The organism is Aeromonas sp. 1HA1, from assembly GCF_029237385.1.
GTDB classification, from domain to species: domain Bacteria; phylum Pseudomonadota; class Gammaproteobacteria; order Enterobacterales; family Aeromonadaceae; genus Aeromonas; species Aeromonas popoffii.
Genome location: NZ_JAACGC010000025.1, coordinates 1 through 53,938, shown reverse-complemented (window position 1 = coordinate 53,938; position 53,938 = coordinate 1). Strand labels below are relative to the sequence as shown.

The following is a 53,938-nucleotide window of genomic DNA, read 5'->3' as shown; positions in this document are numbered from 1 at the left end:
CAATAAAGTGTCTCACTTATACAGTGAGATGCGATATATTGAGATAGATGCATTGTCAGAAAGTACTGGCAACAAAATTTGTGACAGTGAAGATCGTGTGTTTTATTATTGCAAGACAAAATCAGGGGAAGTTCTGAATTTATGCTACTCTCCTTTTTCAGGAGATATAACGTATAATTATGGTAAGCAGGGGAGCGAATTATCTCTGAATGACTTTGCATTAATAGGTGAAACGTTCAGTTTTAAGAATAAAAATACGATGTACAAAGTGTCTCCTGCTAAAGGAGAGATATCAGTTATTCAAAACGGTAAGCAGTTATCTGTAATTTCGTGTATATGATGGCCATTGTTAATGGAATCCGAGGCCAGATAGCTGTTCTCCAACCCATTGGTTGTACAGATCGAGTTATCACCTGACATCGACTTCAAACCGGTGTTGTATGGAGACCAGTTGGTGATGTGGTGAAGAAATATTCTGGGACACCCACCTTTCTGAACAAGGCGTTGTTTGGCCTGTTATCACCGCAGTCGCTTTTTAAAGATCAGGGATGACAGCTGGGGGAGGTAACTCCCCCAGCGAGATTCCATCTCTCGATGCCTTTATCGAGAAGATCAACAGTCTCAAGAGCGGCACTTTCCTGATTGGTCGCAACCGCATCTGGCACGGTGGCATCCACCTCAGTGAGAAAGGGGGGTGGCTCCCCAGCGGCGCTGTACGCGCCATTGCGGACGGGGAAATCGTGGCCTACCGGTTGGCGACCACACCGGCCAAGGCGACCCGCAGCCTCGAAGCAGGAAAAACGGGGGAAGGCATTGACTTGTATACCTCTCCGTCGTTTTGTCTGGTACGCCATCACTACGAGGCGGGTGAGCAAAACAAGAACCGTCTGACCTTTTACAGCCTCTACATGCACATCGCGTGTGAGAACACCTACAGCAGCCCAGAGGCGGCGCGAGTGACAGTCAAGGGCTCGGGTGTCTCCACCTATGAACCGGTGGCCCACCTCAAGCTGACACGCCGACTATCGGGCAGTCACCCTGTGTATGCCAAAACAGGGGCTGAGGTGAAGCTGCTCCAGCAAACCCCGAGCAACCTGCTCAACCACAGAGATGAGGCCCACGATTACTTTCTGGTGCACTACGTCGATGAACCGAACAGCCCGTTCTATATCGCACAAAGCCAGTTGCAGCAGGAATATCCGCAAAAGCCGACGTGGATGACCCCACCAGAAGGCAAACCGGCCCGTCATGGCATTCCGAGTAATACCTGGTTACGGCAAACGGCTGACACCACGGCGGGGAGCCTGGGGCTACCTGCTGGCAGTGAGGTGGCGGTATCTGGTGAGTCACAGATGGTGGCCCTCGGTGGCGGTTCGACCGAGTTTCGTAAAGTGCAGGTGTTCAAAGCGGGCAGCGGCACCGTCAAAGACAGCGCCAATCAGGTGATGGCCAATGCCGGTAAAGGTGCCGTTGGCTGGCTGGCGACAAGCAAGATGGGGGCGGGACTTGCCGCCGAGCCTAGCCTACCCGTCCAGTTTGAAGAGGCTGCGCCGGTCGTAGACCGCAGCGAGAACCCGATAGCGGTGCAGGCCGGAGAGGTAATCGGTCACTGGGGCGAACATCAGATAGCCAAAGCCGGTGCAAGTGGCTTCGTGAAAGACGCCGACAGTAAAGCCGTGCACTTTGAGGTGTTTGTGACCGAGCAGGATAGCAAAGATGATTCTGAGAAAAGGAATAGGCAGGCAAAGGGGTAATGGGGTGGCTGATGGGGCTCGAACCCACGACAACCGGAATCACAATCCGGGACTCTACCAACTGAGCTACAGCCACCACTGAAAATTTCCATTAATACCATCCATCCCGGGGAGGGAGGATTTATTAATGGTGCGCCCTGCAGGATTCGAACCTGCGACCCACGGCTTAGAAGGCCGTTGCTCTATCCGACTGAGCTAAGGGCGCTCTGTATCGATCAGCCAAGCTGGCTCATCGATGAACTTGGTCGGTGATAAAGGATTCGAACCTTTGACCCTCTGGTCCCAAACCAGATGCGCTACCGGGCTGCGCTAATCACCGAAAATTTCTTGTCCAGCATACCGATAGCGGCGGTACTGGGCAACGGGCGGGCATCATACCCAAGCGGGAAAGGCAGCGTCAATGTATTTTTCCGCTAGTAAATTCAAGTGCCTACTTATTGCCCGCTTAGCGAGCGCTGCTAACACCCGCGCCAAAAAAATGCGACAATGCGCGGCAGTTGAACACATGGTGAGTGAAGAACGATGTCTGCCAAAATCATTGATGGAAAACAGGTTGCGCAAACGATTCGCAATCAGGTCGCAGCGCAAGTCCAACAGCGGTTGGCACAGGGGAAACGGGCGCCAGGTCTGGCGGTGATCCTGGTCGGGGTGGATCCGGCGTCTCAGGTCTATGTCGGCAGCAAGCGCCGCGCCTGTGAAGAGGTGGGGTTTATCTCCCGCTCTTACGATCTGAGCGCGACAGCGAGCCAGGAAGAGTTGCTGGCCCTGATCGATCGGCTCAATGATGATGTGGACGTAGATGGCATTCTGGTGCAACTGCCGCTGCCGGCCCATTGTGATACGACTCAGGTGCTGGAGCGTATTCGTCCCGACAAGGACGTGGATGGCTTCCATCCGTACAACGTTGGCCGTCTGGCTCAACGTATTCCGGCGTTGCGTCCCTGTACGCCCAAGGGGATCATGACGCTGATTGAGGCTACGGGTGTCAAGACACACGGCCTGCATGCGGTAGTGGTTGGAGCATCCAATATTGTGGGACGCCCGATGACGCTGGAGCTGCTGCTGGCCGGTTGTACCACGACCACTTGTCATCGCTTCACTCAGGATCTGGAAGATCAGGTGCGTCGTGCCGACTTGCTGGTCGTGGCGGTGGGCAAGCCGAACTTCATTCCGGGGGAGTGGATCAAACCGGGGGCCTTGGTGATCGATGTGGGCATCAATCGTCTGGCTGACGGTTCTCTGGTGGGGGATGTGGAGTTTGAGACGGCGCGTAATCACGCCTCCTTCATCACACCGGTTCCGGGGGGCGTTGGTCCCATGACGGTGGCGAGCCTGATGGAAAATACCCTGAGCGCCTGTCAGGACTACCACGACTAGGCCCTGTGCTGGCCGATGAAGCCTGCGTCTGACAAGCTTCACGCTCGCAAGAGCGCACCGCTATAAAAAAACCGGCGACCTTGCGGTCAGCCGGTTTTTTTATTTATCCAGTTCGACTCTTACATGTTCTGTGCTTCGTTTGGCACGATGACAGAGGCGTGATTTCCTTTCGGCCCCTGCTGCAGTTCGAAGTTGACTGCTTGACCTGCTTTCAAGGTCTTGTAACCTTCCATTTTTATCGTGGAGTAGTGGGCGAAGATATCTTCACCACCCCCTTCCGGACAGATAAACCCAAATCCTTTTGCGTTGTTAAACCACTTGACTGTTCCGGTTGCCATACATCTACATCCTTTTATTGATTACCCTGAAGTCGTTGAGTAACCTGCGCCAGCCCTTTATAACTAGTAGCATATGCCCATAGCAGACGGGCGCCGATTAGCAAGTAACCAATCTAGTCTAACTTTTGAGCGAGTCAAGGAGTTGTTAACAACTGATGTGATCGGGTTAACAAGTCTATTGACAATCTTGTGTTAGACGGTAGTAATCTAGAGGTACCGAAGCGCGATTATGAGCAAGCAGAAAGAACTCTTTGCTAATGAAGAGATTGCACAAGCAGAGAAAACGAAGCTGCAACCGCCACCCATGTACAAGGTCGTCCTGAACAACGATGACTACACACCGATGGAGTTTGTGGTGGAGGTGCTGCAAAAGTTCTTTGGTATGGATTTGGACAAGGCCACCCAAGTGATGCTGAGTGTGCATTATAGTGGTAAGGGAGTCTGTGGCATGTTCACCGCCGAGATTGCCGAAACCAAAGTGGTCCAAGTCAATACCTATTCACGTAACAACGAACATCCACTGCTATGTACCATGGAAAAGGCTTGAATCTGATGACTTGATGGCGATGACGACACCACATTGTTGCTGTACTGAGGGGAGGTGCCTATGTTGAATATAGATCTAGAAAAGACGCTGAACGAGGCTTTCAAACTGGCCCGTGACGAGCGCCACGAATTCATGACCGTCGAGCACCTGTTGTTAGCCCTGTTGGATAACAGCTCAGCCCATGAGGCGCTGAGTTCATGTGGTGCGGATGTGGAGCTGATGCGCAAAGAGATCAGCGCATTCATTAGTCAAACAACCCCGCTTATTCCCCGCGATGATGAAGACAGAGAAACTCAACCCACGCTTGGCTTCCAGCGAGTGCTACAGCGTGCAGTGTTCCATGTTCAGTCTTCAGGTAATACTGAAGTCAGCGGCGCCAACGTGCTGGTCGCCATCTTCAGCGAGCAAGAGTCACAGGCTGCCTATTTCCTGAAGAAAGCCGAGATCAGCCGGCTGGATGTGGTCAATTTCCTCTCCCACGGGGTGCGTAAAGACAGCAAGCCGGATAACAGCAGTAACAACGCCGAGTCTGATGACGATGTCTCTGCCGCCCAGATCGAGAGTTTTGCGACCAACCTGAATCAGTTGGTGCTGGAGGGGCGAATCGACCCGCTCATCGGTCGCGATCAGGAGCTGAGCCGCACTATCCAGGTGCTGTGCCGTCGCCGCAAGAACAACCCGCTGCTGGTGGGTGAAGCGGGTGTAGGCAAGACGGCGATCGCCGAAGGGCTGGCCTATCGCATCGTCAAGGGGGATGTGCCCGAGGTGATTGCCGGCAGCACCATCTATTCACTCGACATGGGCTCCCTGCTGGCAGGCACCAAATACCGTGGTGACTTCGAGAAGCGCCTCAAAGTGCTGCTCAAGCAGATTGAGCGCCAGGAAGGGGCCATTCTGTTCATCGACGAGATCCACACCATCATAGGGGCCGGGGCAGCTTCCGGTGGCCAGCTGGATGCGGCCAACCTCATCAAGCCGTTGCTCTCCAATGGCTTGCTCCGCTGTGTCGGATCGACGACCTACCAGGAGTATTCCCAGATTTTCGAGAAAGACCGAGCGCTGGCCCGTCGTTTTCAGAAGATCGATGTCGTCGAGCCGAGTGTGGATGACACCACACGCATCCTGATGGGGCTCAAGAGCCGCTACGAATCGCATCACGGCGTGCGTTATACCGTCAAAGCGATCCGTGCCGCGGTCGAACTTTCGGCCAAGTACATCAATGACCGTCATCTGCCTGACAAGGCGATCGACGTGATCGATGAGGCGGGGGCAGGGCAGCGTCTGCTGCCTGTGAGCAAGCGCAAGAAAGTGATCAATGTGCCGGAAATCGAAGCCATAGTCGCCAAGATAGCCCGTATTCCAGAGAAGTCTGTCTCTTCTTCCGATAAGGAAGTGCTAAAGAACCTGGAGCGGAACCTCAAGATGGTGGTGTTTGGTCAGGACAAGGCAATCGCTGTGCTGACTGACTCAATCCGCCTGTCACGCTCGGGCCTTGGCAATGAACGCCGTCCTGTGGGTTGCTTCCTGTTTGCTGGCCCGACCGGGGTGGGCAAGACAGAGGTCACCCAGCAGCTTGGCAAGGCGCTCGGGGTGGAAGTGCTGCGTTTTGACATGTCCGAGTACATGGAGCGACACACAGTCTCGCGTTTGATTGGTGCTCCTCCTGGTTATGTCGGTTTTGAACAGGGCGGCTTGTTGACCGACTCAGTGCTCAAGCATCCGCACTCAGTGGTGCTGCTGGACGAGATCGAGAAGGCGCATCCTGACGTGTTCAACCTGCTGCTACAGGTGATGGACAACGGGACTCTGACGGATAACAACGGGCGCAAGGCGGATTTTCGCAACGTGATCCTGGTGATGACCACCAACGCCGGTGTGCAGGAAACCCAGCGCAAGTCCATTGGCTTCCAGCAGCAAGACATGAGTCATGATGCCATGGCGGTGATCAACAAGACGTTCAGTCCGGAATTCAGAAACCGGCTCGATCACACCATCTGGTTCAACCATCTGGACATGACGGTGATCCATCAGGTGGTTGACAAGTTCATTGTCGAGTTGCAGGTACAACTGGATGCCAAGGGCGTGTCTCTTGAAGTGTCCGAGGGTGTCCGCCACTGGTTGGCCGAGAAGGGATATGACAGGGCGATGGGAGCCAGACCCATGGGACGGGTCATCCAGGAACACCTCAAGAAACCCTTGGCCAATGAGATCCTGTTCGGATCACTAGTTGATGGGGGGGTAGTAAAGGTTGAGTTGGTAAATGACAGCCTCAGTTTTGATTTTCAGGTCAATATTGAAGCTGTCTCCCACTAAGCACTGATAGTTAGAAAGCGACAAAAAACCCCAACCGAAAGGTTGGGGTTTTTTGCTGAATTCCTGGCTTAGCGAGAGCGGAAAACAATACGTCCCTTGGAGAGATCGTACGGAGTCAGAGCTACCGTTACTTTGTCCCCAGTCAGGATACGGATGTAGTTTTTGCGCATCTTGCCGGAAATATGAGCGATAACCACGTGACCATTTTCCAGTTCCACACGGAACATGGTATTGGGCAGGGTTTCGAGAATGGTGCCCTGCATCTCAATACTGTCTTCTTTAGCCATTGAATCCTCTTGATAAGCCACAACAAAAATCCGCTGGATCATGCCGGATTTAAGGCTATGTGTAAAGTTTACTCGGGCTTGGTGTCGATATTTTTCCATTCCCCGTGGATCAGTCGCTCGTGGGGCAGGTATTGGCGCTTGTAATTCATCTTGCGGCACTCCTCCACCAGATAGCCGAGATACAACCAAGTGCGACCTGTACGCTTGGCCAGTTCCAACTGACTCAGGATGGCGAAGGTACCGAGGGAGCGATCGGCATGGGCCGGATCGAAGAAGGTATACATGGCACTCATGCTGTGAGGTAGCAGATCCGTGGTGGCGACTCCGATCAGCTGGTTGTCCTTGCGCATCTCCAGGTAAAGGGGAGGCATCCAGTCGCAGTGTAAAAAGCCCTTGTACTGGGTCCGGCTGGGGGGATACATGCTGCCATCACGGTGACGCTCGCAAATGTAGCGCTCGTAGAGCTGATAATATTCGGGTTTATCATCGTAGCTGAGCACCAGCTCCAGGTCCTGGTTCAACTGGCTGATCCGCTTCTGGCTGCGGCTTGGCATGAAACGCTCACTGTGGATGCGCAGGGACTGGCAGGCACTGCAGGCGGGGCAGTGAGGTCGATAGATGTCGTTGCCGCTGCGCCGAAATCCCGCCGTCAGCAGCCGCTCATAGCCACTGGCATTGAGCAGGTTGTGGTCCATCAATACCAGCAGCTGCTCCTTTTCATGGCCCAGATAGCTGCATTGATGCTTGGGGGTCAGCCCTACCTTGAGGATCACTTCTTCTGTCATAGGCTGATGCTCTCCGGTTGCCAGCAGTGCTTTGCCAATGGTTGTCGACTCAGTTGGGCTAGGGCCGTCAAGAAGGTGGCCCTTGGCCACTCCTGGATCCCCATGGTGACCAGGAAGTCATTTTGCATCTGGCAATCGATTAGCGCGCCGCCGTAGCGGGTGAAGTGCTGGCAGAGTGCCATCATGGCCAGCTTGGCGCCGTTGTCGATGCGACTGAACATGGACTCGCCACAGAAGAGGCGCCCGAGTGAGAGGCCATAGAGACCGGCTTGCAGCTGGCCATCCTGCCAGATCTCGACTGAGTGGGCATGGCCAAGGCGGTGAAGTTGTCGATAGGCGTCGATCATGGGCGTGCTTATCCAGGTTCCACTGGCACTGCGACGGGGGGCGGCGCAGGCCGCTATTACTTCATTAAAGGCGCGATTGATGGAAATATCGAATGAGGTACGGCGGATAAATTTACGCAGGCTGCGATTGACGTGCAACTGTTCCGGAATGATGACCCCTCTGGGATCAGGTGACCACCACAGCAGCGGCTGGTGGGGCTCATTCCACGGGAAGATCCCCTTGTGGTAAGCTGCCAGCAATCGGTCAGGGGAGAGATCCCCCCCGATCGCCAGCAGGCCATTGGGTTCTTCCAGGGCGTGCTCGGGGTCGGGAAACCAGCACAGCTCATCATCCAATTGGGTAAGATAGCGAGACATAAGGCGAAGAGGTTCACAGATGAAGGCCATTATCCTGATAGTATCCAGCTTGTTCTGCTTTGTCACTGCACCCGCCAGTGCCCAGGTCTACGAGCGCAACACGGCGCGGCCCGTGGTTCAGGTGGTGTTTGGCCAGATCGAGACGGTGCGCAATATCACCCAGCGCCAGATCCTGGAGTCCGAGCACTCCGGCTGGAAAACGCTGGGGGGGGCCGTGTTGGGCGGTCTGCTTGGTAACCAGTTTGGTGGCGGCCACGGCCGTGAAATTGCTACCGCCGTCGGTGCTCTTGCCGGCGCGGCTGCAGCGCAGCAGTATCAGTCTGGCGGCACTGTGGTGGAGAACAAGTTGGTGGAGCTGCTCATTCGCAACGAGCAGAACGGGCTCATCAACGTCATTCAGGATTATGATCCGGCCATGGTATTCATGAACGGCGACAAGGTGCGTATCCTCTATTTCAACGATGGGGTGCGTGTCGACAAGACCTATTGAGTGGTGCTGAAAGGAGAAGAGCAACCCGACGATATCCGCAGTGAGGATCCGTCGGGCAGTACTACAGGGTGCTCATCTGCCAAGGTTTGCTCATGCCGATGAGTCCTGAGACACTATCTTGTCGCGACCCGTGTTCTTCGCCTGATAGAGCAGGCGATCCGCCTCGCTCAGTGCCTCGTCCATGGAGACAGGCCCAACCTTGATCACCCCGAAACTGGCGCGAGCAAACAGCGGGATCTCCCGTGACAATGGCTGTTGACGCAGTTGCTGGCGCAGCCCCTCCAGCCGTTTGAGCAGCACCGGCACGGTGCAATGGGGCACCATCAGGGCAAACTCCTCGCCGCCAAAGCGGGCGATCATGGCATCGGGGAAGAACTGGGCGAGCAACCGGGTCAGATGACAAAGCAGCTGATCGCCGATGGCATGGCCCCAGTGATCGTTGACCTGCTTGAAGTGATCCACGTCGAGCACGCAGAGGGCGAGCGGTGTGCCTTGGCGCTGATGCTCCTCAAACCACTTCTGCCCCTCGTTGAACCAGTAGCGCCGGTTATAGAGCCCGGTCAGGTAGTCACGGTTGGCCGACTCCTGAATGCTGTTGAATTGCTCCAGGGCCTCCAGGTTGTGGCTGACCCGGCACTGCAACTCTTCCGGTTCAAACGGCTGGTTGAGAAAGTCGTTGGCACCCTGCTTGAGGTAGCGGGCAGAGAGGCCGCGCTTGTCCGACACCGAGATCCCTATGATGGCGAGCTGCTGCTTGCTGTAGCGCTCCCGCAGCATGCGCACCAGGCTGATGCCGTCGATCTCCGGCATGTGGTAGTCGACCAACACCAGCCTAATGGCCGGGTTTTGTTCAAGCTGGGCCAGGGCATCGCGGGCATGGCTCGCCTCATGTACCTGCAGCAACTGTTTGCGCAGCTGGGCCATGGTGCGATGGCGGGAGGTGCGCGAATCATCGACCACCAATACCTCAATCTGCTGATTGAGATAGAGGCGATGCACCAGACTCACCGCATATTGCAGTGAGTGGCGCGAATCTTTCATCACGTAATCCAGCACCCCGGCTTCCAGCCAGGCCTCCCGCTTGTCTTCGCTGATATCGGCGGTGAGGATCACCACCGGCAGGCCCAGTTCCAGCAGTACTTTGACGGCTTCCCCGCTGGGGGCATCCGGCAGGGTGAGATCGACCAGGGCCACCACATACTCTTCCCTCTGGCAATGACGGGCGCCCTCCAGGGTATCGAACGCATCTATCTCCAGGCCTGTTTGCTGTGCGATGGCCTGGATCAACATGCGGCGGATCGTCAGACTGTCTTCGACAATCAGTATTTTATGTTTCATCCGGCTCCTTAAAATAAAAAGGCATGCCTCACGGCATGCCTTTTATATCCCTTGCGCTTATTGCGCGTCCAGATATCGCTCGGCGTCGAGGGCCGCCATGCAGCCGGTACCGGCAGAGGTGATGGCCTGACGGTAGGTGTGGTCGGCCACGTCCCCGGCGGCAAAGACCCCTTCGATGCTGGTCTGGGTGGCAAAGCCATCCAGCCCGCCACGAACGATCAGGTAGCAGTTTTTCATGGCCAGCTGGCCATCGAAGATTTGGGTGTTGGGCTGGTGACCGATGGCGATGAATACCCCCATCAGCGGCAGTTCTGAGGTGGTGTCGTCCTGGGTGCTGCGCAGACGCACGCCGGTTACGCCCATCTGATCGCCCAGCACTTCGTCCAGGGTCTGGTGGGTGTGCAGCACTATGTTGCCGCTCGCCACCTTGTCGTGCAGACGTTTGATCAGGATCTTCTCGGCGCGAAACTCGTCGCGGCGGTGAATGAGGTGCACCTTCTTGGCGATGTTGGCCAGATAGAGCGCCTCTTCCACGGCCGTGTTGCCGCCGCCAATCACGGCCACTTCCTGATTGCGATAGAAGAAGCCGTCACAGGTGGCGCAGGCGGAGACGCCGCGGCCCTTGAATGCCTCTTCTGAAGGCAGTCCCAGGTACTTGGCAGAGGCGCCGGTGGCGATGATCAGTGCATCACAGGTGTACTCGGCGCTGTCGCCCTTGAGGCGGAACGGACGCTGGGTCAGCTCCACTTCATTGATGTGATCAAACAGGATGCGGGTGTCGAACTTTTCCGCATGCTCTTTCATGCGTTCCATCAGGGCCGGACCAGTCAGCCCCTCTGGGTCACCTGGCCAGTTTTCCACTTCGGTGGTGGTGGTCAGCTGACCGCCTTGCTGCATGCCGGTGATCAACAAGGGATTGAGGTTGGCGCGGGCCGCATAGACGGCGGCGGTGTAACCGGCTGGGCCTGACCCTAAGATCAACAGTTTGCTGTGAGTGACTTGGCTCATGATGTGATTTCCGAGACGTGATGAGTTTGCGCGATTGTAGGTAATTCGAGATCCGGGGTCAAAGGCCAGTGAGTCGATTGTGGCAATCGATTATCGGTGCGGACTGGCGTGCGTTCGGACATAAAAAACGCTCATCGCGGGCGGATTCTGACTCACCGACTCCCCGGTTGGGGGGCGATCAGCTCAACAGGGTCAGCGGAACGGTAGAGGCCTCGGCCACCTCTTTGCAGGTGACGTGACCCGCCATGATGTTGAGCCCGTGGCGCAGGTGGCCATCTTTGAGCTGCGCCTCCCGATAGCCTTGCTCCGCCAGTTTGATGATGAAGGGTCGAGTGGCATTGTTGGAGGGCCACGGTGGAGGTGCGAGTCACCACCTCCGCATGTTGGCGACACAGTCGTGCACTACCTCGTCGACTATATAGGCGAGATCCTGATGGGTTGTGGCGTGGGCGGTTTCCACCTGGCGGCCCTGAGCGATGGCCACACCGACACTGGCAGAACCCGGTTTCATGCGGGCAATGTGGTCACGGCTGACAAGTGTTGGCGCAGTGGCACCGGACACCTGCATGCCGCCGCGCGTGATCAGCTCCTGGGTCTGGGACAGATGGGTACCAGATGCAGGTAGGTAAAGAGGGTCTGGCCCGGGCTCCGCATGGCGCGTTCGACGACCTGGGGCTCCTTTACCTTGACGCTCATCTCGGCTTTGGCGAAAACCTCTGCGGCGGAGGCCAAAATGTCGGCGCCGGCAGCGCGATAATCTGCATCACCGAAGCCAATGCCGTTTCCGGCGCCGCTTTGGACGAAAACAGTATGGTTTCGTGCTGTTAGTTCACGTACACTGGCCGAAACCATGCCTACGCGATATTCATGGTTTTTTATTTCTTTAGGTACACTGATAATCATGCTATCCCTCGTCTATCGATTGGTGCTTTATGTTGCAATGATGTTGAGCGGCGTGTTCACCGAGCATATTCAGGTATTGACAGGATTTGTGACCATAATTATAAAGTGAATGGTGATTCGTACCAAAAAATAGCCAAAGGATGGAATAAAATGATGGAAGCTAAGAGTCGGCTAAAGGATTTGGACAGGATTGACCGCAACATTTTGAATGAGCTGCAAAAGGATGGCAGGATTTCGAACGTTGAGTTGTCCAAACGAGTTGGCCTGAGTCCTACACCGTGTCTGGAACGGGTTCGTCGCCTCGAGCGACAAGGCTATATCGAGGGATATGCCGCTATTCTGAACCCTCATTATCTGGACGCGTCTCTGCTGGTGTTCGTGGAAATCACCCTCAATCGCGGTGCGCCGGATGTATTTGAACAGTTCAACAAGGCTGTTCAGGTGCTCGAAGAGATCCAGGAGTGCCATCTGGTCTCCGGCGATTTCGACTATCTGCTCAAGACCCGCGTTAGCGACATGTCGGCCTATCGTCGCCTGCTGGGGGAAACCTTGCTGCGACTGCCCGGTGTCAATGACACCCGCACCTACGTGGTAATGGAAGAGGTCAAACAGAGCAGTCGTCTGGTGATCAGTACCCGTTGAGTTAGGTTATGCTATGACTTGCCAGGCTTATGACAAGTCACGACAGTCAGAAACGAGCGGCCGGTCCGCTCGTTTCTTCTTATCGCGTTGATTGTAAATATGGCCCAGCCCATCAGGCACTGGCTGACAATCGGTGGGCTTTTCAGGGATACTAGGCCCCCTTATCCCCTGCATTACATGTTTTCAGAAAGGAGCCGGAGTTTGGCCGATAAAAAGCTGTTTACTCCTTTATCAGGTACACAACGGATCTTCGAAGCCGTCTTGATCGCCATCACCCTGATGGCTGCCTATCTCTTGCTTGCCCTGTTGTCCTATCACCCGGCCGATCCTGGTTGGTCCCAGACCTCCTGGCAAGGGGAGGTGAAGAACCTCTCCGGTAGCGCGGGGGCCTGGCTTGCCGACATCACCATGTTCACTTTTGGGGCCTTCTCTTATCTGGTGCCTCCCCTGGTTGTCCTGCTGGGCTGGAGCCTGTTCTGGCGCCCGAGCCGGCTGCTGGACGTGGACTACCTTACCCTGTCGGTACGGATGGTGGGTTTCGTGCTGACCGTACTCGGCATGTCCGCCATCGCCAGCATGAACTTCAATGACATGCAGAACTTTTCCGCCGGCGGCCTGGTGGGCGATGTGATCGCCTCTGTCGTGGTGCCGCTGTTTGGCGGCGTCGGGGCCAACCTGCTGCTGCTCTGCTTCGTGGCTACCGGCATCACACTTTTTACTGGCTGGTCCTGGCTCACCATAGTTGAGCGGATAGGTGCCACCTGCACTGGTTCAGTCAGCGCCGTTTACCACTTTCCCACCACCCTGGGCCGCTGGTTGACCGGTGGTTGGCGCCAGCCCCGTTTTGAGGGACCAGATCCCCTGCTGGAAGGTGGCCTGGGTGCCATCGAGCTGGAAGAGGATGAAGAGGACGATCCCCACACCAGCTGGACTCGCAACGCCAAGGGAAAGGCGGGTCAGAAGGCCAAGCCCGATGAGTGGCTGCCCGAGCTCGATGATGATACCTTCCAGTTCGATCCCCAGTTTGATGATGAAGACGACGAGCCGGCGCCCGTGGCCAAGCCCAAGCGCGCCGCTGCTGACAATGCACGTCGCCAGCCAGCCCTGACCACGGCCGATGACGAGGATGACGCGCTCGATCTGCCCTGGGCCGAGGGTGACGAGGTGACCGCACCGGTTGCCGTCGCACCGACCAAACCCAAGCGTCGTCCACTGCCTGGCATGGCGCCCTTGCCGAGCCTGGAGCTGCTGGACAGGCCGCCAGCCAAGACCCAGATGATGAGCAAGGACGAGCTGGACCGCATGGGCCGTCTGGTGGAGGCGAAACTCGCGGACTACAACGTGCAGGCCAAGGTGGTCGGTGTCTATCCGGGCCCCGTCATCACCCGTTTCGAACTGGATCTGGCGCCCGGCATGAAGGCGAGCAAGATCACCAACCTGTCGCGCGATCTGGCCCGCTCCCTCTCTGCCAGCAGCGTGCGGGTGGTGGAAGTGATCCCGGGCAAGACCTTCGTCGGCATCGAGCTGCCCAACCGGGTGCGCCAGACCGTCTACCTGCGCGAAACCCTCGACTGCGATGCCTTCCGTGACAGCCGTAACCCGCTTACCATGGGCCTGGGTCAGGACATAGCCGGTGAGCCCGTGGTGGTGAATCTGGCCAAGATGCCGCACCTGCTGGTGGCCGGTACCACCGGCTCGGGCAAGTCGGTGGGGGTCAACACCATGATCATCTCCATGCTCTACAAGTCATCTCCCGATGATCTGCGTTTCATCATGATCGACCCCAAGATGCTGGAACTGTCGGTCTACGAAGGGATCCCGCATCTCTTGACCGAGGTGGTCACCGACATGAAGGATGCTGCCAACGCCCTGCGCTGGTGCGTAGGTGAGATGGAGCGCCGCTACAAGCTGATGTCAGCGGTCGGGGTGCGTAACCTCAAGGGCTACAACGACAAGGTGCTGGCCGCCATCGAGGCGGGTGAGCCCCTGCTCGACCCGCTGTGGCGTCCGGGTGACTCCATGGATCAGATGCCGCCGGAGCTGGAGAAGCTACCCCACATCGTGGTGGTGGTGGACGAGTTTGCCGACATGATGATGATCGTCGGCAAGAAGGTGGAGGAGCTGATTGCCCGTATCGCCCAAAAGGCGCGAGCGGCCGGTATTCACCTCATTCTGGCGACCCAGCGTCCCTCGGTGGATGTGATTACCGGTCTTATCAAAGCCAACATCCCGACCCGTATCTCGTTCCAGGTGTCGAGCAAGATCGACTCGCGCACCATCATCGATCAGGGCGGTGCCGAATCCTTGCTCGGTATGGGTGACATGCTCTACATGCCAGCCGGTACCTCCAACCCGACCCGGGTGCATGGCGCATTTGTCGATGACCACGAAGTGCACAAAGTGGTGGCGGACTGGAAATTGCGCGGCGAGCCAAACTACATCGACGAGATCCTCTCCGGTGAATCAGGCGGCGAAGGCGGCAGCGGTGAATATGGCGGCGGTGGCGATGAAGAGCTCGACCCCCTGTTCGACGAGGCGGTCGCCTTTGTGGTGGAGTCCCGTCGAGGTTCTACCTCCAGCGTCCAGCGCAAGTTCAAGATTGGTTACAACCGGGCAGCCCGTCTCATCGAGCAGATGGAAAATCAGGGCATCGTCAGCTCACCGGGCGGCAATGGTCAGCGCGATGTGTTGGCACCGCCGCCGGTGCGGGACTAAGCCTCGCCGTTTCATACTATCCCTGGCCATGCCCTCCACGGGCGTGGCCTTTTATCGAGAGCGTCTTTATGAAGATCGTGATGAAAAAGCAACTGTTGATGGGTACCGTGCTGCTGATGGCCAGCAGCCAGGTGTGGGCCGATGCGGCCAGTGATCTCAAACAGAAGCTGGCGGGTGTCAGCCTCTTCTCCGCCAAGTTTGCCCAGACCGTCTATGACAGCAAGGGCAAGGAGCTGCAAAAGGCCAGCGGCGATCTGCTGGTGCAGCGTCCGAACCGCTTCAACTGGCACACCACCTCGCCGGACGAGAGCCTGATCGTGGCCGACGGTCAGGATGTGTGGGTCTATGACCCCTTCGTCGAGCAGGTCACTGTCCTCAAGCTCAAGGATGCGGTCCTCAATACTCCCTTTATTCTGATCGCCGGTAATGACGACAAATTCTGGAAGAACTATGACGTGACTCAGGAGGGGGATGTCTACATCGTCACCAGTCGCAACAAGGATGAGCTGATCGCCTCCTTCCGCGTCACCTTCGACAGACAAGACAACATCAGTCGTTTCGATGTGAAAGAGGCGCAGGGGCAGTGGAGTGAATTCACCCTGAGCAGTTTCAACCGTAAGCCGGTGCTCAAGGGCAACGAATTTGTTTTCAAGATCCCGAAGGGGGTCGCGCTGGACGACCAGCGCTGATGAGCATGCGGTCGTTGGATTGCTCGCCACTGCGCCAGTCAAAGGCGAGTGGTGTGACGCTGGGGGTCAATACAGATGAGTAACTTGTCGCTGGATTTCTCATCGGACTTTCGCCCGCTGGCGGCCCGGATGCGGCCGCAAAACCTAGACCAGTATATTGGTCAGCAGCATATTCTGGGGGCTGACAAGCCCCTGCGCAAAGCGATCCTGGCGGGTCATTGTCACTCGATGATCCTGTGGGGACCTCCCGGCACCGGCAAGACCACCCTGGCGGAGCTGATGGCGCACTACTGCCAGGCGGAAGTGGAGCGACTCTCGGCAGTGACCTCCGGCATCAAGGAGATCCGCGCCGCCATCGACAAGGCGAAGGAGAACAGCTGGCGCGGGGTACGCACCATCCTGTTTGTGGATGAGGTGCACCGCTTCAACAAGAGCCAGCAGGATGTGTTCCTGCCCCACATCGAAGACGGCACCATCACCTTTATCGGCGCCACCACCGAAAACCCCTCGTTCGAACTCAACAACGCACTGCTCTCCCGGGCCCGGGTCTATCTGCTCAAGCGGCTGGAAGAGAGCGACATCCTCGCCATGATCGAGCAGGCAATGCAGGATCCGCGCGGTCTCAATGATCCGGCGCTCACCTTTGCCCCCGGCGTCAAAGAGGCGCTGGCCAAGGCGGTGGATGGGGACGGGCGCAAATCCCTCAACTATCTGGAGCTGTTGGCCGACATGGCCGAGACCAATGGTGCAGGGAAGAGAGTGATCGACAGCGCCCTGCTCGCCGCCGTGGTAGGGGAGCACGTGGCCCGATTCGACAAGGGGGGGGATCACTTCTATGACCTCATCTCGGCGGTGCACAAATCCATTCGCGGCTCGGCCCCGGATGCGGCGCTCTACTGGTACGCCCGCATGGTGAGCGCTGGTTGCGATCCGCTCTATATTGCCCGCCGCTTGCTGGCCATCGCTTCGGAAGATGTGGGCAACGCCGATCCGCGCGCCATGCAGGTCGCCCTGTCGGCCTGGGATTGCTTTCATCGCATCGGCCCTGCCGAAGGGGAGCGCGCCATCGCCCAGGCCATCGTCTATCTCGCCTGCGCCCCCAAGAGCAATGCGGTCTACACCGCCTGGAAGGCAGCGCTCAACGATGCGAAAAACCTGCCCGACTTCGAGGTGCCACCGCATCTTCGCAACGCACCCACCAAGCTGATGAGCGAGCTGGGTTATGGTGCCGAGTATCGTTATGCCCACGACGAGCCGGGGGCCTACGCAGCCGGCGAGAGCTACTTCCCGCCAGAGCTGGCAGGCAAGCAGTACTATCAGCCCACGGATCGCGGTCTTGAGAAGCAGATTGCCCAAAAGCTTGACTACCTCCATGAGCTGGACCGGCAGAGCCCGCAACAAAGGGGCAAGTAGCAGGCTGGCGCCTCGAACAGCCCGGTTGGCAGAGGGGTGGCCGGTGAATGCACTTGTTCAAATGAGGCAGTTCAGGTACCGGTTTGCCTCTGTGGTCAGGAATGGGGTTCGAGGGAGGTTCCGGGAGTCTTCCCGACCGGTGAGGTCCGTGAAAACGACGTAAATAGTCCCTGTTCGGGCGGGGGGGCGGTCTGATACACTGGCCCTCTGACCCCGCTTGTCTCGGCCTTGCGCCATCTTCTTGATTTCGAAGGCCTGATTTTGAAGGCGCGATCCTGAAGACGATAGGGGGGCGCCAACCGATGTTAACTTCCGGATCTGTTCTCTCGCCCGGTCATGATGACCCAGGCCCAGATCCCATTTTAAAAAAGTAGGTAAACCATGCTGGATCCCAAATATCTGCGTAGCGAGATTGATGAAGCTGCCGCTCGTCTGGCGACACGTGGCTACGTTCTGGACGTAGCGGCTGTCAATGCTCTGGAAGAGAAACGCAAGGATCTGCAGTCCCGTACCCAGGAGCTGCAGGCCGAGCGCAACGCCCGCTCCAAGTCCATCGGTGAGGCTGCCCGTCGTGGTGAGGATGTGGCCCCGCTCAAGGCCGACGTGACCAAGATTAACGACGAGCTTGAAACCAGCAAGGTCGAGCTGGATGCCCTGCTGGTACAGCTGAAAGCCATTGCCGATGCCATCCCCAACCTGCCGAGCGAGACCACTCCGGTGGGTCGTGACGAGAACGACAACGTGATCGTTCGCCACTGGGGTACCCCGCGGGAGTTCAGCTTCCCGGTACGCGATCACATCGATCTGGGCGAAGCGGCCAAGGGCGTTGACTTCAAAAACGGCGTCAAACTCTCCGGTACCCGTTTTGTGGTGATGAAGGGTCAGATTGCCCGTCTGCACCGTGCCCTGGCTCAGTTCATGCTGGATCTGCATACCCAGCAGCACGGTTACACCGAGTGCTACGTGCCTTATCTGGTGAACCCGGACAGCCTGTATGGCACAGGTCAGCTGCCGAAGTTCTCCGAAGACCTGTTCAACACCGGTATCGAGGGTGAAGGGGAAGAGGAGGGCAAGCTGCGCAAATTCTCCCTGATCCCGACCTCCGAAGTGCCGCTCACCAACATGGCCCGTGACGAGATCTTTGACGCCCAAGAGCTGCCGATCAAGATGACGGCCCACAGCCCCTGCTTCCGCTCCGAAGCGGGTTCCTACGGTCGTGATACCCGTGGCCTCATCCGTATGCACCAGTTCGACAAGGTCGAGATGGTTCAGCTGGTTCACCCGGAGAAATCTTGGGATGCGCTGGAAGAGATGGCCGGTCACGCCGAGAAGGTGCTGCAACTGCTGGAGCTGCCGTATCGCGTGATGGCGCTCTCTACCGGTGATATGGGCTTCTGCGCTGCCAAGACCTACGATCTGGAAGTGTGGCTGCCGGCCCAGAACACTTACCGCGAGATCTCCTCTGTCTCCAACTGCACCGACTTCCAGGCGCGCCGCATGCAGGCTCGCGTCCGCATCGACGGCAAGCCACAACTGCTGCACACCCTGAACGGCTCCGGTCTCGCTATTAGTCGCACCTTGGTGGCCGTGATGGAGAACTACCAGCAGGAAGATGGCCGCATCGCCATCCCGGCTGCGCTGCAATCCTACATGGGTGGTCTGACCCACATAGGCTGATCCTGTCGCCTTCATGTTAAAAGCCATGGTTCGCCATGGCTTTTTTGTTTCAGAACTTTGCGTTCATGTTGTATTCAGTTGGAGGAAGGTAAAAGGCTCGCGGTCAATTCATCAAGGATTGATTCCGGTTCGGTGATCAGGGTGCGTATTGTGTCCTTGCTTACGTTCATTAGAAGCGCAGGCATATCGGCTGCACTGGCCGGTGGCATGTTTCAAATGAATAAGGAGTAATGAATGACGTCGAGGACGACACCATTGGTGCCCGCTCGCCCCGGTTTGTTTAACCGTTTTCTCAATGGGGTGGAGTGGCTGGGCAATTTGTTGCCACACCCTATCACCTTGTTTGCGCTCTTCTCCCTCACGCTGATCCTGGCCTCCGGTGTGGCGGCCTGGTTCGAGGTGAGTGTGGTTGACCCTCGCCCGGAAGGCGCTCCGGGTCGCAGCATCGACGGCATGATCACGGTGATCAGCCTGTTCAGTGCCGATGGTCTGCAGCGTATCGTCTCCAATCTGGTGACCAACTTCACCGGCTTCGCCCCGTTGGGTACAGTACTGGTTGCGCTGCTTGGTGTGGGTATTGCCGAACACTCGGGCTTGCTCAGTGCCGCCATGCGTGGCCTGGTGATGAGCGCATCACGGCGCATGGTCACCCTCACAGTGGTGTTTGCCGGCATTATGGCAAACACTGCCGCTGAACTTGGCTATGTGGTGCTTATTCCGCTGTCAGCCATGATATTCCACTCATTGGGTCGTCATCCCCTGGCCGGTCTGGCTGCGGCGTTTGCTGGCGTGTCAGGCGGCTATTCCGCTAACCTGCTGCTCGGTACAGTGGACCCCCTGCTGGCCGGGATCACCCAGATATCGGCTCGCATCATAGATCCCACCTATGTGGTTGGTCCCGAGGTGAACTGGTACTTCATGTTTGTCAGCACCTTCCTAGTTACCTTGTTGGGGGCCTGGGTGACAGAGAAGATAGTGGAACCCAAGCTCGGCAAGTATGATCCCAGCGACGCCAGCGTGGTGCTGGATCAGAAGGCTGAACCTCTGAGTGTGCAGGAGAAGCGCGGGCTCTGGTCTGCTCTGGTGGCTGTGCTGGTAGTGAGTGCTCTGCTGGCCCTGACGGTGGTACCGGCAGATGGCATCCTGCGTCATCCGGATACGGGTGCCATTGCAGGCTCCCCCTTCCTGCACGGGATTGTTGCCTTCATCTTCATCTTCTTCGCCATTCCCGGCTTCGTCTATGGCAAGGTGGTGGGAACCATGAAGAGCGATCAGGATGTGATCAAAGCCATGTCCACCAGCATGGGCACCATGGGGATGTATATCGTACTGGTGTTCTTTGCTGCCCAGTTCGTTGCCTACTTCTCCTGGACCAACTTTGGCACCGTGTTTGCGGTGAAGGGGGCCGAGCTGCTGCAATCTCTGGGTCTGACAGGTCCCTGGCTCTTCTTCGGCTTCATTCTGATGTGTGCCTTTATCAACCTGATGATTGGGTCAGCATCCGCCCAGTGGGCTGTGACGGCCCCCATTTTCGTTCCCATGTTGATGCTGATCGGCTACTCCCCTGAGGTGATACAGGCGGCGTACCGGATAGGCGACTCTGTGACCAATATCATCACCCCCATGATGAGTTATTTCGGACTTATCCTGGCGGTGGCGGTGCGTTACCAGAAGTCTCTGGGAATAGGCACCCTGATTGCAACCATGTTGCCCTATACGCTGGTGTTTCTGGTGGGCTGGAGCCTGCTCTTCTACGTCTGGGTATTCATGCTCGGTTTGCCGGTTGGTCCCGGCGCGGCTACCTTCTACCAGGTCGGTGGTTGACTTCCCACAGGGCGCCAGACAGGCGCCCGTTTTTATCCGCAGGCGCGGTGCAGCAAAACTTTCCCAAGCATTCCGCAATCGTTTTTGTTAGACTGCGCCGCAATTTCGCAGGACACTTTTCTCTATGGTCTGGATTGATTACGCCATCATCGGCATCATCGGCTTTTCCGCCCTCATCAGCCTGGTGCGCGGCTTTGTCAAGGAAGCCATGTCGCTTGTTACCTGGTTTATAGCCTTCTTCATCGCCAGCCATTTCTATCCCGATCTCGCCATCTATTTTACCTCCTTCTCGGATCCCATGGTGCGCAACGGCCTGGCCATCGCCGCTCTGTTCGTGGCGACCCTGATCCTGGGCGCCGTGGTGAACTACGTGGTGGGGCTGCTGGTTGAAAAGACCGGCCTGTCAGGCACGGATCGGGTGCTCGGCATCTGTTTTGGCGCCATTCGCGGGGTACTGGTTGTCAGTGCCCTGCTGTTTTTTATGGATACCTTTACCAGCCTCTCCCAGAGCGACTGGTGGGTGGTGTCCAAACTGGTTCCCGAGTTCAAACCGGTGATCCAGTGGTTTTTCGGGTTCATGTTGAACTCGTCCAGTTATCTTAAACAGGTATAGTGACTTCGAGGTAGCAAAGACATGTGTGGTATTGTCGGTATAGTTGGCACCACCCCCGTCAATCAGGCCCTCTACGACGCCTTGACGGTGTTGCAACACAGGGGACAGGATGCCGCCGGGATCGTGACCATAGACAGTGGAAACTTCCGGCAACGTAAGGCCAACGGCCTGGTGAAGGACGTGTTTGAAGTGCGTCACATGCAGCGTCTGCAAGGGAACATCGGCATAGGTCATGTCAGATATCCCACCGCAGGCAGCTCAAGTGCCGCTGAAGCCCAACCTTTTTACGTGAACTCCCCCTACGGCATGGTGCTGGCCCACAACGGCAACCTCACCAATGCCAAGGATCTCAAGGAGCAGCAGTTCAAGGTGGCCCGTCGCCACATCAACACCACCTCCGATTCGGAAGTGCTGCTGAACGTGCTGGCCCACGAACTGGATCTGTGCGACAAGATGGCACTGCGGCCGGAGGATATCTTCTCTGCGGTGCGCAAGACCCATCAGCAGATCCGCGGTGCTTATGCCGTGGTCTCGCTGGTGATTGGTCACGGTCTCATTGGGTTTCGCGATCCCAACGGCATTCGTCCGCTGATCCTGGGTCGTCGGGCCGATGAGCAGGGCCAGGTGGAGTACATGCTCGCCTCCGAGAGCGTGGCGCTGGACGCCATCGGTTTCGAGACGGTACGTGACGTCGCCCCCGGTGAAGCCATCTACATCACCGAGCAGGGACAGCTCTTCTCCGAGCAGTGTGCGGAAAATCCGCAGATGAGCTCCTGCATCTTCGAATATGTCTACTTCGCCCGTCCCGATTCATGCATCGACAAGGTCTCCGTCTACGCCGCCCGCCTTAACATGGGTCGCAAGCTGGGTCAGAAGATTGCACGTGAGTGGGAAGATCTGGACGTGGATGTGGTCATTCCCATCCCCGAGACCTCCTGTGACGTGGCGCTGGAGATAGCCCATACCCTCGACCTGCCTTACCGTCAGGGCTTTGTGAAGAACCGCTACATAGGCCGTACCTTCATCATGCCGGGTCAGACCCAGCGCAAGAAGTCGGTACGTCGCAAGCTCAATGCTATCAGCTCGGAATTCAAGGGCAAGAAGGTGTTGTTGGTGGATGACTCTATCGTGCGCGGCACCACCTCGGAGCAGATCATCCAGATGGCCCGTGAAGCGGGGGCGGCCAAGGTTTACTTCGCCTCGGCGGCACCGGAGATCCGCTTTCCCAACGTCTATGGTATCGACATGCCCACTGCCAACGAGCTGATCGCCCACGGTCGGGAAGTGGAAGAGGTGTGCAAGCTGATCGGTGCCGATGGTCTGATTTTCCAGGATCTGGAAGATCTGGAAGAGGCGGTGCGGGAGATCAACCCCGAGCTGCGTCACTTCGAGACCTCGGTGTTCAACGGTCACTATGTCACCTCCGATGTGGATCAATCTTATCTGGACCACCTGAATGCCTTGCGCAGCGACGACAACAAGGCGGTGCGTGAGTGGCAGGAAGGCACCAGCAACCTGGAAATTTTTAACGAAGGTAGTTAAACGTTTTCGTTGTTCATGAAAGATATGAGATGGGGGCCGCGGCCCCCATTGTCGTGTCTGGGCGGCTGAACAGAGGGGTATCTGCTGTAAAAATAATCACTTATACCGCAGGGTGTGGGCAGTGGCGGCGGGATCCGCTAGCATGGGCATCCGCGCACCTATCGCGCCGCCGTATCAACCAGAACAGACGAGAATTCAGATGGATGACCTGCTAGCCCCCGTGCACCAGTTTTTGCAGTGTGAGACCCCGGACGAGTGGGTGGCCATGGCGCGAGATCCCGCCCATCTGCCTACCCTGCTCATCGATCATGCGAACTGCGAGAACAAGGCTGCGCTCACCGCCCACAGCCTGGTGCGGCGCTACTGCCTGCCCAAGGGCAAGCGCCATCTGTTGCCCAAGCTGGCATTTTATCGGGAGCTGGATGCCATCCCGGAGAAGGCCGAGATCCTGGGCAAGCGCAGCATGGGGGAGTCTGATCGCACCGTGTTCGAGGAGCTGGCGCGCAATCCGCTGCTGTTTCCCATGGTGCGGCTCATCCAGGAGGAGCTGCACCACTTCGAGCAGGTGCTGGCGCTGATGGCTGCGCGCAACATCCCCTATGGCCCCGTGACCGCCTCCCGCTATGCCCGCAACCTGATGCAGCATGTACGCACTCACGAGCCTGCCACCATAGTCGACAAGTTGATCATTGGCGCCTACATAGAGGCGCGTTCCTGCGAGCGCTTTGCCAAGCTGGCGCCTCATCTGGACGAGGAGCTGGGTCGCTTCTATGTCTCCCTGCTGCGTTCGGAGGCGCGCCACTATCAGGACTATCTGGCCTTGGCCGAGCAGTATGCGGGGGAGGATATCCGTGAGCGGGTCGCCTACTTTGGCCGGATTGAAGCCGAGCTTATCTGCTCGCCGGATCCGCAGTTCAGGTTCCATAGCGGGCGGCCTGTCAGATCTGACAATGGTTGACGTAAGAGGCGCGGCCTACCATGGCCATGTTCCTACTACGTGCGATGCATTCATTTTTGAGCGCAGTTCCCGGCCCCTGAGCCGGGATTTTTTTAGGCTTTTTCAAGCAGATGACGAAGAGGGTTGGCCGGTACCAGGGTCGGCTCCGGCCTGGGGATCAGCGGCGGTATTCGTTGTTGTAGTTCTGGATCAGGCGGCGCGTCACCTCGTGCTGGGGATCGGCGAACACCTTGAGCGTCTTGCCACGCTCCACCACCCGTCCTTCGTGCATCACCAGCACCTCGTCACTGATGTGGCTCACGACCCCCAGATCGTTGGCCACCAGTACATAGCTCAGCCCCATGGTCTCCTGCATCTCAAGCAGCAGGTTGATGATCTGGGAGCGTACCGAGATGTCCAGGGTGGAGAGTGCCTCATCGGCTACCACGATTTTGGGGTTGAGAATGAGTGCCCGGGCCAGTGCCACCCGCTGCTGTTGACCGGCGGAGAGCATCTGCGGATAGAAGAGGGCGTGATCCGGCAACATGCCCACCATGCGCAGGGTCTGTACCACCTTGTCGTGCCGCTCCTCGTCGCTCATCTCTGTGTTGAGCCGCAGCGGTGTCTCCAGGATCTGGCCGACCCGGATCTTGCGATTGAGAGAGGAGTTGGGGTCCTGGAAGATCATCCGCAGCAGCTTGCAGCGGGTCTGATAGTCGCCATGGACCAGCGTCTGACCCTCGATGGCGATCTCGCCGGCGGTGGGTTCTATCATGCCCGCCAGGATCCGCGCCAGCGTACTCTTGCCGGAGCCGGCCTCGCCGACGATGGCCAGGGTCTGGCCGACCTCAAGGTCAAACGAGAGCGGCTTGATGGCTTCGACCGCCTGACGCCGAAACAGGCCGGTGCGGTTCTGATAGGTCTTGCTAAGGCCTCTGACCTGCAGCAGGGAGGGTTCGATCACTGTCCTGGCTCCTTGGTGGCAGAGCATACGGCCACGGGCTGATAACGTGTTGAATTCATTTTTTCGGCTCTTCCATGTTCAGCGGGAAGTGGCAGCTGAACTGGTGCCCTTTGATCTTGCTCATCAGTGGCGTCTGTACGCACTGTTTCTGGGCATAGGGGCAGCGGGGACCGAGCCGACAACCGATGGGCAGGTGCTGTAGCGGCGGTATCACCCCGGGCAGGGTTTCGAGCCGTGACTTGTGGCGCACCAGCTTGTCAAAGTCGGGAATGGACTTGAGCAGGGCATCGGTATAGGGGTGATGGGGCGAGGTCAGGATCTGCTCCCGGGTGCCTACCTCCACCATCTGGCCGCAGTACATCACGTTGATGGTGTTGGTCAGGTTGGCGATGGCCGCGATGTCGTTGCTGATGATGAGGATGGTGGTGTTGCCCAGCTTGTTCATCTTGTCCAGCAGCCGCAGGATCTGGGAGTGGGTCGTGGACTCCATGGCGCTGGTGGGCTCATCGGCTACCAGCAGACGCGGCTTGTTGGCAATGGCCATGGCGATCATCACCTTCTGGCACATGCCGTCCGACAGTTCGTGGGGATAGGCGCGCATCACCTTGCGGTGATCCTTGACGCCGACCCGGTGCAGCAGGGCAATGGCCTTCTTCTTGCGCCACTGGAAGCGCTGCCAGAACTGCCCCTCGAACGAATCGGTCGGGATCGCCTCTTCCAGCTGGGAACCTATCTCTTCGGAAGGGTCCAGACAGCTGATGGGGTCCTGAAAGATCATGGCGATCTCGCGACCCATGATCCGGCGTCGCTCCTTGGGGGCCATGGTCAGCAGATCCATGTCGTTGAAGCGCATCCGGTCGGCACGTACCGTCCAGTTGTCCTTCTGGATACCGACGATCACTTTGGCCACCAGGCTCTTGCCGGAGCCCGATTCACCGACCAGGCCGCGGATTTCCCCCTCGGTCAGGGTCAGGCTCACCTTGTCTACCGCCTTGACCTTGCCCTGGGGCGTGTCGATCTCGATGGTCAGGTTGCGAATATCTAGCAAGGGCATTAAGCATTCCCCTTTTTGAGCGCTTCACGAGGGCTTTCACCGGCCAGCGCATGGTTGATCCGCACGCTGCACAGGAATGAACAGGGTTCAATGGTGAACCTATCTATCTTCGGCAAAGAGTACCGCATCAGTCGTCCCCCTCTTTGAGCGCTTCACGAATGCCTTCGCCAACCAGGTTCGTGACCAGCACGCTGAACAGTATGGCCATGCCCGGCAGGGTCACGGTCCAGGGGGCGAGATAGATGAGATCGCTCGAATCGGCCAGCATGGCACCCCATTCCGGTTGGGGCGACTGGGCGCCGAGGCCGAGAAAACCCACCGCCGAGATATCGAGAATGGCGGCAGAGAGGGTGCGGGTAGTCTGGGCGACCAGGGTCTCGACTATATTCGGCAAAATGGCCAGACGCATGATCCGCAGCGGCGGCGAACCGTCGAGGCGGCTGGCGATGATGTACTCCTTCTGCATCTCGGTGTGAACCGCGTTGTAGGTCGCCCGGATGAAGGGGGGGATCAGTGCCAGCGTGATGGCGATCAGGGTATTGAACAGGCCCGGCCCCAGGATGGCGACCATGATGATGGCCAGCAGCAGGGAGGGGATGGAGAGCAGGGTATCGAGCAGGTGGTGCAGCACGCTCGATTTCAGCCCCTTGCTCATGCCACCCAGGATGCCGATGGCGGAGCCCACCACCATGGCAATCATCACCACCAGCAGGGCGTTGCCGAAGGTAAGCCGTGCCCCCACCACCAGCCGGGAGAGGATGTCGCGCCCCAGATCGTCGGTGCCGAGGAAGTAGTCGATATTGCCGGTCGCCGCCCAGGAGGGGGCCAGCAGCAGCTTGTCGGTGTGCTGTTCATCGATGCCGTAGGGAACGACCAGCGGCCCCACCAGGGTGATGAGCAGCAACAGCAAAAAGCACCAGAGTCCCGCCATGGCAAGCGGATTACGGCTGTAGGAGGCCCACGTCTGCTCAAGGGGCGAGAGGATCTTGAGCTCGGGATAGATGTTTGATTTATCTTGCATAGGATACCTGGCTCCAGGTCACGCCATGAGCGCGTTTAGTCTTGTTTTGCATAGAGTTCTTTACGCCGCGCCGGATAGATGAGGGTGGTGAGCAGCTCGGTGCTGACGCTGATGACGATGACGAAGCCGGCGACCACCAGGGTGGCGCCCCGGATGGCGGCGTAATCCTGCAGGGCAATGCTGTTGATGAGCCAGCGGCCTATCCCGTGCCATTCGAACACGACCTCTGTGATCATGGCGGAGGTGAGCACGCTGCCCAGTTGCAGACCCAGCAGCGGCAGCACCGGCGGCAGGGCATTTTTCAGGCCGTGACGCCAGACTATCTGCGCCTTGGAGAGACCCCGGCTCGTCGCCGCCTTGATGTAGTTCTGCTTCATGACGTCGATCAGTGAACTGCGCACGTGGCGGATCACCTCTGTGGTGGGCACTACCGCCAGCACCAGCGAGGGCAGGATCAGGTGGAGAAGGGCATCGTGCAGCGCCGCCTGGCGCCAGGGCTCGTTGCTCATCAGCACGTCAAACACAGCGATGCCGGTGATGGAGGGCACGTCATAGAGCAGGCTGATCTGGCCCGAAGCGGGCAGCCAGCCCAGCTCCAGCGAGAAGAACATCACCACCAGCAGCGCCAGCCAGAAGACGGGCACCGCATAACCGATGAGGCCGGCGGTCATGATGGAGAGATCCAGCGGCTTGCCCTGATAGAGCGCGGCCAGGGTGCCGAGCGGAATACCCATCAGCAGCGAGATGGCAAAGGCTGCCATGCAGAGGATCAGGGTGGCCGGGAAGTAGTGACGGATCTCTTCCAGCACCGGCTGGCCTGAAACGCTGGAAAGCCCCAGATCCCCATCCAGAATGCGGCGCAGGAAATCGGGATAACCGCTCCAGAAGCTGGCTTGCTGACCGATGAGGCGAATGTCCAGCAGGTAGACGACGAAGGTCAGCGCCAGCAGGGTAATGAGCAGCAGGTTGATGCGACGCAGTATATAGAGAAACATGCTTACTCCCTGTGGGCTTGGTTGAAGACGGTGCCGCCAAAGGGCATCAGGGAGAGCCCCTGAATGTCGCTGCGACTGGCCAAGGTGCGCAGGGCATGGGCCAGCGGAATGAGTGGCACCTGCTCGTTGAGCAGGGTTTGGGCGTAATAGTAGTTGCGCAGCCGGAACGCCAGCTGGGGCGTGGTGACCGCATCGTCCAGCAGCTGATCGAAGGCCGGGCTGCACCAGCGACTGTAGTTATTGCCGCGCTCGACGGCGGCGCAGCTCAGCAAGGGGCGAAAGAAGTTGTCCGGATCGGCGTTGTCGGCAATCCAGCCAGAGAGCAGGCTGTCATATTGGCCTCTGGCGAGGCGGGCCTGGGTGATGGGCCACTCCTGCTGCACAATTTTCAGCTTGATGCCTATCCTGGCCAGATCGTTTCGTATCAGCTGAGCTGTTTTGAGGGCGTCCGGGTTGTAGGGGCGTGAGCCTGGCTGCACCAGCACTTGCATCTCGAACCCCTGTTCGAACCCCGCCTCCTTGAGCAGCTGACGCGCCCGCTGCAGATCCGGTTTGCGCATCGGCAGGGAGGGGTTGTAGCCCCAGGAGAGGGGGGGCAGCAGGCTGTTGGCGGCCTGGCCCGTCTCGAAATAGACCGCCTGCAGCAGGTTGTCTATGTTGATGGCGCTGGCGATGGCCTGACGCACTTGTACCTTGTTGAACGGCGGCTTGCGGGTGTTGAGGGCCAGGAAGGCGACGTTCATGCCCGATTGCACCGAGAGGCTCAGCTCAGGTTTTTGCTTAATCACCGAGAGCTGGCTGGCAGCAGGGGTGCTCATCACGTCACACTCGCCGGTTAACAGCTTGGCCAGTCGTTTGGATGACTTGGGGGTGATGTCGTAGATGAGCTGCTCTATTTTGGCCTCGCCGCCCCAGTAACCGGGATGGCGCAAATAGCGGATGAACTCGTTGTGACGATACTCCTTGAAACTGAATGGTCCTGTGCCGATGGGACGGCTGTCGAGCAGGGCCGGGGTGCCAGCTTGTTGCATCTGATTGGCATATTCGGCGGAGAGCACGATGGCGTAGTCGCTGGCCAGGGTGGCGAGGAAGGAAGCATCCGGTCGATTCAGCTCGAACACGACCTGCCCGGGTCCCTTCTTATGGACCCGCTTGATCAGCTGATCCAGCCCCAGGCTGTAGAAATAGGGATACTCGCCGCCGGAGACGTTGTGATAGGGGTGCTGTTCATCGAGCTGGCGCGCATAGGTAAAGACCACATCGTCGGCATGGAAGGTGCGACTGGGCTTGAACCAGGGGGTATGGTGAAAGGTCACCCCCTTGCGCAGGGTCAGTGTGTAGGTGAGACCATCCTCGCTGATGTGCCAGTCGGTGGCCAGTGCAGGTTCCAGCGCCAGGGTGTTGGGGTTTACCTCCAGCAGGCGATCGTAGAGGGTGCGCGAGCTGGCATCCAAGGTGACTCCGGAGTTGGATATCTGGGGATTAAAGGTCTGGGGCGAGCCTTCTGTACAATAGATGAGTCCCGTTCTGGACGCGTCGTCTTGTTTCTGACAACCGGTAACCAGCACCAGCAATCCAAGCAGCAAGGGTTTGAACATTCTCATTGTAGAACCATGTTTTTATACGAATGTGCCAGCGTGGCTGGCGAGTTGCGGGAGTCGGTCTGAACCTGGCTGCCCTGGGTCTTAATCTGCATCGCTGTCACTGTCCAGCAGCTGGTATTTGCGCAGCATGCCGCGAAACTGGTGATAGCTCAGCGCCAGCAATTGAGCGGCTTTGCGCTGATTATACTGGGATTGCTGCATGGCTTGCTTGAGTAAATTAATCTCGTACTCCGCCACCGCCTGTTTGAGATCCTGCGGCAGGAGGGGAGGGGTGGAGACGGACGCCTGGATGGGCTCATCGATGGTAGCGGCCAGACTTGCCCGGGAACGGGGGCGCCAGGGGGAATCAAAGGGGTTGATCACCAGCTCGGACAGCGGCAACTGGGGATTACCCTGGCGGTAGATGCTGCGCTCCACCACGTTTTTCAACTCCCGCACGTTGCCGGGCCAGGGGTAATCCAGCAGTAGCTGGGTCGCCTTGCGGGAGAAACCGGCAAACAGCGGATAGCCCAGCTCCCGGGTCATGCCGTGGGCGAAGTGTGCCGCCAGCATCAGTATATCTTCGCGTCGCTCCCGCAAGGGGGGCAGGGTAATGACATCAAAGGCCAGCCTGTCCAGCAGATCGTGGCGAAAGTCCCCTCTGTCGGCCAGTGCCGGCAGATCCTCGTTGGTGGCACACACCAGCCGCACATCTACCTTGAGGGCCTTGGCTCCACCCACCCGCTCAAACTCGCCGTATTCGATGACCCGCAGCAGCTTCTCCTGCACCCGGGCGCTGGTGGTGGCCAGCTCGTCGAGAAAAAGGGTGCCGCCATCGGCGCGCTCGAAGCGGCCCTGATGGCGCTTGGCTGCGCCGGTGAAGGATCCCGCCTCGTGTCCAAACAGCTCGGTCTCCAGCAGGTTTTCGCTCAGGGTAGCGCAGTTGATGGTGACAAAGCTTTGATCCCAGCGCGCCGAGAGATAATGTAGGCGATGGGCGATGAGCTCCTTGCCGGTCCCTCGCTCGCCGATGATCAACACGGGTTTGCGCAGTGGGGCGAGGCGTGAGGCTTGCTCAATGATCTCGAGGAATGCGTTGGATTCCCCCAACAGGCTTTCCGTGGCCGTGGTCATAGTGATCCCTGTCAGTTGTAAAAGCTGGTCAATCTTACCAAAAGTTGGTGATTATTATCATTACTTGTACAGGGGATCTTGAAACTCCACGTATCCTCCCCATATAAATCAACAAGTTAAATTCCGTTCCAGATTGGCACACAAGTTGCTATTGTCAATGGAGAAACAACGCATGCCAATCACAGGAGTTCTATCATGAGTATTTTTTCCCGTCTGGCCGACATCATCAATTCCAACCTGACGGCCCTGCTCGACAAGGCTGAAGATCCCCAGAAGATGGTGCGCCTGATCATCCAGGAGATGGAAGACGAGCTGGTGAAGGAGCGCTCCAATCTGGCCCGCTTCCTCGCCAGCCAGAAAGAGATCGGTCGTCAGGTCAGCCGCCATCAGGAGCGGGTTGACGAATGGCAGGGCAAGGCTGAACTGGCGCTGACCAGGGGCCGTGAAGATCTGGCCCGCGCCGCGTTGATCGAGAAAAAGAAGCAGACCGAACTGGCCGAGACGCTCTATCGCGAGCAACAGGCGGTGGACAGTGGCATCGACAAGCTGGGTGACGAAATACGTCAGCTGGAAGCCAAGCTGGAAGATGCCCGTGGCCGTCAAAAGGCGATGACGATTCGCACCGAAGCCGCCAGCAGCCGTCTCAACGTGCAAAGTCAGGTCGCCCGTGGCGAGAGCCAGGCCGTGGTCAGCAAGTTTGAGCGCATGGAACGACGTATCGACGAAATGGAAGCCCGCGCCGATCTGGGGCAATCCGACAAGGCGCTGGCCCAGCAGTTTGCCGAGCTGGAAGTCGACGACCAGATCAGCAAAGAGCTGGAAGCGATGCGCCAGAAGCTGGGCCAGAGTGAAAGCAAACGTGAAGGCAAACAAGGGGAGTAACTGATGGAAAATCTGCTGGGCGTATTGATGGTTCCCATGGTGGTCTTCATGGTCGTGGTGGCCCCCATCTGGCTGGTGCTGCACTACCGTGCCAAGGGACGGATTGGCGCCGGTCTCGCCGATAGCGAGCGAGAGCAGCTGCAAGGGTTGCTGGCCCGTGCCGAGAAGATGCAGGAGCGGGTCGGCTCGCTGGAGTCGATTCTGGACGCGGAAGTGCCGGGCTGGAGGAACAAGGTATGAGTCCATCGAATCGGGAGGGGCGCAATCTTTATCGTGACCCTCAGCAGGGCAAGATAGCGGGCGTCTGCGCCGGCCTTGCCGACTACTTCGGCGTGGAGCCCTGGATCGTGCGATTGCTGGCCATCACCGGCCTCATCTTCGCCGGTTTCATTACCTTCACTGCGTACATTGCCGCCTGGTTTCTGCTCGACAAGCGGCCGGTCACTCTCTATGAAAAAGAAGAGGGAGAGTTTGCCGAAGTGCGGATGAAGGCGCGTAGCTGGCAGGCCGGTGTCACCCCTCATCAGGCATTGGACCGTATCGCACAGGAGCTTGACACCCTGGAGCCCAGATTGCAGCGCATCGAGAAGCTGGTGACCTCCAAGGAGTTCACCCTGCAGCGGGAGTTCAGCAAGCTGTGAGCCCTGGCCTCGCCGATTGAGCGAGGCCCTGCCTTGAACGGGATCCGACGACTCGACATAGCTGACGGCGCACCTGAAACCGATGATTGAATTGAGGGATTGAACAAGCCTTGATACGCAACACACTGGAACAAAAGTGGTCGCTCTTGCAGCACAGGGCCACAGACGTGGTGAACCGGGTACGGGATCGCCATCTGCGGCTGGCGGTGACCGGCCTCTCTCGCAGTGGCAAGACGGCGTTTATCACGGCGCTGGTCAACCAGCTTGAACACGCGGCCATCGATGGCCGCTTGCCGTTGTGGGATGCCCTGCGTCAGGGGCGGATCCTGGGCGCCCGCCGGGTGCCGCAACAAAACGCCCATATTCCCACCTTCGCCTACGAGCGCGGTCTCGACGCCCTGTTCGGGGAGCCGCCCGCCTGGCCCGAGCCTACCCGCGGGGTGGCCGAGGTGCGCCTCGAAATTCGCTATCGCACCCGCCATCCGCTGCGCAAGCATTTGGGGGAGATCTCCACCCTCTATGTGGATCTGGTGGATTACCCGGGGGAGTGGCTGCTCGACTTGCCGCTGCTAGAGATGAGTTACGAGCAGTGGAGCGAGCAGGTGCGCGATCAACTGCGCCGCCCCGAGCTGCAAGCACTCGCCGCCAGCTGGCTGACCCCACAATGGCAAGCGGCGCAGCCTTTTGAAGAGCGACCGGTCGCCCAGCTGGCCGAGCGCTACACCGCCTATCTGCACGCTTGCAAACGGGATCTCGGGTTACACCTGATCCAGCCCGGCCGTTTCGTATTGCCAGGAGAGTATGCCGGTGCCCCCATGCTGCAATTTGTTCCCTGGGTGTGGCAGCCGCCGGTTGGTGAGCCCGCCGAAGGCACCCTTTACGCCACCCTCAAGCAGCGCTTCGAGCAGTACAAACAACACCTGGTGCAGGGCTTTTATGAGCAGCACTTTGCGGGGTTTGATCGCCAGATCGTGCTGGTGGATTGTCTGCAGCCCCTCAACGCCGGCGCGGCCAGCTTTGGCGACATGCAGCAGGCCATCGCCCGTATCATGGAGAGCTTCGCCTACGGCAAGAGCAACTGGTGGCGTCGGCTCTTCTCGCCGCGTATCGACAAGCTGCTGTTTGTGGCGAGCAAGGCGGATCACGTCACCCCCGAGCAGCACGCGCCCATGGTCTCCCTGCTCCAGCATCTGGTGCGCAGTGGCCGGGGTCAGGCGTGTTTTGAGGGGATAACCACCGAGTGTCTGGCGCTCGCGGCCATCAAGGCGACCGAGGTGGGCAAGGGTGTGGCCAATGGCCGCGAGTTCCCCGCCATCCGCGGCACCAGCCTCGCGGGCGAGCCGCTGCTGCTGTTTCCGGGGGAAGTGCCGCCCCATATTCCGCCTGCGCAATGGTGGAATAAACAGGGGGAGAACAATCAGGGCTTTGATTTTCAGGCGTTTCGCCCCTTAGCGATGAGCGCCCATCAGGCGCTGCCTCATATCCGGCTCGATGCGGCGCTGGAGTTTCTGCTCGGGGATCACCTCGAATAACCTAGGTTGTGCGGCAATGCAGGCAGGTAAGGCATGGCGGCACAGGTGCGTGGAGGAACAAGCAACAAGATGAACGATCAGACAAAACCGACGGTGGCCGAATCGGCGCCGCTGCAGGGCAAGGTGATCCTGGAGCCCGCCTTGACGGCGGCAAGCGACGAGCGACCGCCAGCTCCGGCCCAGCGCTTGGAGGAAGAAAGCTTCGAGCGCCTCGATGAGCTTGACGATTTCACTGAGGTGGAGCCTGCGCTTACCATCAAGCCGCGCCGGCGGCACCGGCTGCTCGGCTGGGGACTGGGGGCGGTTGGCCTGCTCTCTTTGGGGCAATATGGTGTTTTTCTCTACGATCAGTTGCTCACCACCCCGCTGTGGGGCAGCGCCTGGTTGCTGGCCTCCGGTCTGGTGGCTGTGGGCACGGCAGGTATGGTGGGGCGAGAGTGGCTGCGGCTGCGCACCCTCCAGCGGCGCCAGGATGTGCGCTCGCGCGCCGACGATTTGCTGGCCCGTCAGGGCGTCGGGCAGGGACAGGCTTTTTGCGAGGTACTCGCCGAGAAGAGTGGTGACAAGGGACGGGAGGGTTACCAACGTTGGCTGAACCAGCTCGACGAGAGTCACAGCGATCGGGAAGTGCTGACGCTCTACAGTCAGCTGGTGCTGACCGAGCGGGACAAGCTGGCCCAGGCCCGTGTGGCCAAATGGTCGGGGGAGGCCGCAGTGCTGGTGGCCCTGAGTCCCCTTGCCACTGTCGACATGATGCTCATGCTGTGGCGCAACTTGCGGATGATCGAGGATATCGCCGACGTCTATGCCATCGAGCTCGGTTACTGGAGCCGCATTCGCCTTATTCGTCAGGTGTTTCGCAACATGCTCTACGCCGGTGCCACCGAGCTGGTGACCGAGGTGGGCATGGACTTGCTGGGGGCCGAGCTCGCAGCCAAGCTCTCCGCCCGCGCCGCACAAGGGGTGGGAGCGGGACTGCTCACCGCCAGACTCGGGTTGCGCACCATAGAGGCGTGCCGCCCGCTGCCCTGGTGCGGTGACGAGAAACCCAAGCTCGGGGAGCTGCGCAAGCGGCTCATCGGCCAGCTGGCGGGGTATCTCAACAAGGGGTAACGGGCCGGGCCTTGATTGTGGTTGTCACAAATTATTTACAATTGTCAGCAGCAGCCGACCCCGGGGTCGGCTGCTTTTTTAAGGGACAAACCGTTACAGTGATCCCATCAGTCAAACGTGAGTCGCCGCTGCTTGGGTTACCGGGCGGGCACACAGGATGGAACCCTTCATGGCCAGTCTCTACACCGCACACCAGCCGGACCCTCAGGGCCTTATCCATTACACGGATGAGGAGCATGGCACCTGGCAGATCCTGATCGAACGTCAGCTCGCGGCGCTCGAAGGCAAGGCGTGTGACGACTATCTGGCTGGCTTGACCCGCCTCAATCTGCCCCGTGATCGCATCCCCCAGCTGGCCCAGATCAACGCCGTGTTGCAACCCGCCACCGGCTGGTCGGTGGCCGCCGTGCCTGCGCTTATCTCGTTCGATCGCTTCTTTGCCCTGCTGGCCAACCGCCAGTTTCCGGTGGCCACCTTCATTCGCCGCCGGGACGAACTCGACTATCTGCAAGAGCCCGACATCTTTCACGAGATCTTCGGCCATTGCGCCATGCTGACCAATCCTGCCTTCGCTCACTTCACCCATGTCTATGGCCAGCTCGGCCTGCAGGCGAGCAAGGAGGATCGAGTCTTTCTGGCACGGCTCTACTGGTTCACAGTGGAGTTCGGCCTGCTCAATACCCCTGCTGGGCTGCGCATATACGGCGGTGGCATTCTCTCCTCTATCGGTGAGACCGCCTATGCCCTCGGTGGCCAGCCTGTGCTGCAACCCTTCGACCCCATAGAAGTGCTGCGTACTCCGTATCGCATCGACATCATGCAGCCCACCTATTTCGTGTTGCCCGAGCTGGCCGAACTCTACCGTCTGGCTGAGCAGGACATCATGGCCATGGTGTCCGATGCCCGCCGGTTGGGGCTGCGTCCGCCCCGTTTTGCCCCCGCGGGTGATAAACAGGCGAGCTGACTTGACCAGACCTATTTTGTTATCCGATCCCCATTGATGAACAAGGAGAAACCCATGTCCGAACTGGCAAGCCAGCAGTGTGAAGCGTGCCGCGCCGATGCCCCCAAGGTCAGCGAACAGGAACTCGCCGAGCTGATGCAGCTTATCCCCGACTGGCAGCCGCTGGTGGTGAACGGGGAGTTGCAGCTGAGGCGCGAATTCCCCTTTCGCAACTTCAAGGAGGCGCTGGCCTTCACCAACCGCCTGGGGGAACTGGCGGAGGCGGAGTTCCACCATCCGGCTATCCTGACCGAATGGGGCAAGGTGACCGTCAGCTGGTGGACCCACAAGATAGGCGGGTTACACCGCAACGACTTCATCATGGCGGCGCGCACGGATGAGCTGCTGAAGTGAAGAGGCCATCACTCACCGACAAGTCGTTCAAATAAACGCCTGTAGATGACGCGGGCCTGTCCGGCGAAAGCGGGGCAGGCCCGCATTTTTATGGGCTGGCGCTCGCACTGGCGGGATCGAGTCTGTATTATCCGGTCATTCATAGAGTTAGCTAGGAAGTGTGTCCCGAATGCGTCTTGAAGTCAGCTGTGAAGACCGCCTGGGCCTGACCCGGGAACTGCTCGACCGTCTGGTGGAGCACAACATCGATCTGCGCGGCATCGAAATCGATACCTCAGGCATCATCTATCTCAACTTTCCCGAGCTGGAGTTTCGTGATTTCCAGCATCTGATGCCGGAGATCCGCCGCATTCCCGGCGTCTATGACGTCAAGACCATCCCCTACATGCCCTCCGAGCGCGAGCACCACGAGATCGAAGCCCTGCTCAAGGCGCTGCCGGATCTGGTCTTCTCCCTCGATGCCAAGGGCAAGGTGACCCAGGCCAACCAGTCCGCCCTCACTACCCTGGCCCTGCCGGTGGAAGAGATACGCGGCATGGCCCTGGGCTCCCTGGTCAAGGGTTTCTCCTTTAGCCGCTGGCTGGAGGCGAGCGAGATCAAGCCACAGACCTGCAAGCTCAGCTTCAATGGCGAAGAGTACTTGGCGGATCTGATGCCACTGTTTGTGGCCGAAGAGAAGGGTCGTCAGGCCCTGGCCGGCGCAGTCGTGGTACTCAAATCTGCCCGTCGGGTCGGCATGCACTTCAGCGCGCTGCACGCGGTGGAAGTGGGGGGCTTTGAGCACCTGCAGGCGGAGAGCCAGAAGATGAAGCAGGTGCTGGTGGAGGCGAGCAAGCTGGCGATGCAGGATGCGCCGCTGCTCATCGTCGGCGAGACCGGCACCGGCAAGGAGCTGCTGGCCCGTGCCTGTCACGGCGCCAGCCTGCGCTCCAGCCACCCCTTCATGGCCCTCAACTGCGCCGCCATGCCTGACAACGTGGCCGAGAGCGAGTTGTTTGGCTACGCTCCGGGTGCCTTTGGCAACAACACCGAAGGCAAGCGTGGCGTGCTGGAGCTGGCCAGCGGCGGCACCCTGATGCTGGACGAGATCGGCGACATGTCTCCCCATCTGCAGACCAAGTTCCTGCGGGTGTTGCAGGACGGGGTGTTCCGTCGGGTGGGGGACGAGCAGGAGGTGAAGGTCAATGTGCGCTTCATCTGCACCACCCAGAAGCAGCTGCTGGATCTGGTGCATGACGGTAAGTTCCGCGAAGATCTTTACTATCGCCTCAACGTGCTGAGTCTGGCGTTGCCGCCCCTGCGCGAGCGCAAGGCGGACATCTTGGCGCTGGCCCAGCAGTTCGTCTCCCGCTTCGCCAGCGAATTACAGCGCCCGCGCCCGCGCTTTACCCGCAACATGGCCGAGTACCTGACCGCCTACCGCTGGCCCGGTAACGTGCGCCAGCTGCGCAACTGCCTCTACCGGGCCATGACATTGCTGGAAGGGGACGAGATCGGTCCGGAGCACGTCGATCTGCCGGTGGCTGCCGATGCCATGCCGCTTATCGACGAGTGGTTCGAAGGGGGGCTGGACGAAGCCGTGAAACGCTTTGAGAGCAGACTGTTGGAGCGGCTCTATCCGGCTTTCCCCTCCACCCGTCAGCTTGCCAAACGGCTGGGGGTGTCGCACACCGCCATCGCCAACAAGCTGCGCGAATACGGGATCAGCAAGAAGTAAGCAGATGAATACAGATGGGATCGCGGGGCTCACACCAGGGTGCGCCCCTGCCACGATTGCGACATTGAGTGACGTACCTGCTTGTGCTGTTGGCGGTGCCTTGTCATGGTGCTGATAAACGCATTACTCTTCCACTCCGGCTCACCCTTCGTGGGCGCCAGGCCTTCGCGGGTGCTGGCGTGGGCATAAGCGCAGGCACGATGCACTCTCTTCTACCGGTTCGAATCCTGGCGTGGTTGATGCCGCTGATCTGTTCGCTGGCGCTCGCCACCGAGCCTGTTCCACTCACCTCTGCCGAGCTGCGTGCAGAACAGGTACGCCAGACAGTCCTCGACATTCTGAGCTACACCCGTTGGCCGACCGAGCCCGCTGAGTTGCGCCTGTGCATCACGGCGCCGACGGAATATACAGCCGCCCTTTTTTCCATCAAGCAGCAAGCCAATGGCCGGCCGGTCAGCGTCCGTCGCTACGACGTGGATGATGAGGCGCTGGGGCGGCGCTGTGACGTACTCTACCTGGGGATATTGGCGCCGGAGCGGCGGCTGTCCCTGTTTCAGCGATTGCAGGATCGCCCGATCCTCAGCATCAGCGAGCAGAGTGCCGAGTGTGTTGTCGACGCCGTGTTTTGCCTGCAGGTCGGGCTGGATCGCGTTCGGTTCCGGGTCAATCTGGATGCCCTTGCCAGGAGCGGGGTGCGGGTGCATCCTGCCGTGCTGAAGCTGGCCAAGGCGGATGAGGGGACACCATGATAGGGCTCTTTCGTCCACGGACTCAGCGGCTAACCTTGCGACAGAGTCTGGGACGCACCCATATGGTTACGTCCCTGACCGCTGTCTGTATGGCCGGTGTGCTGTTGACCGGTATCGCACTGCTGGCTTTGCGTCTCTACGCGGATCACAACCTGGATCTGGTGGCGCGCGCTATCAGTTACACCAGTGAAGCGGCGGTGGTGTTCCATGACGAAGAGGCCGCCAAGGATGCGTTGCAAGCCATAGTCACCCATGAGGATGTGGCGCAGGCCAGCATCTATCTGCCTTCGGGGCAGCCGCTGGCAAGCTGGCGCCGGGCCATGACCACCCCCTGGTCGGGGTTGGAGCAGTATCTGGCAAGGCGCATACTGCCGGGCCCGGTCGATCAGCCCATGATGCGGGGTGGGGTGGAGATAGCCCGTATCCATCTGGTTGGCCACGGCCAGTATCTGCTGCGGTTTCTGCTGCAGACACTGATGGCCATGCTGGTCTGTCTCATCCTCAGTACGCTGGGGGCGCTCTACGTGGCGCGCTGGATGCAAAACTCCCTCACGGTGCCACTCAAGGAGTTGGCGCAGGTGGCTCACAGTGTCAGGCGTCAGCGTATTCTGGCCATGCGGGTCCCCGAGGCGCATATCGCCGAGCTGCACGAGCTTGGTCAGGACTTCAACTCCCTGCTCGATGAACTGGAAGCCTGGCAGGCTCATCAGCAGCGGGAGAACGCCAGCCTGCTGCACCGGGCGACCCACGATGCCTTGACCGGCCTGCCCAATCGTGCTCTTTTTGAGGCTCGTCTGGATCAAGCTGTGACCACGGGGCGCTTGTACGAGGAGTGTTTCGCGCTGCTCTACCTCGATTGTGATCGCTTCAAACAGATCAACGATACCCTGGGCCATGCCGCCGGCGATGACGTGTTGATCGCCTTGGCCAGACGGGTACAACATCAGCTCAGGCCGATGGATCTGGTATGTCGGTTGGGGGGGGACGAGTTTGCCATCCTGTTGACCCCTGTGTTGCAAAAGAGCGAGGTGCAGGATGTAGTAGCCCGCATCCAGCAGGTCATGGCCGACCCCGTGGTGCTGGGGGATGGTCGCCAGTTGGTGGCGGCCATCAGCATAGGCATAGCCCTCTATCCGGATCAGGGGTTGACCGCGGCTGAGCTGTTGCAGCAGGCCGATCATGCCATGTACCAATCCAAACGGCTGCGTCGGGAGCTTGCACGCCAAGACCCGCTGGCGTTCGATGTGTCTGCAGAGGAAAAGTAATAATGAAGATCCATGTCCTGATGAAAACCGGCCTGATTGGCATGCTGTTGGGCGTGCTGGTGGGTTGTCAAAGCGCTCCTCACGGCCTGACGGCAGAGCAGATCGCTGTCCTCAAGGAGCAGGGCTTTCGCCTGACCGATGAGGGCTGGACGCTGGACTTCTCCAACCGGGTGCTGTTTGCCACCAACGTGGAGGACCTCAACCCCAAGACTCGAGTTCTGGTAGAAAAACTGGGCAAAACCTTGCTGGGTGCCGGCCTTAACAAGGCCCGGATTGATGGTCACACTGATGCCAGCGGACGTGAGCTCTACAACGATCAGCTCTCCCTTGAACGGGCGAAATCGGTGGCCGAGGTGCTGGTGTCGGTGGGCATGCAGCCGGCCAATTTGGACATCCGTGGTCGCGGTGAGCGGGATCCGGTGGCAGACAACAACACCGCTGCCGGGCGTGCCGAAAACCGCCGCGTTGCCATTGTCATCAGCAACGAATAAGCCGGTTATGTGGATAAAAAAAGAGCGCCATAAGGCGCTCTTTTTTGTGGTTCTGGCATTTACTGCTCGAACTTTTCGCGGTCGTGGTGACTGCGCAGGCGGATGTTGATCATCTCCACCGTCAGCGAGAAGGCCATGGCGAAGTAGATGTAACCCTTGGGAATGTGCACATTCATCCCCTCGGCCATCAGGGCGAAACCCACCAGGGTGAGGAAGGAGAGGGCCAGCATTTTGATGGTCGGATGGGCATCGACGAAATCACCGATGGATTTGGCGGCAAACATCATGATGAAGACGGCGATCATGATGGCCAGCACCATCACAGGCACGTGATCGGCCATGCCGACGGCGGTGATCACCGAGTCGAGGCTGAACACGATGTCCAGAATGGCGATCTGGATCAGGGTGCTGATAAAGCCCGAGGCGGCTTTGCTGACGCTCTGTGGCTCGGCTGCCCCTTCCAGGGTGACGTGGATCTCGTGGGCACTCTTGCCGATGAGGAATAAGCCCCCCAGCAACAGGATCAGGTCGCGGCCGGAGATGGCTTCACCCAGCACGGTGAACAGTGGTTCGGTCAGGCGCATCACCCAGGCGAGCGACAGCAGCAGCAGGATCCGGGTACCCATGGCGAGCCCCAGACCCAGAATACGCGCTTTCTGACGCTGCGCCTCCGGCAGGCGACCCACCAGGATGGAGATAAAGATGATGTTGTCGATACCCAGCACGATCTCGAGCAGGGTCAGGGTCGCGAGCGCAACCCAGGCAGAGGGATCAAGAACCCATTCCAGCATGATTGAACCTTGGTTAAAAAATTGAAGCTGCGCATTCTAGCAGTCACCACTTGGCTTGTCCCTGCGCCTTGAAAAGATAAAATGGCGGGCGATGTTAGGGAGAAATCTATGTTTCGTTTAGGGCTCATCATTAACCCGGTCGCCGGTATTGGCGGCGCGGTCGGTCTCAAGGGCAGTGACGGCATGGTCGCCGAGGCGCTGGCGCTGGGTGCCGTGCCCAGGGCGCAGGCGCGGGCGCGGCAGGCCCTGTTGCCCCTGTGCGATCTGGTAGACTCATTCGAGCTGCTGACAGTGGCAGGAGAGATGGGGGAGACGGTGGCCCGCTCTCTGGGGCTGCCTTGTCGGGTCATCTATCAACCGGCCGGGGAGATGACCTCTGCCGATGATACCCGCCACGGCGCCGAGCTGATGCGCGAAGCCGGGGTCGATCTGTTGCTGTTCGCCGGGGGCGATGGCACGGCGCGCGACATCTGTGCCGCTGTGGGGGAGTCGTGCCATGTACTCGGCATCCCTGCGGGTTGTAAAATCCACTCCGGCGTTTATGGGGTGACGCCAGCAGCCAGCGGTCGGGTGGTGGCGCGAATGATCGCGGGCGAATTGCTCAGCCTGATGGATGGCGAGGTGCGCGATATTGATGAAGCGGCATTCCGGTTGGGCAAGGTGCGGGCTCGCCACTATGGCCAGCTGCTGGTGCCCGGCGATCTGCGCTATGTGCAGGCGGTCAAGCAGGGGGGCAAGGAGTCCGAAGAGCTGGTGCTGGCGGATCTCGCCGCCGGTGTGGTGGAGCAGATGGAGCCCGAGACCCTCTATCTGATGGGCTCTGGCAGCACGGTGGCGGCCTGCATGGCCGAGCTGGGTCTGGAAAATACCTTGCTCGGTGTGGATCTGGTGGAAAATGGCCGACTTATCGGGCAGGATCTCAGCGCCGCCGAGATCCTGACCCGGATTCGTGGCCGTCGCTGCCGACTGATCATGACCCTGATAGGCGGTCAGGGACATCTGCTCGGACGCGGAAATCAGCAATTGAGTCCAGAGGTGATTCGGTGTGTCGGGCTGGAGCATATCCAGGTACTGGCAACCAAAGCCAAGCTGGCCGCCCTCGCGGGCAGGCCGCTGCTGGTGGACACCGATGATCCGCAATTGAACCGGGCGTTGTGTGGTTATCTGCGCATAACCACGGGATATAAGGATCAGGTCATCTACCCGGTGGCCAGCCCGGAATAGGACGCCAAGGACGCTGTTGGCCTGGCGCCAGAGAGCTGCAATCAACCGGATTGCGGTTCCACTCCCCCGAATAATTTGCCGGCAATTTTTTGCCTGCCACGCTGGAAATGAGGCTGCGTTACATGACGATTCACGATTTTGAGCACACGTTGTTGGGACTGATCGACAGCATGGTTGCCACGGCGACCGAGGATGAGCTGTTTGCCGGTGGCTACCTGCGAGGTCATATCTCGCTGGCGGTTGCCCGGGCCGAGCTGGAAGGCAAGACCCTGCTGCGGGACGTCAAGAGCTATGTGTTGCGCAGCCTCAACGAGGCGATTTTGCAAGGTGAGCTCTCCGAAGAGGATGAGACCCTGGTACAGGCAATGTGGATTCGTTTGCAGCAACACGCAGAAGCTTGATCGGATACACAATTCAAACTGAAGTGTGAGTTTATTCTTCCCTGAAGTTAGTGAAAGGTTAATAATAAGTTTCGCCTTTTGTTTCAGGGATTAAACTATGGCCTCCGCCTCACGCATTGCCAATAAACTGCCGCTCGAGATGCTCTATCACTGGGAGCGGGAGTGTTCTGATCGAACCTACCTGCGTCAAACTATCAACCGCGAATATGTCGACTTCACCTGGGGTGAAGTGGCCGATGAAGCGCGGCGAATGGTGACGGCCTTGCGTCACCTCGGTCTGGTGCCTGGTGACAAGGTAGCGCTGCTCTCCAAGAACTGCGCACAGTGGTTTATCGCCGATCTGGCGATGCAGATGGGGCAGTATGTGAGTGTGCCCATCTATCCGACCGCCAACGTCGATACCATCGAATATGTGCTGCGCCACAGCGAGGCCAAGGCGATCTTCGTCGGCAAGCTGGATGACTGGAAGAGTCAGGAGGCTGGCGTGCCCGCCGATCTGCTGCGCATCGCCTTCCCCTACGACACCATGCCTGCCAGCCACCAGTGGGACGATCTGCTGGAAGCGCACGAGCCTATCCCTGACAGCCCGGTACAGTCCCCTGACTCCCTGCTGAGTCTGGTCTACACCTCGGGCAGTACCGGCAAGCCGAAAGGGGCCATGCTGAGCGTCGAGCGTTACGCCTGGTCGTGCGAGAAGCTGGTGGAGACGGTGGGCCTGAGCCAGGCTGATCGGGGCTTCTCCTACCTGCCGCTAGCCCACATTACCGAGCGGGTTTATATCTATGGCGGCAGCCTCTATGGCGGCGCCACTATCGCCTTCCCCGAATCCCTCGACACCTTTATCGATGACGTCAAACGTTGCCGTCCCACTGTCTTTATCTCTGTGCCCCGGCTGTGGGCCATGTTCCGCATCAAGATCCACGAGAAGCTGCCCCAGAAGAAGCTCGCATTGCTGCTCAAGATCCCGCTCATTTCGGGCCTTATCAAACGCAAGCTGCAAAAGGGACTGGGGCTGGATCAGGCGCGGGTGCTGGGCTGCGGTTCGGCGCCGGTCTCTCCTGCGCTGCTGCAGTGGTATCTGAGCATCGGCCTCAAGGTGACCGAAGCCTGGGGCATGACCGAGAACCACGCCTATTCCACCATCAACTACCCGTTTCGCGCCGACAAGATCGGTACCGTCGGCAAGGCGGGTCTTGGTGTCACCATCAAGATCTCCGAGGAGGGGGAGATCCTCTGCCGCTGCGAGGGGATGATGCTGGGTTACTACAAGGATCCCGAGCACAGTGCCGAGGCCATTGACGGTGATGGCTGGCTCCACACCGGTGACATGGGCAAGCTGGACAGGGAAGGTTACCTCACCATCACGGGCCGGATGAAGGACGTGTTCAAGACCGCCAAGGGCAAGTACGTGGCGCCTGTGCCCATCGAGGGGCTGCTGGGGCAGGAGCCCATCATAGAGCAGCTGTGCGTGATTGGTTACGGCATGCCCCAGCCCATCGCGCTGGTGCAACTGGCCGAGAGCGCCATGAAGGAGAGTCGGGATGCTATCAACGCCCAGCTGGAGGCGGCGCGTAACCGGGTTAACGAGCAGCTGGAGTCCCATGCCAAAATTCGTGGCATTCTGGTGGTGAAGAGCCCCTGGAACATAGAGAACGGCGTACTCACCCCCACCATGAAGATCCGCCGCCACTTGCTGGAGCAGAAATACGCGGACATCGGCGAGGCCTGGTCCTCCTCCCAGAGCATCGTCTGGGAATCCTGATCCTAAGCAATCAGCAGAAACAACAAGGGGAGCCGGTGGCTCCCCTTGTTTATGGGCCTCTTTTACTTCAGACGGCCTGGTATTCCAGCTCGACCGACCCCAGCGCCTTGAGGGTGGACTGGGCGGAGTCCCGCTGGCTGATCTGGCCGTTTTTGCTCTCCAGCAGCACGGCGCGACGGAGGGTAGCGAGATCTTCACCGTTTAGCACCGCATGGGCGCAGGCCATCTGCATTGGCGGCAGGCTCGGGTTGAAGGCGGCGTTCTCGGCGTAGCGGCCACAGAAGAGGCGGCCATCGGCAAATTGCAGCGCCACGGCGGCATAGCCCTGACTGTAGGGGGCGTAGCTTTGGCGGGCGGCGGCCAGTGCGGCCTGCCAGAGCGGATCCTCGCTCTCGAGCATCAGCTCATCATGGGCTTGCGGGCTCATCAGGGCATCCGTGATGTCGAGATCCGCCGGCCCGAACGAGTGGGGCAGGAAGGATTGCAGGGCGCTCAAGTCATCCGGCAGAGAGACTTTCAGGATCTTGGCCGTGCTCAGCTCATTCATGAACTGGCGGCAGTGGCCGCAGGGGGTGTAATTGACCGTGATCTCGCTGATCCCTGTCTCACCGCCCAGCCAGGCGTTGGAGATGGCGGACTGCTCGGCATGAACCGAGTGGAACAGCCCTTGGCCGGTGAACTCCATGTTGGCGCCGAAATACCAGGTGCCGCTCAGGCCACAGGCGATGGCACCGACAAAAAACCTGGAGATGGGGGCCACCGAGCAGGCCGCGGCCAGTGGCAACAGAGCCAGGCGCAGGGCGCGGTCTTCCAGACCTGTGGCGGCTTTCAGGATGGTCACTTGCTCAGGGGTAAAACGGGCATTGAACTCGCCGCCTTGTTCGGGATCCAGCATGGGCAGCAGCGCCGCTTTGAGCGGGGCGGGCAGAGAATCGAGTGGCTTGGCAAAACGGGGATGCATAGTGTGTCCTCAAAGGCCAATTGGGGGATCATTGTAGGGAGCAAGCTTGGCAAAATGTGTGAGCGTGCTCACGCCCTGACGGGCAAAAGGAGGGGGATGGTAGAGGAAACGTTTGTCTTGCGCAAACTGTGCGTCAGCTCGCACTTGGCGGGCCGCAAGGCCCGCACAACAGCAGAAGGGTGAGACTCAATTCAACCAGTGGTAAATGGCAAACAGCAGGGGAGCCACGGCGGCGGTGAGGATGCCGCACACCACCATGGCGAGCGACGAGAAGGCCCCTTGGGTAATGCCCTTCTCGGCAGAGGTGGCGGTGCCGATGGCATGGGCGCAGGCTCCCATGGCCAGCCCCTGGGCCTCGGGGTCGGTCACCCGCATCAGTTTGAGCAGCGGGTAGCCGATGAGGGCGCCTACAATCCCGGTTACCACCACCACGGCTGCGGCGATGGCCGGAATGCCGCCGAGGGACTGGCTGACGCTCATGGCGAGCGGCGTCGTGATCGATTTGGTGGCGAGCGAGGCCAGCAATGCCGGATCGGCGCCCATAAAATGACCGATCAGCAGGGTAGTACAGACCGAGACCAAGACGGAGGCCAGCGCACAGATTAGGATGGGCTTGAGCCTGACCTGGATCTGGCGGGCCTGCTGGTAGAGCGGCAGGGCCAGCGCTACCACGGCGGGTTCCAGCAGCGCCGTGATGGGGAAGGTGCCGCTCTCGTACTGTTCCAGCGGCAGATCAAGCCAGAGCAGCAGACCTATGATGACGGCGGTGGGCACCAGCACAGGATTGATGATGGGCCAGGGCAGGCGGCGATAGAGGGTTCTGGTGGCAAAGTAGAGCGCCAGGGTCAGGGGAATGGCAAGCCAGAAGATCATCTGTTCATCCTCTGGTAGAGCCGGCCGACCGTGCCGAGGATCAAGACTATCCCGAGCACTATGCAGAGCATGATGAGGCCGAAGGATTGGCGCAGCGGCTCCAGCCAGGCCACCAACCCGACCGCCACCGGCACGAACAGCACGCCCATGTGGCGCAGCAGCAGGCCGGCGCCTAACTCGACCCAGTGCAATTTCACCAGTTGCAAGGAGAGCAGCACAAACAGCAGCAACATGCCGATGATGCTGCCGGGGAAGGCGAACGGCAGTATGGCTGCCAGGGTTTTGCCCGCCAGCAGGCAGGCGACGATGACCATGAAGTCACGAAGGTACAGCAAGGCACGTTGCGCGATCACGTGAGCCCCTACTTGGTAACTGTGAATGAATGGGCAGTTTACCAGAGAGGCAGGGGCGCGACATTAAAACAATAACAGCTGAAATCGGTTCGTTTGAGGCTGATTTTATTGAGGATTTTCTGACTCGACGGGTTTTTTAAACGACCTGGTTCTGAACTGTTTGTTTTGTTGATGAATTACAAGGAGTAGCCATGACATCCCTCTTGTCCCGCGTGCGTCAACTGGCAGCCGATAGCGCTCTGCCCCCGGATCTGTTGCAAACCCGTCAGTGGGAGGGGTCACTGTGTCGGGTCAGGCTCGACAACACAGGTCCTGATGCCACGCCGGTCGGCCGCTGGGTGCTGTTTGATGGCAAATTGGGCCTGCCAGTGGAGAGCGCTATTTATGGCGAAGGATTCCAGATGCTGGCCCAGACTATGGGCAGCTGGCAGACCCCGCAGCCGGTGGGCCGTTGCCCCGATGCCAGCGTCTATCGCATCAGCGACGACGACGGCTTTCACACTGTCCACAACCTGCTGCTGGTGGAACACGGCAAGGGCTGGCTGCTGCTCGCTTTTGCCAGCTGCCACCGCTTTGGCGGCGAGTTCCGTCTCTATCCGGATGGCCGCCTGCAGATCCTGATGAACTGTGAAGATCGTCCGTTGTTTGCCGGCCAGCACTGGCAGAGCGAGGCGATGCTCTGCCTGGAGGGGGCGGATCGCGAATCGTTGCTGGCCGAATTGGCGAGTATGATCGCGGCCGAGCACGGCAGCGTGATCGCCGAGGTGGCGACCCGCCCCAGCGGTTGGTGCTCTTGGTATCACTACTATGCACAGGTGAGCGCCGCCGATATTCGCGAGAATCTGGCGGTGCGGGCCGGGCGTTTTCCGGCCCTGCGCTACGTGCAGATCGACGATGGCTATCAGGCGAAGATGGGGGATTGGCTCACGCCTTCGCCTAAGTTCGAACAGGGAGTGGCAGCCCTTGCGGCTGAGATCCGCCGTGCCGGTTGCGAGCCCGCGCTCTGGGTCGCCCCCTTTATTGCCGAGCCGACCTCACAGGTGTTTCAGGCGCACCCTGACTGGTTCGTGAAGGGGGATGACGGGCTGCCGCTCCCCTCCGAACGGGTCACCTATGGCGGCTGGCGCTGTACTCCCTGGTATGTGCTGGACGGCACCCACCCCGAGGTGCAGGCGCATCTCGAGCAGGTGTTCAGCACCTTGCGCGAGCAGTGGGGCATTCACTACTTCAAGCTGGATGCCAACTTCTGGGGCGCCATTCATGGCGGCCGCTTCCATGATCCTTGCGCCACCCGGGTCGAGGCCTATCGGCGCGGCATGGCGGCCATGTTGCGCGGAGCGGGTGAGGGCGCCTTCCTGCTCGGCTGCAACGCCCCCATCTGGCCGAGCCTGGGGCTGGTACACGGCATGCGGGTGAGCGATGACGTGGAGCGCAATGGCCACCGTTTTCGCCAGATTGCCCGCGAGACCTTCTGCCGCGCCTGGCAAAACGACCGGCTGTGGGCGCTGGATCCTGACTGCATCTGCCTGCGGGATCTGCCGAGTCAGCAGGCCAGCCCCACAGAGTACAGCTTTCATCTGGCTGCGCTGGTGGCAAGCGGTGGCATGATGCTGGCGGGGGACCGGCTGCGGGATCTCGATGCAGTACAAGCGGCGCAACTGCATAAATTGTTGGCCCTGTGCGCGGCCCGTACTCCGTCCGCCCGTTTCGAGTCGATGGCGTTTGCCTGCGGGGAAGTGAACTTGCCGCAAGGGGGCTCGTTGCTCTGTCTGTTCAACTGGGAGGGGCAACCCCAGGCGTTTTTGCTGCCGGCAGGGGGCATCGATTTTTGGCAGGATAAGGCCGTTGGCACCGAGATCACCCTGCAAGGGGGGGAGGGACGGGTCATCTGCTACCGCTGAGTACATTGGCGAGCATAATTCAGGCCCCCATGGGAGCCTGAATTATTCGCAAAGGGGGCGTATATGTCGGGGATCAGTAACACCACTCGAAGCCGATGGCGTAATTGGCGGCGCCATAGCCCGGGATCTCGTTGCTGGAGAGCAGTGCCTTGAAGGTAAACTGCGGGCTGAGGGGCATGCCGAGCCCCATGCCGATGGCGACCTCATCATTGGTGTTGCCAATCATGTCGGCCCGGATCATGCGATAGAGCGACATGTCCTGGCTCATGTGCACATAGCTCTGGGAGGCGCGATTGTAGAGCTGACCAAACACCTCCAGCTGAAAACCGGCCTGGGGGGTGATTGCCAGCGGCACGCCGACAAAGTTGTAGAGATCGGATCGGTTGAAATAGCTGTTGGTGATCTGGGGAGTGAAGTCGGTCTGCTGATAGAGGCGGCTGAAGTTACTCTCGATCAGCTCATAAGTTTGCTGCGGCAGTTGCAGCAAATAGTCGGGGACATCAAAACGCACACCTGCCATGCAGGCCGAAGGGAGCAGACGAGCAAACCGAAACCGGATAATCCTGAACGCATCAGACGAGGCATCCCCAAGGGTCGATAGTCAAAGGCCGTTAATGCAATATTAGCGCACAAATAATTGAAACTTCAGGAGTCTCAGCTCCCCTTCCATTATGTCTTGGGCGAGGGGAGCAGACCGATATTTAACTGTGAAGCCGATCACATCTCATAGATCTTCGAGGTAGTGATAGAGGCTCTTGAGAATCGCAAAGTTCCGCTCATTACCCTGATTCTGCTCGGCCAGCGCCTCGAGGCGAGGGGCGTAATCCGGCAGGCGGCGGCTGAAGTAGTCGCTGCAGTGCAGGCGCCATCGCTTCTGCTCCGCCTCGCTCAGGGTGTGGGGCCAGTTGCGGGCGCGGTAGCGGAACAGCATCTGGGGCAAACGCGCGTCTGTGAAGGCAAATTCTCGCTCCCCTAACAGTTCGGCCGGGGTGGCACGCACCAGATCCATGGTGGCCTTGTCGCCGTGGCCGAAGAAACCGGCGTAGAGCTGGGTATCCGGATCCGAGTCATTGTTGCCCGCGAACTCCTGATTGAACACCTCCACCAGTTTTTCCCGCACCTCGGGATGGGCCCGCAGCAGATCCAGGCTCTTGCGGCACTGCTCCCGGTCGATGCCAAGCTCGTCGGCGCGCTCGGCGGTCAGAGTGGCCGCTGGCGCCAGTACCGGGCACTTGTTGATGTGCACCAGCTTGACCGGAATGGCCGCCAGATCTCCCAGCTCATCCTTGCGGGTATAGAGCCGCTCGCGGATCTCGTCGCTGGAGAGCGCGATGAGCGGGGTCGGATCACGGGTTAAATCCACCATGATCACCGCATTCTGGTTACTGGGGTGCCAGGCGAGCGGCGACACCCAGCTCACGCACCCCTGCCAGGGGGAGAACATGCCGGAGACATGGGTCAGTGGCTTCATAGTCACCACGTCGATCAGTGCTTTAACCTTGTTCTTGTTGCGAAGGTCAAACAGATAGTTAAACAACTTGGGCTGGGCCTTTTTCACCAGCTTGGCCATCTCTATGGTAGCCAGCACATCGGAGAGCGCATCGTGGGCATTGGCGTGAGCCACGCCGTTGGCCACCGTCAGCTTCTCCAGCCTGAAACTCGGTTTGCCCTCCTCGTCAAATGCCCACTCGATCCCCTCCGGGCGCAGGGCATAGCAGGCCCGCAGCATGTCGAGTATGTCCCAGCGGGAGTTGCCGTTTTGCCAACTGTAGGCGTAGGGGTCATAGAAGTTGCGATAGAGGGTGTAGCGCGTTACCTCGTCATCGAAGCGGATGCTGTTGTAGCCCAGCACGCAGGTATTCGGGGTGGCAAACTGTTCGTGGATCTGGCGGATGAAATCCGCCTCGCACAGTCCGTCTTTCATCGCCTTTTGCGGCGTGATGCCAGTGATCAGGCAGGCTTCCGGATCCGGCAAATAATCTGCCGGCGGTTTGCAATAGATGACCAGCGGCTCGCCGATGAGGTTGAAATCCGCATCGGTACGGATACCGGCAAACTGCGACGGCCTGTCCTTCGCCGGGCTGATGCCGAAGGTCTCGTAATCGTGGAAGTAGAAGGTTTGCTGTGTGGCTTGGTTCTTTGATGTGCTCATGTGTTCTTTATCTATCGCCTAGGCGTTTGATTTTATGGTTCTTTATGGTGTGTTCAGTCGTATCTGAGCACGCAGTAATTCTTCATTGTTCACCGCTGTCTAGCCTCGTTCGCTGGCTATTTAGTACAACTGTAAGTACAAAATATGGTATTTTGTTAGTACAAAATTTTATTGGGTGAACGATGGCAATTTCAGACAGTTGGCTGCGAGGCATCAATGGTAAACCATACACTGGTCAGAGCGAAGTCACTGACAGTGATGGGCTGGGTGTCAGGGTGTCACCCAAGGGGCTGATCACCTTCCAGGTGCGCCATATGCGGGACAGGAAACAAGTCAGGACGACAATCGGCCGTTACCCTGGAGTGACGCTTCGGGATGCTAGGATCAAGGCCGCAGAGCTCAAGGCAGGTCCTGAGCAAACTGTCGAGACAGGGGATGAAGCAACACCCGCGTGGCTGCTCGATGAGTGGTTTGACAAGTATGTGATGCGTGAGTGTCGCGAGAGTACCCAGAAAAACTATCGCTATACCTTCTCGTCGGTGAAGAACCGCCTTCCAGACAGACCACTCAACCAGATCACCATGGATATGTGGCTGACCTACTTCGATGCCATCAGCGAACGAGCACCAGGTGTTACCCGCTCGGTGATCACTGCGCTCAAGGCCTGCTTCAACTGGCATATCCGCCGCGGCTCAATCCAACCACCTTGCATGATGAGCCTGCGGGCCCGAGATGTTGGAGCCATGCCAAAAACCGGTAGCAGGGTGCTGACGGTGCTTGAGGTGGTCAAGATATGGCGAGCCATTGAAGCGTGCCGTGCCGGTACCGCCAACAAGGTGATCCATCTGCTCTGCCTGGTTTATGGTTGCCGCCTCTCGGAAGCGAGAACCATTAAGCGCAGCAATCTGGATTTTGACTCTATGGTATGGACTGTGCCGGCCGAGGTCAGCAAGACGGGGCGTGAAATTCGTAGACCGATCACCACCATTGGCCGCCAGTTGTTCGAGCGGGCTGGCATGGCATCGGTTGATCCTGAGTATCTGTTCCCAGGGCAATCTGGTGGGGTTGTCGAGATCCACTCATGTAACCGACAGGTTAGCCGGCTGCGCAGCAACTTGGGGATCCCGCATTGGCGTATTCATGATGCCCGGCGCACCTTATCAACAAGGCTATCCGAACTCGGCGTATCACCGCATATCACTGAGACTATGCTGGGCCACGCGCTGCTCGGCGTGATGGCGGTGTACAATAAACATGACTGGCTGGAGGACCAACGAGCAGCCTATGAGCTGTGGTGGTCGGTCCTCCAGCGTGAGTTAGGATTGGGCTTGGGTTCTGTTGTGGCTGTCAATCCAGTCCATAATGTGTGACTTTATCCAGCGCAAGGGCTGGTGGTCGATGGGTTTGGGGAAAGTGGCGTCTTTATTACGAAGGTGGTAAAGCGCGGTCCTACCTTTTCCCAGCATCACCAGCAGCTCTTTTTGCTCTATTTTTTCAATTGGTTCAAGCATATGTCCTCCGGTGAGTCCTAGAACGGCAAGTCATCGTCGTAGTCGATGGGTGGTTCGTTATGGGCCGGTGCTTGTCCCGGCTGTTGCGCTGGTCTTGACTGGCTGTCTCCCCCCTGCTGTTTTCCCCTTCCGCTTTGCCCATTCCCTCCCAGCATCTGCATCACGCCACTGAAGCTATCGACCAGCACCTCTGTGGTGTAGCGTTCTTGGCCGCTCTGGTCCTGCCACTTGCGAGTCTGCAACTTTCCTTCGACATAGACCTGAGAGCCTTTTTTCAGGTACTCACCGGCCACTTCGGCCAACTTCCCCATGAAAACCACACGGTGCCACTCGGTCCGCTCCTTCTGCTCATTGGTCTGCTTGTCGCGCCAGGTCTCGGAAGTAGCCATGGTGATGCTGGTGACAGCACCACCGCTTGGCATGTAACGTACCTCCGGATCCTGCCCAAGGTTGCCGATCAGGATGACTTTGTTGATTCCGCGGCTGGCCATCAGTGAGTCTCCAGTGCTTGATATAGTTGCTGGAACTTGGCGTTGACTGCCTTCCACTGGGGGTCTTTGGCCATCTTCAAGCAGTGAATGCGGCGGGCCATGGCGAACTTGGCGTTGGCCTGCATATCTGCGCTGGCGGCGTGGTGCTGGGCCTTCTTGTAGGAGAGGGCGGCTTGAGGATACATCGTGGCCTGTTCCTGCTGGATAGCCTGCTGGATGTCATCCCGGTAATTGCGCTTGTGAAGTCGTTGATCCATCGTGTCCTCCCGGACAGTCGTTGTGTTCGTTACATCATGGCCAGTACGGCCAGTATCAGTGTGGTGCTGACCAGAATGGTCAGTCCTTCAATCTGTGCCCGGTTCAATCTCCTGGTACTCCAGCTCGTTGAAGTTGAGATACGCGGCCGGCGCCTGGTCGATGGCAGCCACTCTGATCTGCTGGCTGGTCATCGGGTGGTGTGCCTCGATAGTGCCGGTTAGCCGGTCCGGTGCAGCGCCAAGCTCGGTTGCCGCATTCAGGGTGTAGTGGTAGCGGTGCATTTCGTAGCTCCTTCTGTGGTGTCAGCTTGCCAATGGTAGCCACCGTGTTTCTCTTGCTGGCCAGCGAGGCAGCGGGTGATGCTGACTCTGACAAAGCCGCCGATGGTTTCCGCATCGGTGATGCTGTCGAATCTGACGACCTGATCTCCTGCGGTGCCTATCACTGGTGTCTTGCGCCACTGTGGGGTCTGCACTGCATCGACATAAAGGCGGCGGGTGTTCCGCCCCCGGCCGTTGGTATCAAGGATGCAACTGTGCTCAACCCTAGTAGTGAAACGAGACTCCCGATGGATCTGGCTCATCACCATGCTGGCCTTGTTCGCAGTGATGGCGAACTCAGCTGCCACATCCCTACTTAGAGCCCCCTTTGCCTGGGCATGCACCCACTCGGCAACGTCCTGAACGATGCTCATGCTGCTCTCCTTATCTGCAGGCGTTTGTAGGGGTTGTTGGCTCTGGAGTTATGGTGATTTCTGGTGTATGGGGGAGATAGAGAAGGTGGCGTATCCTGCTGATTGATTCCCGCGAAGAATCTCAATTAACAGAGGTGATACGCCATGACCAATTCTACCCTCAGAGTCCTGC

Annotated in this window: 53 protein-coding genes, 3 tRNA genes and 1 pseudogene; 31 read left to right on the top strand and 26 right to left on the bottom strand. The window is 59.0% G+C overall.

What is annotated here, in order from left to right; genetic code table 11:
- Both GWQ22_RS10210 and GWQ22_RS10205 read left to right on the top strand, forming a co-directional pair.
- On the top strand, positions 1-340 hold a 340-nt coding region (locus GWQ22_RS10210; RefSeq protein ID WP_275930218.1), incomplete at its 5' end, for a hypothetical protein.
- A gap of 208 nt (positions 341-548) precedes the next feature.
- Positions 549-1,754, top strand: coding sequence for a hypothetical protein (locus tag GWQ22_RS10205; RefSeq protein ID WP_275930217.1), 1,206 nt, complete (start codon positions 549-551; stop codon positions 1,752-1,754).
- On the opposite strand, the gene GWQ22_RS10200 is transcribed toward GWQ22_RS10205, so the two are convergent.
- From GWQ22_RS10200 to GWQ22_RS10190, 3 genes are all read right to left on the bottom strand, one after another.
- A tRNA-His gene (locus tag GWQ22_RS10200) sits at positions 1,755-1,830 on the bottom strand.
- A 52-nt stretch (positions 1,831-1,882) separates the two neighbouring features.
- A tRNA-Arg gene (locus GWQ22_RS10195) sits at positions 1,883-1,959 on the bottom strand.
- Positions 1,960-1,996: 37 nt separating this feature from the next.
- Positions 1,997-2,073 (bottom strand) — tRNA-Pro (locus GWQ22_RS10190).
- Positions 2,074-2,276: 203 nt separating this feature from the next.
- Between GWQ22_RS10190 and folD the strand changes: the two genes are divergently transcribed.
- Entirely contained in the window at positions 2,277-3,131 is an 855-nt protein-coding gene (gene folD / locus GWQ22_RS10185; RefSeq protein ID WP_042035387.1) for a bifunctional methylenetetrahydrofolate dehydrogenase/methenyltetrahydrofolate cyclohydrolase FolD, read from the top strand.
- Positions 3,132-3,250: 119 nt separating this feature from the next.
- Here the strand turns inward: folD and cspD are convergent, their stop codons facing one another.
- Positions 3,251-3,469 carry a cold shock-like protein CspD gene (gene cspD / locus GWQ22_RS10180; RefSeq protein ID WP_042035390.1) on the bottom strand — a complete coding sequence of 73 codons (219 nt, stop codon included), beginning with the start codon at positions 3,467-3,469 and terminating at the stop codon, positions 3,251-3,253.
- A gap of 229 nt (positions 3,470-3,698) precedes the next feature.
- Here cspD and clpS point away from each other — a divergent pair, with 229 nt between their 5' ends.
- Positions 3,699-4,016, top strand: a complete 318-nt coding sequence (clpS, locus tag GWQ22_RS10175) for an ATP-dependent Clp protease adapter ClpS (RefSeq protein ID WP_042035393.1) — start codon at positions 3,699-3,701, stop codon at positions 4,014-4,016.
- A gap of 60 nt (positions 4,017-4,076) precedes the next feature.
- Positions 4,077-6,329: an ATP-dependent Clp protease ATP-binding subunit ClpA gene (gene clpA / locus GWQ22_RS10170; RefSeq protein WP_275930216.1), complete on the top strand. Its 2,253-nt coding sequence runs from the start codon at positions 4,077-4,079 to the stop codon at positions 6,327-6,329.
- A 68-nt stretch (positions 6,330-6,397) separates the two neighbouring features.
- Here clpA and infA read toward each other — a convergent pair whose 3' ends face one another.
- The 3 genes from infA to aat all read right to left on the bottom strand — a co-directional run bounded on the left by infA (position 6,398) and on the right by aat (position 8,105).
- Positions 6,398-6,616 carry a translation initiation factor IF-1 gene (infA, locus tag GWQ22_RS10165; protein WP_005300033.1) on the bottom strand — a complete coding sequence of 73 codons (219 nt, stop codon included), beginning with the start codon at positions 6,614-6,616 and terminating at the stop codon, positions 6,398-6,400.
- A gap of 68 nt (positions 6,617-6,684) precedes the next feature.
- Entirely contained in the window at positions 6,685-7,401 is a 717-nt protein-coding gene (locus GWQ22_RS10160; RefSeq protein ID WP_275930215.1) for an arginyltransferase, read from the bottom strand.
- Positions 7,398-8,105, bottom strand: coding sequence for a leucyl/phenylalanyl-tRNA--protein transferase (gene aat, locus GWQ22_RS10155; RefSeq protein WP_275930214.1), 708 nt, complete (start codon positions 8,103-8,105; stop codon positions 7,398-7,400). The genes GWQ22_RS10160 and aat overlap by 4 nt, the downstream gene beginning before the upstream one ends.
- 19 nt (positions 8,106-8,124) lie before the next feature.
- Between aat and GWQ22_RS10150 the strand changes: the two genes are divergently transcribed.
- Complete coding sequence (locus GWQ22_RS10150; RefSeq protein WP_275930213.1) at positions 8,125-8,595, top strand: glycine zipper 2TM domain-containing protein; 471 nt, start codon at positions 8,125-8,127, stop codon at positions 8,593-8,595.
- Between the two features lie 90 nt (positions 8,596-8,685).
- Here the strand turns inward: GWQ22_RS10150 and GWQ22_RS10145 are convergent, their stop codons facing one another.
- The 3 genes and pseudogenes from GWQ22_RS10145 to GWQ22_RS10135 all read right to left on the bottom strand — a co-directional run bounded on the left by GWQ22_RS10145 (position 8,686) and on the right by GWQ22_RS10135 (position 11,844).
- On the bottom strand, positions 8,686-9,933 hold the full coding sequence (locus tag GWQ22_RS10145) for a diguanylate cyclase (RefSeq protein ID WP_042035402.1): 1,248 nt from the start codon (positions 9,931-9,933) through the stop codon (positions 8,686-8,688).
- A gap of 57 nt (positions 9,934-9,990) precedes the next feature.
- Positions 9,991-10,941, bottom strand: a complete 951-nt coding sequence (gene trxB, locus GWQ22_RS10140) for a thioredoxin-disulfide reductase (RefSeq protein ID WP_275930212.1) — start codon at positions 10,939-10,941, stop codon at positions 9,991-9,993.
- Positions 10,942-11,119: 178 nt separating this feature from the next.
- Positions 11,120-11,844, bottom strand: a pseudogene (locus tag GWQ22_RS10135) (hypothetical protein).
- Positions 11,845-11,994: 150 nt separating this feature from the next.
- Here GWQ22_RS10135 and lrp point away from each other — a divergent pair.
- The 9 genes from lrp (at position 11,995) to miaE (ending at position 23,917) form a co-directional block, all read left to right on the top strand.
- Complete coding sequence (gene lrp / locus GWQ22_RS10130; RefSeq protein WP_005300047.1) at positions 11,995-12,486, top strand: leucine-responsive transcriptional regulator Lrp; 492 nt, start codon at positions 11,995-11,997, stop codon at positions 12,484-12,486.
- Positions 12,487-12,687: 201 nt separating this feature from the next.
- Positions 12,688-15,201 carry a DNA translocase FtsK 4TM domain-containing protein gene (locus GWQ22_RS10125; RefSeq protein ID WP_275930211.1) on the top strand — a complete coding sequence of 838 codons (2,514 nt, stop codon included), beginning with the start codon at positions 12,688-12,690 and terminating at the stop codon, positions 15,199-15,201.
- An 80-nt stretch (positions 15,202-15,281) separates the two neighbouring features.
- Positions 15,282-15,890, top strand: coding sequence for an outer membrane lipoprotein chaperone LolA (gene lolA, locus GWQ22_RS10120; RefSeq protein WP_275930210.1), 609 nt, complete (start codon positions 15,282-15,284; stop codon positions 15,888-15,890).
- Positions 15,891-15,965: 75 nt separating this feature from the next.
- Positions 15,966-17,303 (top strand): replication-associated recombination protein A, encoded by a 1,338-nt coding sequence (locus GWQ22_RS10115; protein WP_275930209.1) that lies wholly within the window; start codon positions 15,966-15,968, stop codon positions 17,301-17,303.
- A 381-nt stretch (positions 17,304-17,684) separates the two neighbouring features.
- On the top strand, positions 17,685-18,980 hold the full coding sequence (gene serS, locus GWQ22_RS10110) for a serine--tRNA ligase (protein ID WP_275930208.1): 1,296 nt from the start codon (positions 17,685-17,687) through the stop codon (positions 18,978-18,980).
- 234 nt (positions 18,981-19,214) lie between these two features.
- Positions 19,215-20,804, top strand: coding sequence for an AbgT family transporter (locus tag GWQ22_RS10105; protein WP_275930207.1), 1,590 nt, complete (start codon positions 19,215-19,217; stop codon positions 20,802-20,804).
- Between the two features lie 124 nt (positions 20,805-20,928).
- Positions 20,929-21,417, top strand: coding sequence for a CvpA family protein (locus tag GWQ22_RS10100; protein WP_042035415.1), 489 nt, complete (start codon positions 20,929-20,931; stop codon positions 21,415-21,417).
- 21 nt (positions 21,418-21,438) lie between these two features.
- Entirely contained in the window at positions 21,439-22,959 is a 1,521-nt protein-coding gene (gene purF / locus GWQ22_RS10095; protein WP_042035416.1) for an amidophosphoribosyltransferase, read from the top strand.
- A 199-nt stretch (positions 22,960-23,158) separates the two neighbouring features.
- The gene (miaE, locus tag GWQ22_RS10090; protein ID WP_108536729.1) at positions 23,159-23,917 is read left to right on the top strand and encodes a tRNA isopentenyl-2-thiomethyl-A-37 hydroxylase MiaE; all 759 of its coding nucleotides are present in this window, start codon (positions 23,159-23,161) and stop codon (positions 23,915-23,917) included.
- A 157-nt stretch (positions 23,918-24,074) separates the two neighbouring features.
- Here the strand turns inward: miaE and GWQ22_RS10085 are convergent, their stop codons facing one another.
- From GWQ22_RS10085 to pspF, 6 genes are all read right to left on the bottom strand, one after another.
- Positions 24,075-24,860 carry an ABC transporter ATP-binding protein gene (locus tag GWQ22_RS10085; RefSeq protein ID WP_042035419.1) on the bottom strand — a complete coding sequence of 262 codons (786 nt, stop codon included), beginning with the start codon at positions 24,858-24,860 and terminating at the stop codon, positions 24,075-24,077.
- Positions 24,861-24,915: 55 nt separating this feature from the next.
- Positions 24,916-25,914, bottom strand: a complete 999-nt coding sequence (locus tag GWQ22_RS10080; protein WP_212514716.1) for an oligopeptide/dipeptide ABC transporter ATP-binding protein — start codon at positions 25,912-25,914, stop codon at positions 24,916-24,918.
- 127 nt (positions 25,915-26,041) lie between these two features.
- On the bottom strand, positions 26,042-26,935 hold the full coding sequence (locus tag GWQ22_RS10075; protein ID WP_042035424.1) for an ABC transporter permease subunit: 894 nt from the start codon (positions 26,933-26,935) through the stop codon (positions 26,042-26,044).
- A gap of 35 nt (positions 26,936-26,970) precedes the next feature.
- The gene (locus GWQ22_RS10070) at positions 26,971-27,930 is read right to left on the bottom strand and encodes an ABC transporter permease subunit (RefSeq protein WP_275930206.1); all 960 of its coding nucleotides are present in this window, start codon (positions 27,928-27,930) and stop codon (positions 26,971-26,973) included.
- A 2-nt stretch (positions 27,931-27,932) separates the two neighbouring features.
- Positions 27,933-29,528 carry an ABC transporter substrate-binding protein SapA gene (sapA, locus tag GWQ22_RS10065; protein WP_275930219.1) on the bottom strand — a complete coding sequence of 532 codons (1,596 nt, stop codon included), beginning with the start codon at positions 29,526-29,528 and terminating at the stop codon, positions 27,933-27,935.
- A gap of 87 nt (positions 29,529-29,615) precedes the next feature.
- The gene (gene pspF / locus GWQ22_RS10060; RefSeq protein ID WP_275930205.1) at positions 29,616-30,647 is read right to left on the bottom strand and encodes a phage shock protein operon transcriptional activator; all 1,032 of its coding nucleotides are present in this window, start codon (positions 30,645-30,647) and stop codon (positions 29,616-29,618) included.
- 195 nt (positions 30,648-30,842) lie between these two features.
- Here pspF and pspA point away from each other — a divergent pair, with 195 nt between their 5' ends.
- From pspA to GWQ22_RS10005, 11 genes are all read left to right on the top strand, one after another.
- Positions 30,843-31,529 carry a phage shock protein PspA gene (gene pspA, locus GWQ22_RS10055; protein WP_275930204.1) on the top strand — a complete coding sequence of 229 codons (687 nt, stop codon included), beginning with the start codon at positions 30,843-30,845 and terminating at the stop codon, positions 31,527-31,529.
- A gap of 3 nt (positions 31,530-31,532) precedes the next feature.
- Positions 31,533-31,769, top strand: a complete 237-nt coding sequence (gene pspB, locus GWQ22_RS10050; RefSeq protein WP_042035437.1) for an envelope stress response membrane protein PspB — start codon at positions 31,533-31,535, stop codon at positions 31,767-31,769.
- Positions 31,766-32,170: an envelope stress response membrane protein PspC gene (gene pspC, locus GWQ22_RS10045; protein WP_212514713.1), complete on the top strand. Its 405-nt coding sequence runs from the start codon at positions 31,766-31,768 to the stop codon at positions 32,168-32,170. The genes pspB and pspC overlap by 4 nt, the downstream gene beginning before the upstream one ends.
- A 110-nt stretch (positions 32,171-32,280) precedes the next feature.
- Complete coding sequence (locus GWQ22_RS10040) at positions 32,281-33,702, top strand: YcjX family protein (RefSeq protein WP_275930203.1); 1,422 nt, start codon at positions 32,281-32,283, stop codon at positions 33,700-33,702.
- Between the two features lie 69 nt (positions 33,703-33,771).
- Entirely contained in the window at positions 33,772-34,815 is a 1,044-nt protein-coding gene (locus GWQ22_RS10035; protein ID WP_275930202.1) for a TIGR01620 family protein, read from the top strand.
- A gap of 169 nt (positions 34,816-34,984) precedes the next feature.
- Entirely contained in the window at positions 34,985-35,779 is a 795-nt protein-coding gene (gene phhA, locus GWQ22_RS10030) for a phenylalanine 4-monooxygenase (protein ID WP_212514710.1), read from the top strand.
- Between the two features lie 54 nt (positions 35,780-35,833).
- Positions 35,834-36,172, top strand: coding sequence for a 4a-hydroxytetrahydrobiopterin dehydratase (locus GWQ22_RS10025; RefSeq protein ID WP_275930201.1), 339 nt, complete (start codon positions 35,834-35,836; stop codon positions 36,170-36,172).
- Positions 36,173-36,341: 169 nt separating this feature from the next.
- On the top strand, positions 36,342-37,889 hold the full coding sequence (gene tyrR, locus GWQ22_RS10020; RefSeq protein WP_275930200.1) for a transcriptional regulator TyrR: 1,548 nt from the start codon (positions 36,342-36,344) through the stop codon (positions 37,887-37,889).
- Between the two features lie 239 nt (positions 37,890-38,128).
- Positions 38,129-38,638 (top strand): YfiR family protein, encoded by a 510-nt coding sequence (locus GWQ22_RS10015; RefSeq protein WP_275930199.1) that lies wholly within the window; start codon positions 38,129-38,131, stop codon positions 38,636-38,638.
- Entirely contained in the window at positions 38,635-39,903 is a 1,269-nt protein-coding gene (locus GWQ22_RS10010; protein WP_275930198.1) for a diguanylate cyclase, read from the top strand. The genes GWQ22_RS10015 and GWQ22_RS10010 overlap by 4 nt, the downstream gene beginning before the upstream one ends.
- A gap of 2 nt (positions 39,904-39,905) precedes the next feature.
- On the top strand, positions 39,906-40,394 hold the full coding sequence (locus GWQ22_RS10005) for an OmpA family protein (protein ID WP_275930197.1): 489 nt from the start codon (positions 39,906-39,908) through the stop codon (positions 40,392-40,394).
- A 59-nt stretch (positions 40,395-40,453) separates the two neighbouring features.
- On the opposite strand, the gene GWQ22_RS10000 is transcribed toward GWQ22_RS10005, so the two are convergent.
- Entirely contained in the window at positions 40,454-41,185 is a 732-nt protein-coding gene (locus GWQ22_RS10000) for a TerC family protein (RefSeq protein WP_042035453.1), read from the bottom strand.
- A 108-nt stretch (positions 41,186-41,293) separates the two neighbouring features.
- On the opposite strand from GWQ22_RS10000, the gene GWQ22_RS09995 reads away from it, so the two are divergent.
- The 3 genes from GWQ22_RS09995 to GWQ22_RS09985 all read left to right on the top strand — a co-directional run bounded on the left by GWQ22_RS09995 (position 41,294) and on the right by GWQ22_RS09985 (position 44,572).
- Positions 41,294-42,409, top strand: coding sequence for an ATP-NAD kinase family protein (locus tag GWQ22_RS09995; RefSeq protein ID WP_275930196.1), 1,116 nt, complete (start codon positions 41,294-41,296; stop codon positions 42,407-42,409).
- A gap of 122 nt (positions 42,410-42,531) precedes the next feature.
- Complete coding sequence (locus GWQ22_RS09990) at positions 42,532-42,810, top strand: YfcL family protein (RefSeq protein WP_042035455.1); 279 nt, start codon at positions 42,532-42,534, stop codon at positions 42,808-42,810.
- Positions 42,811-42,907: 97 nt separating this feature from the next.
- Complete coding sequence (locus GWQ22_RS09985) at positions 42,908-44,572, top strand: AMP-binding protein (protein ID WP_275930195.1); 1,665 nt, start codon at positions 42,908-42,910, stop codon at positions 44,570-44,572.
- A gap of 67 nt (positions 44,573-44,639) precedes the next feature.
- On the opposite strand, the gene cdd is transcribed toward GWQ22_RS09985, so the two are convergent.
- The 3 genes from cdd to GWQ22_RS09970 all read right to left on the bottom strand — a co-directional run bounded on the left by cdd (position 44,640) and on the right by GWQ22_RS09970 (position 46,759).
- Positions 44,640-45,533 carry a cytidine deaminase gene (cdd, locus tag GWQ22_RS09980; protein WP_212513747.1) on the bottom strand — a complete coding sequence of 298 codons (894 nt, stop codon included), beginning with the start codon at positions 45,531-45,533 and terminating at the stop codon, positions 44,640-44,642.
- Between the two features lie 186 nt (positions 45,534-45,719).
- Positions 45,720-46,406, bottom strand: a complete 687-nt coding sequence (locus GWQ22_RS09975) for an LrgB family protein (protein ID WP_275930194.1) — start codon at positions 46,404-46,406, stop codon at positions 45,720-45,722.
- Positions 46,403-46,759, bottom strand: coding sequence for a CidA/LrgA family protein (locus GWQ22_RS09970; protein ID WP_042035460.1), 357 nt, complete (start codon positions 46,757-46,759; stop codon positions 46,403-46,405). The genes GWQ22_RS09975 and GWQ22_RS09970 overlap by 4 nt, the downstream gene beginning before the upstream one ends.
- A 191-nt stretch (positions 46,760-46,950) precedes the next feature.
- On the opposite strand from GWQ22_RS09970, the gene GWQ22_RS09965 reads away from it, so the two are divergent.
- On the top strand, positions 46,951-48,660 hold the full coding sequence (locus GWQ22_RS09965) for a glycoside hydrolase family 36 protein (protein ID WP_275930193.1): 1,710 nt from the start codon (positions 46,951-46,953) through the stop codon (positions 48,658-48,660).
- 73 nt (positions 48,661-48,733) lie between these two features.
- Here the strand turns inward: GWQ22_RS09965 and GWQ22_RS09960 are convergent, their stop codons facing one another.
- Positions 48,734-49,180: a hypothetical protein gene (locus tag GWQ22_RS09960; protein ID WP_275930192.1), complete on the bottom strand. Its 447-nt coding sequence runs from the start codon at positions 49,178-49,180 to the stop codon at positions 48,734-48,736.
- A gap of 204 nt (positions 49,181-49,384) precedes the next feature.
- Positions 49,385-50,812, bottom strand: coding sequence for an exodeoxyribonuclease I (gene sbcB, locus GWQ22_RS09955; RefSeq protein WP_275930191.1), 1,428 nt, complete (start codon positions 50,810-50,812; stop codon positions 49,385-49,387).
- Positions 50,813-50,994: 182 nt separating this feature from the next.
- Between sbcB and GWQ22_RS09950 the strand changes: the two genes are divergently transcribed.
- Positions 50,995-52,182, top strand: coding sequence for a site-specific integrase (locus GWQ22_RS09950; protein ID WP_275930190.1), 1,188 nt, complete (start codon positions 50,995-50,997; stop codon positions 52,180-52,182).
- A 158-nt stretch (positions 52,183-52,340) separates the two neighbouring features.
- On the opposite strand, the gene ssb is transcribed toward GWQ22_RS09950, so the two are convergent.
- The 4 genes from ssb to GWQ22_RS09930 all read right to left on the bottom strand — a co-directional run bounded on the left by ssb (position 52,341) and on the right by GWQ22_RS09930 (position 53,766).
- Complete coding sequence (ssb, locus tag GWQ22_RS09945; RefSeq protein WP_275930189.1) at positions 52,341-52,814, bottom strand: single-stranded DNA-binding protein; 474 nt, start codon at positions 52,812-52,814, stop codon at positions 52,341-52,343.
- Positions 52,814-53,071, bottom strand: a complete 258-nt coding sequence (locus tag GWQ22_RS09940; protein WP_241325827.1) for a hypothetical protein — start codon at positions 53,069-53,071, stop codon at positions 52,814-52,816. The genes ssb and GWQ22_RS09940 overlap by 1 nt, the downstream gene beginning before the upstream one ends.
- Positions 53,072-53,158: 87 nt before the next feature.
- Complete coding sequence (locus GWQ22_RS09935; RefSeq protein WP_275930188.1) at positions 53,159-53,353, bottom strand: hypothetical protein; 195 nt, start codon at positions 53,351-53,353, stop codon at positions 53,159-53,161.
- Positions 53,329-53,766, bottom strand: a complete 438-nt coding sequence (locus GWQ22_RS09930) for a hypothetical protein (RefSeq protein ID WP_275930187.1) — start codon at positions 53,764-53,766, stop codon at positions 53,329-53,331. Before GWQ22_RS09930 ends, GWQ22_RS09935 begins: the two co-directional genes overlap by 25 nt.
- Between the last annotated feature and the right edge of the window lie 172 nt (positions 53,767-53,938).

Coding starts and splice junctions, on each gene's coding strand:
- GWQ22_RS10205 (WP_275930217.1), top strand. CDS start 549: ATGACAGCTGGGGGAGGTAACTCCCCCAGCGAGATTCCATCTCTCGAT.
- folD (WP_042035387.1), top strand. CDS start 2,277: ATGTCTGCCAAAATCATTGATGGAAAACAGGTTGCGCAAACGATTCGC.
- cspD (WP_042035390.1), bottom strand. CDS start 3,469: ATGGCAACCGGAACAGTCAAGTGGTTTAACAACGCAAAAGGATTTGGG.
- clpS (WP_042035393.1), top strand. CDS start 3,699: ATGAGCAAGCAGAAAGAACTCTTTGCTAATGAAGAGATTGCACAAGCA.
- clpA (WP_275930216.1), top strand. CDS start 4,077: ATGTTGAATATAGATCTAGAAAAGACGCTGAACGAGGCTTTCAAACTG.
- infA (WP_005300033.1), bottom strand. CDS start 6,616: ATGGCTAAAGAAGACAGTATTGAGATGCAGGGCACCATTCTCGAAACC.
- GWQ22_RS10160 (WP_275930215.1), bottom strand. CDS start 7,401: ATGACAGAAGAAGTGATCCTCAAGGTAGGGCTGACCCCCAAGCATCAA.
- aat (WP_275930214.1), bottom strand. CDS start 8,105: ATGTCTCGCTATCTTACCCAATTGGATGATGAGCTGTGCTGGTTTCCC.
- GWQ22_RS10150 (WP_275930213.1), top strand. CDS start 8,125: ATGAAGGCCATTATCCTGATAGTATCCAGCTTGTTCTGCTTTGTCACT.
- GWQ22_RS10145 (WP_042035402.1), bottom strand. CDS start 9,933: ATGAAACATAAAATACTGATTGTCGAAGACAGTCTGACGATCCGCCGC.
- trxB (WP_275930212.1), bottom strand. CDS start 10,941: ATGAGCCAAGTCACTCACAGCAAACTGTTGATCTTAGGGTCAGGCCCA.
- lrp (WP_005300047.1), top strand. CDS start 11,995: ATGATGGAAGCTAAGAGTCGGCTAAAGGATTTGGACAGGATTGACCGC.
- lolA (WP_275930210.1), top strand. CDS start 15,282: ATGAAAAAGCAACTGTTGATGGGTACCGTGCTGCTGATGGCCAGCAGC.
- GWQ22_RS10115 (WP_275930209.1), top strand. CDS start 15,966: ATGAGTAACTTGTCGCTGGATTTCTCATCGGACTTTCGCCCGCTGGCG.
- serS (WP_275930208.1), top strand. CDS start 17,685: ATGCTGGATCCCAAATATCTGCGTAGCGAGATTGATGAAGCTGCCGCT.
- GWQ22_RS10105 (WP_275930207.1), top strand. CDS start 19,215: ATGACGTCGAGGACGACACCATTGGTGCCCGCTCGCCCCGGTTTGTTT.
- GWQ22_RS10100 (WP_042035415.1), top strand. CDS start 20,929: ATGGTCTGGATTGATTACGCCATCATCGGCATCATCGGCTTTTCCGCC.
- purF (WP_042035416.1), top strand. CDS start 21,439: ATGTGTGGTATTGTCGGTATAGTTGGCACCACCCCCGTCAATCAGGCC.
- miaE (WP_108536729.1), top strand. CDS start 23,159: ATGGATGACCTGCTAGCCCCCGTGCACCAGTTTTTGCAGTGTGAGACC.
- GWQ22_RS10080 (WP_212514716.1), bottom strand. CDS start 25,914: ATGCCCTTGCTAGATATTCGCAACCTGACCATCGAGATCGACACGCCC.
- GWQ22_RS10075 (WP_042035424.1), bottom strand. CDS start 26,935: ATGCAAGATAAATCAAACATCTATCCCGAGCTCAAGATCCTCTCGCCC.
- GWQ22_RS10070 (WP_275930206.1), bottom strand. CDS start 27,930: ATGTTTCTCTATATACTGCGTCGCATCAACCTGCTGCTCATTACCCTG.
- sapA (WP_275930219.1), bottom strand. CDS start 29,528: ATGTTCAAACCCTTGCTGCTTGGATTGCTGGTGCTGGTTACCGGTTGT.
- pspF (WP_275930205.1), bottom strand. CDS start 30,647: ATGACCACGGCCACGGAAAGCCTGTTGGGGGAATCCAACGCATTCCTC.
- pspA (WP_275930204.1), top strand. CDS start 30,843: ATGAGTATTTTTTCCCGTCTGGCCGACATCATCAATTCCAACCTGACG.
- pspB (WP_042035437.1), top strand. CDS start 31,533: ATGGAAAATCTGCTGGGCGTATTGATGGTTCCCATGGTGGTCTTCATG.
- pspC (WP_212514713.1), top strand. CDS start 31,766: ATGAGTCCATCGAATCGGGAGGGGCGCAATCTTTATCGTGACCCTCAG.
- GWQ22_RS10035 (WP_275930202.1), top strand. CDS start 33,772: ATGAACGATCAGACAAAACCGACGGTGGCCGAATCGGCGCCGCTGCAG.
- phhA (WP_212514710.1), top strand. CDS start 34,985: ATGGCCAGTCTCTACACCGCACACCAGCCGGACCCTCAGGGCCTTATC.
- GWQ22_RS10025 (WP_275930201.1), top strand. CDS start 35,834: ATGTCCGAACTGGCAAGCCAGCAGTGTGAAGCGTGCCGCGCCGATGCC.
- tyrR (WP_275930200.1), top strand. CDS start 36,342: ATGCGTCTTGAAGTCAGCTGTGAAGACCGCCTGGGCCTGACCCGGGAA.
- GWQ22_RS10015 (WP_275930199.1), top strand. CDS start 38,129: ATGCCGCTGATCTGTTCGCTGGCGCTCGCCACCGAGCCTGTTCCACTC.
- GWQ22_RS10010 (WP_275930198.1), top strand. CDS start 38,635: ATGATAGGGCTCTTTCGTCCACGGACTCAGCGGCTAACCTTGCGACAG.
- GWQ22_RS10005 (WP_275930197.1), top strand. CDS start 39,906: ATGAAGATCCATGTCCTGATGAAAACCGGCCTGATTGGCATGCTGTTG.
- GWQ22_RS10000 (WP_042035453.1), bottom strand. CDS start 41,185: ATGCTGGAATGGGTTCTTGATCCCTCTGCCTGGGTTGCGCTCGCGACC.
- GWQ22_RS09995 (WP_275930196.1), top strand. CDS start 41,294: ATGTTTCGTTTAGGGCTCATCATTAACCCGGTCGCCGGTATTGGCGGC.
- GWQ22_RS09990 (WP_042035455.1), top strand. CDS start 42,532: ATGACGATTCACGATTTTGAGCACACGTTGTTGGGACTGATCGACAGC.
- GWQ22_RS09985 (WP_275930195.1), top strand. CDS start 42,908: ATGGCCTCCGCCTCACGCATTGCCAATAAACTGCCGCTCGAGATGCTC.
- cdd (WP_212513747.1), bottom strand. CDS start 45,533: ATGCATCCCCGTTTTGCCAAGCCACTCGATTCTCTGCCCGCCCCGCTC.
- GWQ22_RS09975 (WP_275930194.1), bottom strand. CDS start 46,406: ATGATCTTCTGGCTTGCCATTCCCCTGACCCTGGCGCTCTACTTTGCC.
- GWQ22_RS09965 (WP_275930193.1), top strand. CDS start 46,951: ATGACATCCCTCTTGTCCCGCGTGCGTCAACTGGCAGCCGATAGCGCT.
- GWQ22_RS09960 (WP_275930192.1), bottom strand. CDS start 49,180: ATGGCAGGTGTGCGTTTTGATGTCCCCGACTATTTGCTGCAACTGCCG.
- sbcB (WP_275930191.1), bottom strand. CDS start 50,812: ATGAGCACATCAAAGAACCAAGCCACACAGCAAACCTTCTACTTCCAC.
- GWQ22_RS09950 (WP_275930190.1), top strand. CDS start 50,995: ATGGCAATTTCAGACAGTTGGCTGCGAGGCATCAATGGTAAACCATAC.
- ssb (WP_275930189.1), bottom strand. CDS start 52,814: ATGGCCAGCCGCGGAATCAACAAAGTCATCCTGATCGGCAACCTTGGG.
- GWQ22_RS09940 (WP_241325827.1), bottom strand. CDS start 53,071: ATGGATCAACGACTTCACAAGCGCAATTACCGGGATGACATCCAGCAG.
- GWQ22_RS09935 (WP_275930188.1), bottom strand. CDS start 53,353: ATGCACCGCTACCACTACACCCTGAATGCGGCAACCGAGCTTGGCGCT.
- GWQ22_RS09930 (WP_275930187.1), bottom strand. CDS start 53,766: ATGAGCATCGTTCAGGACGTTGCCGAGTGGGTGCATGCCCAGGCAAAG.